Source organism: Mucilaginibacter paludis DSM 18603, assembly GCF_000166195.2.
Lineage (GTDB): Bacteria > Bacteroidota > Bacteroidia > Sphingobacteriales > Sphingobacteriaceae > Mucilaginibacter > Mucilaginibacter paludis.
The window spans coordinates 8085398-8142059 of the sequence record NZ_CM001403.1 but is presented as its reverse complement, the minus strand read 5'-3'; the positions used below and the strand labels follow the sequence as shown (position 1 = coordinate 8142059).

Here is a 56662-nt window from a genome sequence, read left to right as displayed (position 1 = left end):
GTCCAGGCAGAAATCCCTTATGATTTTATCCGCAAGCGATTGACGATACAGGTAAACAACGAAACACAAAATATCGCTATCACCAAAGGAGCTTTAAAAATTATCTTGTCCATTTGCACACAGGTTGAAACCAGTGACGGAAAAATTGGTCCCATCGAAGACAAAAAAAAGTCGATACTCCAGCAATATGACAAGTTAAGCGAAGCCGGCCTGCGTACCTTGGGAGTTGCCTATAAACCCGGCGAAGCCGCTCATGACTTTACCCGGGAGGACGAAAAGGAAATGACTTTTTTGGGTTTTGTGACCTTGTTTGATCCGCCCAAAGCACATGTAGCTGAAATTTTAAGCAACCTGAATAAGCTTGGGGTCGGGCTAAAGATCATCACCGGCGACAACGCCCTGGTAGCAAAAAGCCTTGCATTACAGATCGGTATTAAAAAACCACAGATACTGACCGGAGCCGCATTGCAAAAAATGAGTAACGCAGCCCTGATCCATCAGGCCCCGTTGACGGATATTTTCGCGGAAGTAGAGCCGAATCAAAAAGAACGGATCATTGTTATGCTCAAAAAGGCCGGGAAGGTAGTCGGCTTTATGGGAGATGGCATCAATGATGCCACGGCGTTGCATACTGCAGATGTGGGAATCTCTGTAAATACAGCGGTTGACGTGGCCAAAGAAGCGGCAGACATTGTATTGTTGAGCCAAGACCTGGATGTGCTGACAAAAGGCATTGTTGAAGGCCGGCGGACCTTTACCAATACCATGAAGTATATCTTTATGGCTACCAGCGCCAATTTTGGAAATATGTTTAGCATGGCCGGAGCTTCGCTTTTTCTGCCATTTTTACCTTTGCTACCCAAGCAGATCCTATTGACCAATCTGTTAACCGACTTCCCTGAAATGGCGATATCAACCGATAAGGTTGATGAGATCAATATCCAATCGCCGCAACATTGGGACATGCGTTTTATCAGGCGTTTCATGCTCACCTTTGGCCTGTTAAGTTCCGTGTTTGACTACGTCACTTTTGGTATTCTATTATTATTTCTGCATGTAAAGGAAAAGACGTTTCAGACAGGATGGTTCATCGAGTCAGTCATATCTGCCATCCTGATTGTATTGGTTGTACGGACCAGACTACCCTTCTTTAGAAGCATGCCTGGCAGATATCTGTCGGCTGCGACTGCTTTTGTTTTACTTCTGGTATTAGCACTACCTGCCACACCTTTAGCATCGTTATTTGGGTTTATTAAAATACCTGTAACACTATATGGCTGGATGCTGTTGGTCGTCATTTGTTATGTAGCAGCAGCAGAACTTGCCAAAAGATGGTTTTACAGAAAATTAAATAAAGGAACCGCAAAGTAAATATGGCAGTTGCCTGGTTTGTTCTACTTAAAGAGTTGGCCCATTTAATCAATCCTCTTTTTAATGTGTGAATGATGTAACTTTTAAAGTTATTGATGTAATACGCCTTTCCTAGACTATACTCACATTTGAATATATTAAACAGTGTTGATCTTCTTTAATATCGTTGTCGCCTTTAATGATTCTTACCATATACTTTATTATAAAACAATGCTGTTGACCGAAGTTTACAAACCCGCCATTTATTCAGTAAGGCTCCCATTAGATAATAAAAACCGAGAAGTTACAGATGAGACGATCCCGAAACCTATAATTCTTTATACACCCGATAGTGAACCCCAGGAGGAAACACAAACTGCCTTATCCACATTTAAAATATTCACGATAAAGTTTAATTACTTAGCGCTGATACATCACACTAAAGTGATGAAGGTAAAATATGGAAGTAGTAATCATATTTACAAAGTTGTGTTTTTTAGCATATTAAGCCCTGGGGCATCAATTTGTTGGTTTGAACATTTGCCCCATAACTGGGTAAGTCTTTTAGGCAACGGTATGGATTATGGTTTAAAGGAGGCCATAACCGCCGCCATCGAAAATCAGGAAGAATAAGCTCGAAACAAAAGCTAATAGCTGAATCCTCTTTAAGGGTTAAAACAGGGTCAAGCTACCTTATTAATTTCACTATACTTAAAAATGGAAATACTTCAGGCCAACATGCTTAACATCATACGCGAAAAATGTTCATCCGGCTGGAGTCTGGAAGTATTTGGGGATCATATTATCGTCAATGTACTTCGGAAGGAGGATAATTTCAGGCCGGTTTTCGCCTTGGTAAAGCAAACTATCACCCGATGTGTAAAAGAGCATTTTCCGGAAAGAAATGATGATGTATTATTCGAGGTAAGGAATGGTTCCTGGAATTGTAGTTTTAAGATCGTAAAAACATTGTTTGGACGTTAAAACACCACATCTTTAAGCCCATAGACCTGGTTGTGATTGAGCGGTGAATGTGTGAATGATGTAACTAAATTAAGCTTTTGTATAACATCAGCTGACTCATGTATTCCCACCTTTAGCAAAATTAGTTGTCTACACATCCACTTATATTAAAAACGCTATGATTCCTAAAACAATGAAAGCCGCCGTTATCCGTGGATTCGGGCAGCCTTTACACATTGAGGAAATGCCGGTCAAAGAGCCTGGCGAAAATCAAATCTTAGTTAAGGTGATCGCCTGTGGTGTTTGCCATACCGATCTGCACGCCTGCCAGGGAGACTGGCCCGCGAAACCAATGATGCCGTTAATTCCCGGGCACGAGGCATTGGGATATGTGGTTGCTTTAGGACGTGGCGTGAAGCATATCAAGGAAGGCGACATTGTAGGCGTTCCATGGTTATACAGCGCCTGCGGCAACTGTGATTATTGCTATACCGGCTGGGAAACGCTTTGCGAAACTCAGCAAAATGGCGGTTACAGTGTCGATGGTGGCTTTGCTGAATATGTTGTTGCCGACGCCGGCTATGTGGCCCATTTTCCTCCAAATATCAATTTCACAGAAATGGCTCCTATTATTTGTGCAGGAGTAACCGTGTATAAAGGTTTAAAACAAACTGATGCAAAATCAGGAGAATGGGTAGCCATTTCAGGTATCGGGGGCTTAGGCCACCTGGCTGTTCAGTATGCCAAAGCTATGGGCTTCCACGTGGCAGCCATTGATATTGCTGACGACAAGCTGGCACTGGCAAAAAGCCTGGGTGCCGACCTGGTTGTGAATGCCAAAGAACAAGACCCGGGTACATTTTTAAAAAAGGAAACCGGTGTTATGCACGGCGTATTGGTTACTGCACCCTCACCAATTGCTTTTAAACAAGGGCTTTCGGCACTGAGACGTAAGGGAGTACTCTCCTTAAACGGTTTGCCTGCCGGAAGTTTCGATCTCTCCATTTTTGATACCGTAATTAACGGGACTACTATCCGCGGTTCCATCGTTGGTACGCGAAAAGATTTGGAGGAGGCTATTTCATTTGCTTTAGAGGGCAAGGTGAAAGCTACGGTTCATGCGGCTAAGCTGGAAGATATTAATACGGTATTTGATGATATGAAAAAGGGTGATATCAGTGGCAGGATCGTACTGGAGATCGCCAAGCCATCATAATACAATAATTCTGAGTTAATTTTAAAAACTACAAATCATGTCCATACAAACAGTTAATCCGAATACCAACAAGGTTGTCAAATCTTTTGATGAAATGAGTGACAAAGCAGTTGACGCTGCTGTAGCACAGGCAGAAAGTGCTTACACTGAATGGCGTAAAACCAGCTACGAGCAACGTGCAGTTCTTCTACATAAAGTGGCCTCCCTGATGCGGGAGAAAAAAGAACAATTGGCCACACTAATTACCCTGGAAATGGGCAAGTTATTTGCACAAGCGGAAGGCGAAGTTATTTTAAGCGCTGATATACTCGACTATTATGCAACAAATGCCAAAAAATTTCTTGGCGACAAGCATTTAAACCCCGAACATGGCAAAGCATTCATTCGCCACAGTCCTATTGGTGTCTTATTTGGGGTGGAACCCTGGAACTTTCCATTATACCAGGTAGCGCGCTTTGCAGCACCCAACATCATGATCGGGAATACTATTTTAGTAAAACATGCGTCAATCGTTCCGCAATGCGGCATCGCCATTGAGGACTTATTTAAAGAAGCTGGTGCGCCCGCGGGACTTTATACCAACTTATTGATATCAGGTAGACGTGCCTCTGCCTTGGTTGCTGATGACAGAATAAAAGGTGTATCCCTTACCGGAAGTGAAGAAGCTGGTGCCAGCATTGCTGCCGAAGCAGGTAAACATTTGAAAAAATCTGTGCTGGAATTAGGCGGCAGTGATGCCTTTATTATCCTGGAGGATGCTGATATCGATAAAGCAGTAGAATGGGCCGTTGTAGGCAGGTTAAATAACAACGGGGAATGCTGTGTGGCAGCCAAGCGTTTTATCGCTGTTGAAGCTATCGCTGACGAATTCCTGGCTAAATTCAAGGATAAATTATCCGCGATCATCGTTGGTGACCCGATGGATCCGAAAACAGAACTAGGTCCGTTAAGCAGCGAAGCGGCCGCAGTACAAATAGAAGGACAGGTTAATAAAGCCGTAGCTGAAGGTGCCACCGTAGTGCTCGGTGGGAAAAGGCCGGAACGCCCGGGAGCATTTATGAATCCGACCATTTTAACTGATATCAAACCGGGTATGGCCGTATATCATGAGGAACTTTTTGGACCCGTGGCATCTTTTTACCGCGTTAAGGATGAGCAGGCAGCAATTAAACTCGCCAATGATTCACCGTTTGGTTTGGGGGGGGCCGTGTTTACGAAGGACGTGAAACGTGGCGAGCATGTAGCAGACCAGATAGATACTGGTATGGTGTTCATTAACCACCCAACCTGGACACAGGCTGACCTACCTTTTGGTGGGACCAAGCGTTCGGGATATGGCCGTGAACTTTCCGAGTTGGGTATCGACGAATTTGTAAACAAAAAGTTAATTCGCACAAGCGCGCTTTCAGATCCATTTTAATCCGCACTACTTGCGGGCAAATTGCAATTTCATATGGGTATTTCCTGACGATGCGAATCCGGGAAATACCTGTAATGAATTTCCTTCATACTTCCTGTGTGTAATTAATGCTTCACTCTTTAAATCTTTTGAAATTTTTGGATATTTAAACGGTTATCTGTTTAAATTAAAGGCAGCGCTGGGCTACGCTGTCGTACTATAGTTTACAGGATATATGTGCTATTGAAACTTATTTTAAATTAGTAACCCTTCTACTCTTTCAATTTTAAGGAAAGTCAGTTACTGCCCAACATTTACTTCCCGACTGCTGAAAGTAGATTAGCCGAGTAGGTATAATCATAGTTTGGCTTTTTTCTGAAATAACCTCAAATGGAGATTGATGGCCCTCCCTCGTAATGGTATAATAAAACAATTATTTTTTATAATTTTCGATCACCGGGCCGTTCCTGTCATCTAAAACTTCTGAACCAAACTTCCCTCAAAACCGTTCTAACATGCCATTTGCTCTCTAATGATATCTCCTGCGACTTCCACTTCGGATTAAAAACTGTATTATTTGAACAGATAGCTTTTTAAGCTGGTATTTAATCATTTATTTACAGCAAATGAAAGGCATGTTTCACTTAAATCCTCATTTCAAACTATTGGTTTAAAAGTTGTCTGACTATATCTACAATTACGTAAAATGGAGGACAGTATCGAATAAATAATAGTTTCATAGCTGTTGATGTTGCCTTTTGGCATTGATCAAATTTGCTGAATATTTTTTTTATTGGGGATGACCATCGTCATCTGCGGTCATGTTTGATATCACAATCAAGTTGTTGCATGATTTTTTTTACGAACCTATTTTTACTTGTCCCTTACGTAGGATTTATAGAATGCCTTATCGATTTCTGACACTTCGCGCATGATGAAATACACAGACAAGCTGACAACGGATGCAAAAAAGCACCAAACAGAAACGACATAATTGTCATAAAACACGGTTGTTATGATATAAGAAATAAAAACAGTCAGGCTCAATATCCACATCCTTTTAATATGAGAAAAAAGCGGCGGTGCTATTGTCGCAATAATGTACAGAAGGCCTCCTATAACCCTTAGTTTTGCCGGATAAACTTGTTCATAAGCAATATGATAACAGTTGATGTCGGCGTGCACCGGGTAATGAATTAAACAATAAGTGAGGTACCCGGATACGAGTAAGCCAATGCCAATAAGTATTTTCTGAAATAACCTGCGTGTTTTTGATTTTTCCAGTAGAAGTACGGCAACCGGTAACCACAAAGGCCAGATGATTTGAGCAAAGACCAGGAAGAAATAGGTGATATATTTTTGCAAATGTAATAAGGCAGGATGCGGAAGGATGAGCCACAGCACCCCTTCCGCGATCTGCTGTACCGCAAAAATCAAAGGTATGGCGGCAAATAGAATCTGTGAGGGATGCTGCACTTTTTTTAATGATGCAACACCGATCACGGTTAAAGCAACACCAGCTCCGAAGCTTGCGGTGGCGGAAAAGCACATATTTAGCGGATAAGCAATCGTTGAAAGGGAAAGGGTGGGTTTTTACTTCACATTATCTTTAAAGATGTCTTTTAAAGCCGTACCAAGCTCTTTCGTGTCGTGGTCGAATTCCCTTTTGAAAGAATCATTCTTTGCTTTTACTGATGCGTCGAATTTGGATAAGCTTTTGTTGAATTTGATATCCTGCTGATCCAAGTGGGATTGTAATGTATCTATTTTTTCCCTGGTCTTATTCAGATCGTAAGCAAGTTTTTTCTGGTCTCTTCTATTGGTTTTAGCTATACTTAGCTTAATGGTGTCAACCCTTTTATTCATTGCTAAAATCGAACTGTCTGACTGTGCTTTAAATTTTGCCCAATCCGCCTTTGCATCACGTTTTCCAACGCTATCCGCATCAGTAGCTGCGTCCTTCAGATCTTTATTTCCAGCTTTAAAATTTTCGTTCGCATTTTTCAGATCCTTTTTCGAGGCCTGATTACAACTGATGACCGATACCGAAGAGGCGATAAACATAAAAATTAATAGTGCTTTTTTCATGGTGATTAATTAACTGAATGTATAACCTTACAAAATTGCTGGATTTTCAGGTGTCGTTATTACGCAATTCCAATTAATAGTTACATGATTCACATATCGGCCAATTAAAAGGCAATACAAATGGCGTTATAGGTGTCTGCTTTGCCGGTATCATCCGAAATTTGGCTATCTTAACCGATGAGCGGCCAATGTGATCAGCATTAAAAATTAAAAGTGCCGGAATAAGAAATTTTAGCGTTTCAAATTAGATGGCAAAAACCAACAACTACGTAGAAAAACATTATGTTACCCGTATGGGATGGCTTCGGGCTTCGGTACTTGGGGCCAATGATGGCATACTTTCAACGACCAGTATCGTCATTGGTGTTGCCGCAGCTTCACCTGACAGGCATGCGATCGTACTTGCTGCTTTAGCCGGACTGATGGCCGGGGCGATGTCGATGGCAGCAGGTGAATATGTGTCGGTGAGTTCCCAGGCAGACACCGAAAGCGCAGATCTAAGTAGAGAACGCGAGGAACTTCACCAAATGCCTGATATCGAATTAGAGGAACTCGCTGATATTTATGTAAAGCGCGGGCTTGATGCCAAGCTGGCTCATCAGGTTGCTATTCAGCTCACCAAGCATGATGCCCTTCAGGCACACGCAAGGGATGAACTCGGTATGAATGAGATTACGACAGCAAATCCACTACAAGCTGCCCTTGCTTCCTTGGCGTCATTTACCATGGGGGCACTTTTGCCGTTTCTCGTTTCCATTTTTGCAGCTATAAAATATATGGTGTATCTGCAATATGGTTTTTCAATTCTTTTCCTGATGATTCTGGGCGCTGTTGCCGCCAGGGCTGGTGGTTCAAATATCGCTAAGGCTGTGTTCAGAATAGGTTTCTGGGGAACGGTTGCAATGGGCGTAACCGCACTGGTTGGTCATCTTTTTGGAGTTAGTGCTTCCTAGATCATATGGGATTGGTACACTAAAAAGGCTTTTAGATATTTATATTCTGCTAAGCAGTTCACCGCATTTATAAATTCGAATTAAAAAAGTCACAGCGTACTAAATATCGCTTAAACCAAATGACTATAAAAGCATAGGTGGTTTAAAGCTGATAGCTGTAGAACGACAAAACCCGGCATTTGAAGCCAGGTTTTATCAGATAAGTATAGGGGTTTTATATTTGGGGGGTTGCTTTCTTTTTGATTTTTTTTGCTGGCATGGTTTGTATTTTTCCATCCATCATCACACACTCTCCTTCTTTCAGCTGGACTTTTTTGCCATCCTTCATTTCTACAGTACCGTCCGGCATCACTTTAGTCCCGTTAGCCAAAGTTTTATCTTCTGTCATGAGGGTATTTTTGCCATCTTGCCTGGTCATCATCTTGCCATCCATCATCATTAAACCATTTTCGGTTTTCATTTTATGCATGGTTTTAGAGGACTTTCTATGCGCAGTTTTAGAAGTTTTTTTGATAGTAGTGGTATCATTCATTTTTGTCTGTGCCATAGCACTACAACTTAATGCCATAGCTGTTAGCGCAATTAATATTTTTTTCATGTTCTTATATTTAGTTGATTTGATAATTACCCTGAATCGGGGCAGATAATATTTTTATAGACTTACAAGGTCTTGGAAATAGAAAAGCGGAGAGAATTCCCCTCCGCTCTTTTATTAGCTACACCCTAGTTATCGTATTCGATAACCAGTTCGTTATCTACTGTCCAGACACCCGGGGCATTCCAGGCAATCTGCTCAGCTTCGTCTTTAGCGTAAAACGAATTAACTGTTCCGGTCAGCTTTACATTGCTTCCTTTAACATCTACCGTTATATCAAGATCATCAATTGATGAATTACGCTCCAGAGCACATTCGATGTCCTTTTTTTCGATGGCATCATGGCTTTCAGATTTGATCTTGATGTTGTTAGAAACACCCAAAACGCCAGAAAGCGTATTGATGGCTTTTTTGGCTGCTTCGCGCTGGTAGTTCCATTGCAGTTCCCCTTCCAGGGTAACCCAGCCATTTTCCACTTTTACCTTTATTTTTTCTTCGGGAACTTCCCAATTCCATTTCCAGGCATTTAATACTTCGTTGGCAATTTCAGTGTCGCTTTTTTTACCATAATCGCCATATTTAATGGTTATTTCTTCCGCTACCGCTTTAACGCCGGCTACGTTTTTTGCTGCGGTTTCAGCTTCTACCTTCTTGTAGTAACTATCAACGGTACCTGTTAGTGTGATCACGCCATCTTTGGCTGTAACACCAATTTCTGCTGCGTTCAATAACGGTTCCCATCTAATGGCATCCTGAACGTCTTTTTGTAATTCCTGATTAGTTTTCATTTTGTTTGACTTTTAATAGATATATAAATACATGTTAATTAATTCTTGATTAGAGGTCGGCCAAAATGATCTTTTTTCTTTCGTCGTAATCATCCTTACTGATCTCACCGGATGCAAACCGCTTTTGTAATATGTCCAAAGGGCTGTTCTTGGCATTTCGCTGAAAGGGAATATCGTAGGGTATGGCGAAGATCCAGATCAGCAGCATGATCCATATGAACCACCAGATAAAATCCATCCCCCAAAAGTTGTTGTAGTAAAACATAATATTAATTTTTTAAATGATTTATTGATTGAGAACACTGCAAATCTGCCGCCTTTGGACGGATGATCCGTTACGGAACTATTTGAATTAATTACATGATTCACACTTGGTTGAGGTGTAACACGATGCTTTAATTATTAAATAACAGGCCGAGAGGATCTGTATGGAAGAGTTTAATTTCCCCGGCAACATTCTGTCTAAAAAGAATACTAATTCATATCACTTTTTATTTTTTTGGCTGTCGAGCTGCCTGGAAGATATATTTGTAAACCGAATGATAAGTTCAGATTGCTCTGATAGGCCTGGCTGCCGAATCCAACCAGTCCATTATATTTCAACAGTGTTTCCAAGCCTATATTGGGCGTTATAAAGTAGGCAAAACCCGGTCCTGCGCTTAGGTTAAGTCCGTTAGTGTTTCCGCCACCATTACTTACATTGACACCGCCAATACCAGCCGTGGCTTCCGCAAAAATGCGCCCGTGTTTAAGTACTGAAACATCCGAACCGGTATAATATCTGCCCAAGGCACCGGCACCATAACTGGTCGTTGTGTTGGAACCCTTGGCGGTCTGGATGCCCAAATTTACATATCCGCCCAATGCGACATTATCCTGGATAAACCATGCGGCTTTGGGTGTAATGTCAAGGCTAAATATTTTCGGATCATTGAGTCCAAGATTAATGTTGGCAAAATTGCCGCCAACCATTATGTTGCCTTTTTGTATTTGTGCGCTGGCTAAAAATCCTGTACTTAGAATAGCCACTAAAGTGATGATGATCTTTTTCATTTTAAATTGATTGTAGCAGTGAATTATTTGGGTGGATATGTTTAATGCCGTTCGGCATCATTTGCCGGCGTCATCGGTGTAATTTGTGATGGTATGCCATTAACCGTCGTACCGGCCTGTGAGAGATTAATTGTATTGCCAAGGAAATCGTATGGGAAATTCAGTGTTGGTTTTGAGATCTCATCCAGACGCTTGATGGCCGACTCCGGTAGTTTAAGATCCATTGATTTAACATTTGATTCCAGTTGCTCCAGCGTCCTGGCACCCAATAAGGTCCCGCTTACACCACTTTTTTGCTGAACCCAGGCTAATGCTACAATGGCTGGCTTGGTATCCAGCTCTTTTGCAATTTTGACCACTTCATCAATAATGGCATACTGATGATCTGTCACTTTCCCTACAAAATAAGATCTGACACCAGACATCGGCGTGGCTTTAGTAAACTTCCCGCTTAAAAGTCCGCTTTTGAGCGGGCTCCAGGGGATGATACCCATGCCCAGTTCTGCTGCCATTTCAACGTGTTCACCTTCTATCGTTCTTTCCAATAAGGAGTATTCCAACTGAAGGGCTATTATTGGTGCCCAGTTATTCGCCTTCGCCATAACCTGTGTCTGCGCAGCCTTCCATGCGGGTACATCTGAAAACCCGATGTATCTTATTTTTCCTTCGCGGACCAGGTCATTCAATGCGCTCATGGTTTCTTCCACAGGGGTTAATCTATCCCAGGCATGCAGCCAGTACAGATCAATATAGTCCGTCTGCAGCCGGCGTAACGATTGATGGCACTGATCGAAAATCGCTTTCCGTCCGGCTCCGCCGCCGTTCGGGTCACCGGCATAAAGATTGCCCATGAATTTGGATGCAATGACTACCCGGTTTCTTTTCCCTTTTTCCTTCGCAAAATAGTCGCCAATGATTTTTTCGGAATGGCCTTTGGTGTAAATGTTGGCCGTATCGATAAAATTGCCACCGAGTTCCATGTATTTAGACAATACCTGGTGTGATTGTGCAGCATCGCTGCCGAAGCCGGTTTCCTCACCGAATGTCATGGCGCCCATGACAAGGCGGCTAACACGAAGACCCGAATGACCGAGCGTAACAAATGAATTTAGTGACATGTTTTCCGTTTTATAGATATTTAAATGATAGACTGTTTTAAGATTTAACGTCATCCCTGAATGCTTACTGCAATAATTTGTTGATACAAAACTGCTTACTTTTAACAGCTGGGGTATTATGTAATTCTTTCAATTAATTACATCATTCACACATCAAGAGGATACGACAATGTGTGAATGATGTAAGCTATAAACAGATTTGTGTAATGATCGGGGAACCACAATTCGCCATTTTTACAGCTTATTATGCGTCAGCTCATTGTGGTTATATTAGTTGGTTTTTGCCTGTCGGCAACTGCACAGGGCAAGATCTCTTTCCGGTCGGTAGATGAGGCATTTATTTACGCGGATGCGCACAGTAGTGTGTTTAAAAACGCTACACAGGAAAATATTCTTTCCAAATACCAAACACTGGCAGCAAAACTGGCCACATGGAATTTAAAAAGTGATGCTAATTTCTCTGCCACGGATAACACTAAATTAGGGACTACTTTTATACCGGCTGAAATATTCGGCGGGCCGGCAGGGACTTTTCAAAAGGTAACTTTTGGTCAGCAATATGTGAGTAACCTTAATATTACCCCGCAAATAGACCTGCTGAATTTAGGCGCTGCGGCTAAAGTAAAAACTGCCCGGGCTAATGAACAGCTGATTCACTTTAGCCATCTCATCTCCAGAAAAAGCCTTTATGAAAATCTTGCCGCCGCTTTCCTTAATGCAGTTTCCTGTGAAAGTCAGATAACGGTTACCAAAAACAGTTTGTTAAATGCCGATACATTGACGGAAATCATGAAAAATAAGCTTAACGAAGGCGTCGCGCGGTCACAGGATGTCAATAACGCCATTGCCAATTCGCTTTCCGTAACTGACAAGCTCCAGCAATTGCAAGTGCAATTGTTGGAACAATATAATACCATTAAAATGCTTTGCGATATTGACAGCGATATAACTTTGGAAATACAGGACACCGGTTTGGTATTAGTTAAGACAGGTGATATACCTGAAGCTGATGGCAACCTGCTCCAAAATCAGCAGCAATGGCAGAAAAACTATCAGCAAGCGGATTTACGGGCTGTTTTAAAATCGTTTTTACCAACGGTCACCTTGTTCAGCAGCTTTGCCTTGCAACAGAATACAACAAAGCGTTTTTTCGATAACAGCCAATGGTTTGCCAGTAATTATATAGGATTGCGGGTCACCCTGCCACTTGTCCCAGATGCCAGTAAGCTCACCGCGGTAAAAAATGCGCGTATTAATATCATTATAGCCGGTAATAACCTGGAGCATGCCCGGATACAGGATCAGGTTAACAATAGCCAACTGCGACTGGAGTATCAAAAGTCACTGGACAGTTACCGTTTGGCTGTGCAAATTGAGGCCTTGAAAAAGGACAGTTATCTTAAAAATCTTAACATCTACAAAGAAGGAATTTTATCTGCGACCGATCTGCTTAACTCCTTAAACGACTGGTTTACCGCAGGCATTAACACAGCGACACAATTTGCAGCTTGTGCTTATGCCTATACTAATATTCATATCAGCAATACAGTCAAATGAAAATACACTTTTATACCCTAACGGTTTGATATCATATTATGAAAGGATACGTTCATTTCTTTATCATTTGCCTAGCAATAAACGCCGTTTCTTGTAAACAGATGGTTGAGCAAACCCGCCCGGTCAGAAAAGATCTCGTTGAAATGGTGTTTGCATCAGGCGTGCTGGAAGCAGACGGAGAGAACAGGCTTACCGCGCAGACCGATGGCTTCATTGTAAGCATAGATTTTAATGAAGGTGATGAGATTATGCCCGGGGAACTGCTTGCTGTGATCGATAATGGTCAGAACCTGGCAAATGCAAGCAGTGCGCGAGTATTGAGCAGCATCGCTCAACAAAACACGCTGCCTTCGGCACCTGCCTTATTACAGATCAATGCTAATGTGGCTGCCGCCGAGGCAAAACTGAAGTTAGACCAATTGCAGGCCGACCGATATAAAAGGCTTTACGCAGCTAATAGTGTTTCTCAGCTGGAATATGAAAATACAGTTTTAACCGCAACAACCTCTAAAGCGGCTTTAGCTGCTTTGCAGCAACAATATAACAGCATGCAAATAACCGCGCAGCAACAAGCGGTTACACAGCGGTCAGTAGCTAATGTAAATACTATCGTTAAAGATCAGAATCAGGTGAGGGCTATCATTCGTGGCAGGGTTTATGAAAAGCAGAAGCAATTGGGTGATTATGTACGTAAGGGCGATGTAATAGCTGTTGTCGCGAGCCAAAAACTGATCTACGCAAAATTAAGCGTGGATGAAAGCAATATGGCCAGTTTGAAAACGGGTCAAACGGTTATTGTTAAACTCAATACCAATAAGCATAAAACCTATAAAGCGGTGTTACACGAAATATTGCCATCGTTTGACACCGGGACACAATCGTTTTCAGTTAAGGCTTATTTTACGGACAGCCTTGACTTTAGGATAGCCGGCACACAGTTGGAAGCCAACATTGTAACCGGCAAAAAGAAAAACGCATTGGTTATACCCCGTAACTATTTATCATACGGAGATAAGGTGACGCTAAAAGATAAAAAAGTAGTCCAGGTCAAAACAGGCATTGTTTCATCAGAATGGGTGGAAATATTGGGCGGTATTAATGAGCAGGATATATTAATTCTGGACAACAAATAATAGTCATGAAATACAACCACCATATTGATTCGGAAATATCGTTTACCTATATCGTTAATCAAAAAAAACTAACCCTGGTGGCGGCTTTAGGTGTAACGATAGGCATAGCTGTTTATATTTTCATGAGTTCGATGACGGCCGGTTTCTCCAGGTCAACAGATGCTTCGATATTCAAAACCACCCCGCATATCCGGATCTATAAAGACGACGAAATAAGCAGGTCACTGATTAGTAATGACAAAACCGGCAAACAGTTAGCCATCATCGTAAACCCCAGGGTTATACCACAAAGCGACAAAATAATCAACCCGGATCAGATTGTGTCTTTATTGAAACAGCAGCCTCACGTAACCGTAGTTAGCCCTCAGGTAACCGTAACTGTATTTTATAACAACGGGCAATCGCTGATCAACGGGGTTGCCTCCGGAGTGAATATTGAAGACGCGGACAAAATGTTTAATATTCAATCTACCGTTGTTGAAGGGAGTATGGCAGATCTGAATACCGTTCCTAACGGTATATTGCTGGGTTCAGGAATTGCCGATAAAATGAACGTTAAAACAGGCGATAATATCACGCTTACCTCATCCAGAAATGTGATCAAGGTAATGAAGGTTACCGGTATTTTTCAGACCAAAAATTCCGGTGTGGATAAAACGAAATCTTATATCGATATCAGCGCGGCCAGGCAATTGCTTAAAGAAAGCCCTACCTATGTGAGTGACATCAATGTGGATGTAACTGATTTTAACAGCGCACCTTTCTACGCGGTCCAATTCTCCAAACTTACAGGCTACCGGGCTGAAGACTGGCAATCTGCTAATCAAACACTGGTAGCCGGATCAGCTATGCGGGAGATCGTGATCACCGGTATATCTTTATCCATTCTTTTGGTTGCGGGTTTTGGTATTTACAATATATTGAACATGACTATCAGTCAAAAGATCAACGATATCGCGATACTGAAAGCAATGGGTTTCCGTGGGCGCGATGTTATCCGAATATTTGTACTTCAGGCATTTACAATAGGTATGATCGGCTTATTGATGGGGTGCTTATTATCCTGGCTTTTTGTTTGGGAACTATCCAAAACCTATATCGGCGGAGATATCGGTTATTTCCCTATTGGATTTGAACCGGCTGTTTACTTGAGAAGCATAATGCTTGGAATGGGGATTACCCTATTAGCTGGGTTGATCCCTGCGATGAAAGCCGCGAACGTCGACCCAGTATCCATCTTCAGAAAATAAAATCAACCCCATCCAAATGGCAGCCGAACCGATATTGCAAGCCGATAAAATAGAAAAGTATTTTTACGACCCGGTAAAATTCAAAGTACTAACGGATATTTCATTTACCATCAACAAGGGTGAATTTGCCACTTTGATCGGGAAATCAGGCTGCGGTAAATCTACTTTGCTTTATATTCTTTCTACCATGGATACGGATTATGAAGGTATACTCAAGATAGAAGATAAGCTCATTACCGGACAGGATAAAGATGATCTGGCTATTTTACGGAACGAAAAAATAGGGTTCGTGTTTCAGTTTCATTACCTGTTGCCCGAGTTCAGCTGCCTCAAAAACGTGATGATACCTGCCTTAAAGCTCGGGATGCTGTCAAGAAAGGAGATAGAAGAAAAAGCCTATGCTAAGCTAACGTTATTGGGGTTGAAAGATCAGGCCCTGAAACCATCTTCCAAGTTATCGGGCGGCCAGCAGCAGCGGGTAGCGATAGCCCGCGCGTTGATCAATGATCCGCTCATTATCATGGGAGATGAGCCGACAGGGAACCTGGATTCCAAAAATTCAGCGATCGTATTTGAAACTTTCCAGCAACTGGCACATGAGCTTGGCCAAACGATCATCGTTGTTACGCATGACAATGACTTTGCTGAAAATTCAGACCGGGTGATCGAGATGATCGACGGAACAATACTTGGAAAATAAAGAATCACGCTATTCAGCAATGTTATTCTTCCCCCTCTCAAATGTGTGAATCATGTAAGCTATTTGTAAGATTATGTAATACCTAAACACTTTTAAAAGGCAATCTTTAACTATCAATAGTTTAAGTTTTAATTCGCTTTTTTTCCGGCAAATATGAAGATCACATTAAATGAAACGCAGACAGGTACGATACTAGAGCTTGAGGTTTACAAAGTAGACACACCTACCGGAGAAGGATGGTCTGTTTTGACGCCGCAGGGCAGAAAAGTTGTAATCAAGTTTAGAGACGGCAACTGGCATGCTGAGGATGATCACAGTATTACTCAGGAATTCTGGCAAATGGTCGGTGAAGAAATTAGCCGAACACTTGACGAAAACCTGCTGGCTACAATAGGTCCCCCCTCTAATCCGCGACCGAAGAGAACCCGCATCCTAAAATATTTAATGGTTTAACAGCTTATTTGTCCGAAAATGTCAGGGTTTGAAATCAATATACAGGTTTATAATATGCCATTAAGTGTGATCGTAACCCCTATAGACAGCAAGTTCTGCCGGTTTAAAGTGGAAACCGTAAGAGGTAAAGCGCAGCCAATGATTTTAACCTACCGGCCTGATTGTTCATGGATAGTGGAACAGGCCAGTATGAAGTTTTTTACGCTTGCATACGTAGGGAAATTGGGTGCCTTGATCAAAAATAAAAAACCCGAATGGTTTCTTATGAATAAGCTAAAAAAAGACCTACCATGAGTTACGAGATCATTCAAACCGGCGAAACTGAAGTTTTCAAGCTTCTGCACGTTACGTCAACCCGCTTCAGGCAATGGAAAGTATGGCGGGTTCAATTTCACGACGGCAAGGAAACTTTCCTGTACAGATGTGATAACGAATGGATGCAGTGGAGCAAAACCCACCTGGATAAGCCGGTATTAAAAGCCGTAGCAGATTGCATTGAAAACACATCCATCAGAAATCAACTCAAATCAATATTTGCTTAAAATAATTATAAAGACTATGAACAAAGTGATCGTTTTATATAAAAGACCGGTGGGGAAAGCAGAGCTCGGTGATTTCAAGACTAACATCGAAGAAATGCCGACAGCCGATGATGGTGAGGTGTTGCTGAAAACAATTTATGTTTCGGTTGATCCCTACCTGCGTGGAAGAATGAATGACGCGGAGTCGTATATTCCACCATTTGAATTAAACAAACCATTACAGTCGGGTATCATCGCTGAGGTCGTCGATTCCAACAACACGTTATTTAAAATAGGCGATTTTGTTCTGGGAAACTTGGAGTGGAAAGAATACCAGGTATCTGACGGGAAAGGGCTGCGGATCATACCGAACGATCCCGCCTACTTAACGGCCTACCTGGGCGTTTTGGGCATGACCGGCCTGACGGCCTATTTAGGGCTTACGCAGATAGGCTTACCCAAACCAGGCGAAACCTTGGTTGTTTCAGGTGCGGCTGGTGCCGTTGGCAGTATTGTTGGGCAGGTGGGTAAATTGCTGGGATGCAGGGTTGTTGGTATCACAGGCTCGGATGAAAAGGTGCAATTGCTTAAATCAAAATTCCACTTTGATGAAGCCATTAATTATAAAAATACGGTGGATCTGACCAGGGCCATCACTGCAGCGTGCCCAAATGGGGTTGATATTTATTTTGACAATGTTGGTGGCAAAATATCAGACGATGTTTTGAACAACATCAATAAACACGCGCGTATCCCCTTATGCGGCGCAATTTCGCTCTACAATGATGCGACTCCGGTATTGGGCCCGTATATCCAGCCTGTCCTGGTCAAAAAGAGTGCACTCATCCAGGGATTTATTGTTGGTGATTTTGCTGCTCAGTTTCCTGAGGCAACTAAGCAGTTAAGGGAATGGTTAATGGCGGGTAAACTCACTTATCACGAAACCATTTACGAAGGATTTGACCATATCACACAGGCTTTTCTGGGGCTGTTTGAGGGGAGCAACGAAGGGAAAATGGTCGTCAAAATTTAATTTATTCAAATAACACAACGCAATTATGAAAGTACTAATGGTATTGACCTCCCATAGTGAATTGGGAAAAACCGGTAAGAAAACCGGATTTTGGATAGAGGAGTTTGCAGCACCTTATTATGTACTGGCAGACGCAGGGGCAGAAATTACCCTGGCATCGCCTAAAGGCGGCCAGCCGCCCATAGATCCCAAAAGCGAAAGTCCGGATGCACAAACGGCGGCTACGCACAGATTCGACAGCGACAAGGACCTTAAAGATAAATTAGGTCATACACTTCCGTTAAATACCGTAAACGAAATGCATTATGATGCGGTATTCTATCCTGGCGGGCATGGGCCCTTGTGGGATCTCGCTAATGATAGTGATTCTATCAAATTGATAGAAGATTTTTATGCACACCATAAACCCGTTGCTTTTGTTTGCCATGCGCCGGGCGTATTAATGAAAGTTAAATTACCGGATGGCAGGCCTTTGGTAAAAGGTAAAGCCGTTACAGGGTTCTCCAACACAGAAGAAGACGCAGTTCAGTTAACTGATATTGTTCCCTTCCTGGTAGAAGATGAATTGAAAAAATTAGGCGGCCTGTATAGTAAAGGGCCAGACTGGGGTTCCTATGTGAGGCAAGACGGCTTGTTGATCACCGGACAAAACCCGGCATCCTCGGAACAAGCCGCTAAATTATTATTAAAATCTTTAGCTAAAAAATAACCAATCCCATGGATCCCATCAACAGAAAAGATTTGTTCGGATACGAACCAGATCCGGAGTATTCCTTACCCGTTGCGTATTTTTCTATGGAATATGCCATAGATCAGGCCCTGAAGAATTATAGTGGCGGACTTGGGTTTCTGTCAGGATCACACCTGCGAAGTGCTTTTGAACTGAAACAAAACCTGATCGGTGTTGGGATCTTATGGAAATATGGTTATTACGATCAGGAAAGAGATGGTAACGCTTTGATGAAAACCAGCTTTATTGAAAAAGATTATTCCTTTGTGCCGGATACGGGACTTGCTTTTACAGTACAGGTTCATGACGCACCGGTACATGTAAGGGCTTACCTGCTCAAACCACAGGTTTTTGAAACAGTCCCACTGTTCTTATTAAGTACGGATCTGCCGGAAAACGATGAAGAATCCAGGTCTATTACGCATTGTCTCTATGATGCAAACGAGGCCACCCGCATTGCCCAGAGTATTGTTTTAGGTATTGGCGGTGCTATGCTGCTTGATCAGCTGAACCTCACACCTGAAATTTATCACCTTAACGAAGGGCATGGGGGCGCATTGAATTTTTACCTGTATGAAAAGTATAAGTCGCTCGAAGAAGTACGTAAGCGGGTCGTTTTTACTACGCACACACCTGAAAAAGCGGGTAACGAAGAACACAGCTTTGAACTGCTTGAGGAGATGTCTTTCTTCTATCACCTGAATCAGCAGGAAGTCCGGTCACTCTTGGGCATGGAGGGTAGTAAATTTAACTACACATTGGCTGCATTGAAGTTTGCGCATAAGGCCAACGGTGTTTCTAAAATGCATGGCGAAGTAGCCAGGGAAATGTGGACTGGTCAGCAAGGCGTATGTGAGATCATATCCATCACCAATGCACAGAATAAGAATTACTGGGTAGACGCTGCGACTGATCAGGCCATCAGAAATCATGATGAACCAGCTTTCCGAACCCGTAAAACAGAACTTAAAAAGCAACTTTTTAGAATTGTTGCGGATCAATGTGGGAAACTTTTTGATGAAGATAAATTGACCATTGTGTGGGCCAGGCGATTTGCCGGCTACAAGCGCGCCGATCTCATCATGCAGGATTGGGAAAGGTTTCTGAAGCTGATCTACAATACCCAATATCCTATACAAATAATCTGGGCGGGTAAACCCTATCCTGAAGATACAGACGGTATTGAGCTCTTTAACCGGATCATTACTCGAGTTAAGCCATTGCCCAACTGTGCCGTGCTTACCGGTTATGAATTAGAATTATCGGCATGCTTAAAGAAAGGGGCCGATCTGTGGCTCAACAATCCAAGAATGTACCACGAGGCTTCAGGCACGAGCGGCATGACCGCCGCAATGAATGGGGCAATAAATTTATCCATGCCGGATGGTTGGGTGCCGGAATTTGCCAAGGATGGTGAGAATTGTTTTGGAATTAAGCCCGCAAATCAGGAACTGCCAACAGATCAAATAGACCGTATTGAAAACAGTAATCTCATGGAGATACTGGATAGAACAGTTTTACCGACGTACTACCTGGATAATAAGAAATGGTTTAATATCGTCAAACAAGCTGCTGCTGATGTTGATCCGGCATTTGAATCGGGCCGCCTCGCCAGGGAGTATTATGAATTGATGTACGGTGTTTCATTATCGGAAGAAACTAAAGAACGGATGCAATTATCTTTTGAATGAGTTCGGTGTTGCCTGTTAATATCGAAGGCATATCAAGGTATCATCTTTATTAACTGAACGTATTTAGCAATAGCACATGCGATATCATATATTAACTACGGATTACGACGGTACTATTGCTGAGAATGAGCATGTTTCTGAGGCTACTTTGGCGGCGTTGGTGCGGCTTAAAGCCACAGGGAGATACCTGATTTTAGTGACGGGGCGAGAACTGGATCAGCTACAGGCTATACTCCCGGAATATACCATATTCGATCTGATCGTAGCTGAGAATGGTGCGTTAATATACCATCCGGCAACCCTTAAAAAGATATTATTGGGTGAACGGCCACCGCAATCTTTTATACAGGCTTTAAAAGATAAAGGTATTCCGTTGTCAATTGGCGAAGTCATTGTCGCAACCTGGGAACCTCACCAGGATCTCGTACTGGAAACTATTAAAGCCGCCGGTTTGGAATACCAGGTGATTTTTAACAAAGGTGCTATCATGATCCTGCCTCCCGGTGTTAACAAGGCAACGGGTCTGCATCGGGCGCTCCGGGAATTGAACCTGTCAGAGCACAATACGGTCGCCGTGGGCGATGCTGAGAATGACAATGCTATGCTTCAGGCTGCGGAATGCGCCGTTGCTGTTAATAATGCTTTACCACAATTAAAAGCTAACGCAGACTGGGTTACGGACAGCCAACGAGGTGAAGGCGTATCAGAGTTGATCCGCGGTATAATTCAGGATGATCTGGCGAGCCTTGATTCAAAGCTATTACGGCATTATCTTGGAATAGGCCAAAATGCCAACGGTTCTCCATTTGCAATCAGTCCTTATGGAAACAATATCCTGCTGTCTGGAACATCAGGGTGTGGAAAAACTACGCTGGCAGCGGCCTTTATCGGAAAGCTGATTGACAGAAAGTACCAGTTTTGCCTGATTGATCCTGAAGGCGATTATCAGGACTTAGCTGGTGCAATTACCGTAGGAGATAGCAGCCAACCTCCCCTGATTGATCACGTTGTTAAAGTGCTCAGTCAAACAGACGAAAATGCGATCGTATGTTTCCTTTCCATACCGTTAAGTGATCGCCCAGCCTATTTTAAAAAACTAAGGATCGCCCTTACGGAACTCCGTAAAAATACGGGCCATCCTCATTTTATTATTATTGATGAGGCGCATCATGTGTTGCCTAAAGAAAATACAATTAGCTTCAACGATTTTCCGGAAGATTTCACTAATATATTTGCGATAACCACACAGCCCGACCTGCTTTGCCATGATCTTTTGAAAAGGGTCGATATGGTGCTGGCCATGGGAGACTTACCCGGCCAAACGCTTGCTGTATTTGCTGGTGTTACTGGTGTTGACATAACCCTTCCAAACCTCACAGAATTTAAAAAAAGAGACGCCCTGGTTTGGCAAAAAGGAACGAACAGTATTTCAGTAATAAAAAGCAGTGAACCCAGTCAGTTTCTCATGCGTCACAAGCGAAAATATGCCAGCGGCGACATGTATTCCAACAGCTTCTATTTTACAGGCCCGTCGCATCACCTGAATCTGAAAGCCAATAACCTGATGATCTTTATACAAATGGCTGCAGGTATAGACGATGAGACCTGGCTATACCATTTGCACCGGCACGATTATTCGAAATGGTTCCGGAATTCTGTGAAAGATCCGAAACTATCCCTGCGTTCGGAGGCTATTGAAAACAATGAACCCAGCGCTGCTTTATCCCGCAAGGAAATCTTCAGCCTCATTTTGAATAGGTATACCCTTCCTGCATAGTGTGAATTATGTAAGCTATTCACGGAGTTGTGTAGTGAATAGGGGTATGGTGATAGTCACCTTTGTACTGTGCCTAACTACATGTGCTTTTGCAAATGGTATTGTTCAGGCTCACAATTATTCAATGAAGTTTAATGTTGCACCATGTTGTTAAAAACAATTCTACTGCTTTGCTTTTTCGGGATTTGGTTGCACAAGCCATTAAAAGCCCAGGTTTCAGCAGGAACTATCCGGGCGGTAAAATGGGATCTGCAGACTTGCATCGCATATGCTAAAAAAAACAATACGCAAATCAATAGTCTCCGGCTCTCACAGCTGACCAGTCAGCAGGAATACCTTTTGGCCCGGGCTGCGCGGTTACCAGACCTATCGGGTTCGGCCTCACAATATCTAGCTCATGGGAATGATTACAGTAATAATGGCACAGGCGGCTCCGGCTTTACATCCTCCGGCAGTTACGGGTTAAGTTCATCAGTTACCTTGTATAACGGTAACTATGTCAACAATAATATCCAACAAAAAGACCTTTACGTTCAATCTGCCAATCTGAATATTATCCAGCAGGAAAATGATATTACCCTGCAAATTACCCAAGCCTATCTCACTATTCTAGTGGATAAAGAAAACATTATTTATAATACCGATCTGGTTAACACTTCAAAGGCCCAGGTAGCACTCGCGCAAAAAAAATATAATGCGGAAAGTGTGGCCCGAAAAGACCTTATCCAATTGCAGGCTCAGCAGGCAGCAGACCAATATACCCTGGTTAATTCCAGAAATGCGGAGCGGGGCGACCTGCTTACCCTCAAGCAAATACTGATGTTAAACAGCGGCGTAAGGTTCGATATCATTAAGCCTGAATCAATACAGTTCAGCGATAGCGTTACGTCATTTCAGGATGTTGAACAATTTGCCTTGAAAACCAGGCCGGAAGTGCAGAATGGCCAGTTAAATGTACATATAGCAGAGTTAGAAACAGCTAAAGCAAGGGCTGGCTACAAGCCATCTCTAAGCGGGGGCGCAGCACTTAATTCGGGATATAACAGCGGGCAGGAAGCCGGATATTCCGGTCAGCTAAAAAACAACTTTAACCAACAGGTAGGCTTAACGCTAACGATACCCATATTTAATAAAAGGGTGGTTAAAACACAGGTTGAAGAGGCTAAAATAGCCGTAACCCAGGCCCGGCTTGATCTTAGTAATACCCAGATCGTGCTCTCACAGGCAGTGGAACGGGCTTATATTAATGTTGAAAACGCGATAAGCCAGTACATGGCCGCGCAGGAAGGTTATCAATACAGCAAAGAAAGCTACCGCATAGCCACTGAACTACTGCGGGTTGGCGCAGCCAATACAGTAGACTTTTTATTACAGAAAAACCTTTTTGTACAAGCTCAGCAGACATTCATTCAGGCCAGGTACAACCAATTGCTCAGCCGAAAGATCTATGATTTTTACAGGGGGATCCCTATTACACTTTAAGCATTGGCCATTATGAAGCGTTACTATAAAATATCAGGAATTGTTTTAGCCGTGCTACTGGCCATTTCGCTGGTATGGTACTTTTTGATCAGAAAGACAGTTAAACCGCGTGTGCTCCAGTCGCAGTACCCTGTTTATGGCTATATCGCGCAAAGCGTTACCGCTACCGGTAAAATAGAGCCTGTAGACACCGTTACGGTTGGTTCCCAGGTGTCGGGAATCATTAAATACCTGTATGTTGATTTTAATTCAAAAGTGAAGAAGGGAGAGTTGCTGGCAGAGTTGGATAAATCACTGTTGCAGGCCACGTTAGACCAATTTAACGGTAATTTGCAGAGTGCCATGAGCCAACGCCTTTATGCTGAAAATAATTTTAGCAGGCAGAACCAGCTTTTTAAAGCTGATGCCATTAGTAAAGCTGATTATGATATAGCACTGAATACCTTAAATGCGGCTAAAGCAGCGGTTGCGAGTGTGGCTGCACAGGTACGTTCTGCAAAGAAAAATCTATCATACACGGATATTTATTCGCCTATTGACGGTGTTGTACTGAACCGGAATATCAATATCGGGCAAACTGTTGCTGCAAGTTTTAGCACGCCAACACTTTTCGTGATCGCTAAGGACATTACCAAAATGGAGGTAGATGCCAATGTAGATGAAGCGGATATAGGAGAAGTTAAAGCAGGAGAGCGTGCCATTTTTACGGTGGATGCATTCATTAACGACAAGTTTATCGGCACTGTCAAAGATATCAGGCTTCGCCCTTCTGTTTCGGCAAATGTGGTCACTTACACCACCATCATTAATGCGCCCAATGATGATATGAAACTCAAGCCGGGAATGACCGCCAACATTGTGATCTATACGAAAGAAGTAGAGCACACTCTTTTGATACCTGTAAAAGCCATCAAGTTTACGCCCGACTCATCTTTGAAAGTACAATATCATCTTACGGGCGATGCCGGTTATGATAGCAAGGCCAAACTCAGCGGCGGCACCAGCACATCAGCTAAATCGGCGGTTAAAAACCGCACAGACAGTATAGATTTGTCCGCTCAGGCCGTAACCATATGGCTGTTACAGGGCAAAAAAATGGTTATGAAGAAAATAAAAATCGGCTTAAATAATAACACCCAGGTAGAAGTACTGTCGGGCCTTACCCCAGCTGATCTGGTCGTAACCGGTGTTTTAACTTCCGGGGCTTCCCAGGGGGCAAAAGCCAGTACAGCCAGCACCAGCCCTTTTATGCCTAAACAACAAAAGCGCGGAGGACGGGCAAAATGAGCAAAAAAATAATTGAAATAAAAGACCTGAAGCGGGAGTTTTTGATGGGCAGTGAAACGGTTCACGCCCTAAGGGGAATCACCTTTGATATACTGGCGGGCGAATTTGTAACGATCATGGGCGCCAGTGGTTCGGGTAAAACTACCTTATTAAATATTTTAGGGTGCCTGGATAAACCGACCAGCGGATCGTATTTATTAGATGGCGTGGATATTAATAAACAAACCCGTGATGAGCTCGCGCAGCTGCGTAACCGTAAGATCGGATTCGTTTTTCAATCCTACAACCTGCTACCCCGGACTTCTGCATTAGAGAATGTGGAACTCCCGCTGTTGTATAATAATACGGTAAACAGCAGCGACAGGCACGACAGGGCGATTAAGGCCCTGGAAGCGGTAAAACTGGCAGACAGGTTTGATCACATGCCAAACCAGTTATCGGGAGGGCAGCAGCAGCGCGTAGCCATCGCACGGGCATTGATCAATGAGCCGGTGATGATTTTAGCAGACGAGGCCACAGGTAATCTGGATAGCCGTACCTCCTACGAAATTATGGCATTAATGCAGGATCTGAACAACCATGGAAAAACCATTGTTTTTGTGACGCATGAACCTGATATCGCCACATTCAGCAGCCGCACCATAACGCTTCGGGATGGCAAGATATTGAGCGATCAAAAGAATGAAAAGCCGGCATCGGCCAAAGATACATTAGCGGTATTGCCGGTCAACAACGAATAATAAAAGAAAGCTGTGAATATATTCAACCTTTTACGGATAGCTTATTTAGCGTTGCTCAGAAATAAGCTGAGGGCATTTTTAACCATGCTGGGTATTGTTATTGGTGTAGCTTCGGTTATTGCAATGGTTGCTATAGGTGAGGGTTCCAAGCAAAGTATCCATGATCAGCTTTCCGGCATGGGCTCTAACATGATTTCCGTTTTACCCAGCAGTAATCTCCAGGGTGGTGTGAAAATAGCCGGATCAAGCTACCAGACCCTGACCGAAAAGGATATCACTGCTATAAGGGAAGGTTCCGGATACGTAACGGCGGTGTCCCCGATCGTTAGCTCTAAATCACAGGCGATCAACGGCGCGCTTAACTGGCCAACGACTATGCAGGGCGTTAACCCCGAATACCTCGATATACGGATGTTGACACTTAAAGACGGTATCGCATTTACAGATGATGATGTAAGGGCCTCTGCCAAGGTTTGCCTGATTGGCCAGACAGTGATTGATAACCTGTTCCCGAACGGTGATAACCCGATAGGTAAGATCATCCGCTTTAATAAAATACCGTTCCAGATCATCGGTATTCTCAGCCCTAAAGGACAAAACGCTTTTGGACAAGATCAGGATGATATCCTGATCGCTCCTTATACCACTGTGCAAAAAAGGATACTGGCATCCATTTACTTTCAGAATATTTTTGCTTCAGCGGCGAATGAACAGGTGATAGATTCCGCGACAGTGGAGATTACCCGAATACTTCGTGAATCCCATCGGTTAAAACCATCAGAAGATAACGACTTTACGGTACGTACCCAGGCTGAACTCATTAATACGCTAAGTTCCACGAGTAGCTTGTTAACCATACTGTTGACTGTTGTATCAGGAATATCATTGGTAATAGGTGGTATTGGCATTATGAATATCATGTACGTGTCCGTTACGGAGCGTACACGCGAAATAGGCCTGCGTATGTCAATCGGTGCCAGTGGGAAAGATATACTGCTTCAGTTCCTGATTGAAGCTATCCTGATCAGTGTTACCGGCGGTGTTATAGGGGTAGTCCTGGGATTTCTTTCCACCTGGCTCGTTACACTGATGCTTAAATGGCCCACGGTCGTTTCTCAATCGTCCGTGATGCTATCATTTGTGGTTTGTGCACTTACAGGGATCTTCTTTGGCTACTACCCAGCTCAAAAAGCGTCTCGATTAGACCCCATTGAAGCATTAAGATATGAATAAAAAGATCTGGATCGGAGTGCTGAAAGTATCATTAACTGGACGAGCAAATAACACTGAAGCCTAGCAATCAGGCTACAAAAAAAGCTCCGAAAAATAAACCATCATATACTTTGCTTTCTACATTACAATGATGTGCCACCCGACAATAACGGCTCCGAAAGGGCTATCAGAAACCTTAAAGTAAAACAAAAAGTGTCAGGTGGCTTTAGGTCGCTGGATGGTGCCGATGGCTTTGCCGTAATACGTTCTGTTATTGATACTACTTGAAATCTCGAAATGATGTCTTTTATGCCCTAAAATTAATCGCTAAACCCAGTCCTGAATAGTTACGCAATTTGAATGAAAAAAATATTCGATATATTTCTACATATCAGCAGATTAGCCAATCAATATAGATATTTCGAAAAATCAGATATTATAAATCGAAAAACCGATAAAGTGCATTTTTAATAGAAATCTACTACACTTTTAAATTTATACATAAAGATTAACGCCCATCAATATTCAATATAATCTCGAAATCAAATTTTCCCTTTTTTATCGTCTTCATCCATGTCCGTTCCGCCTGGCGGGGCCGTGCTCTCCGCTCTGTCTGCCGGGGACATGCAGGATAATGCTTCCGATCACTAACGGACTACTCCGCTGAAACTTCGATTAGGCAGGCGGCGGCGGGGCAGCCTTCGGCCGGAGCAACCACCGGCAGGGCATGCCCCGCCGCCGCCTTCTGCCCAGGTTCCTCTCTTTTTCCTATTACTGTTACCTCTGAGGTTTAGGACCCTTTGAGGGTTTTCCGCTTTTGACCTCTGCTTGAGGCAAATTTACCCCTCTTCAGCGGGCAAGGCCCTGTAAATGCCGTCAAAAAATCTCCACCCGGGGTGGGGTAGTATTTTTTGTATGGCGGCAGCCTTGACCCGCTCGCCCCACGCGCAAGTGATTTGCCTCTATCAGAGGCCAAAAGCTAAGGACTGCCAAAGACGCCTTTGAAAAAAAATTACAGAAAAAAAGCAAAACAAAAAGCACAAAATGGAAAAGCAACAATTCACGTACAGCATTCAGCCCCTGCTTGAAGAGAGGCAGGGCAATGTTTCAGGGCCAATGTCACCTATGGAATTTGCAAAGGAAATCGCCCTACAGGTTGGATTTAAGTTCAACCGCCTTGCACGGCTATGGTTTGCGGACGAACGCATCAACCAATGCCGAGAGGACGGCGGGCTGACGGGACACGACACACTGATTATAGGCACCGTGTATAAAAACGACATCTGGTTAAGCCTGTGGGTAGATACGGGCGTTGGCGGTGTGGCAGTCGCTATGGCGTACTGTTCGGACGGAAGCATCGATTTTACAGACCTGTACCGCGAACAGCGGTATGTGTGCAAGCTGAGCCAAAAGCAGGTTACGGACATCTTCCAGTCCATCTTTAACGACCCCACCCAGATTAACATTAAATCTTAACGCCGCTATGAAAACGATACAACTAAAACTATACGAATTTGAGGAACTGTCCGAACAGGCAAAGCAAAAAGCTATAGCCGATAACGCAGATTTTAACGTGAACTACAACTGGTGGGACATGGTATATGAAGATGCCAAAAACATCGGCTTGAAAATTACAGGTTTCGACCTTGACCGGGCGCATTACTGTAATGCCGAATTTATCCATGATGCCATTTTTACCGCAAAGCAGGTTCGCAACGATCACGGTGAGCAGGCGGACACCTATGGAGAAGCGCAGGAATTTCAGGAAAAGCGCGACCAACTCGCCAACTCATGGCCTAAAGATGAAAATGGCGAATTTGAGAACGTGGATGAACTGGACATTGCCCTTGATGAATGCGAGGGTGATTTTCTGAAAAGAATGAGCAAACGGTATTTATCCATACTCGACAATGAATTCGACCACCTGACAAGCGATGAGGCTATTGCAGATGCTTTGATAGCCAATGAGTATTGGTTCACCGAAGACGGCAAAATGGCAACCCACTTAGTAAACTTAGTACAAACCGCATAAACGAAATATTTATGAAAACGAACTTCTTTGAAAATATCGCCAGTCTGAACGCCCCCGGTATTTGGACGATTGGCATCCAAAACGACGAAAACGGTGATTTTACCGTGTCGGCATTATACGCCCCCTTTAAATCAAACGAACCCGCCACCAAGATGATCGTACCCCTCATTCACAGGGGCAAGGCTTCGGATATGGATGAGGGCTTTTTTGAAGCCACCCTAACACAGGTGGATACCCTGAAAGGGTTGTACAGCAATATCAAAGCGGTAACCGCCAGCGTGGATGCTGCCAAAAAGAAATTAGGGCAAGGCAGTAAACCCCAACCTGCCAAACCCAAGGCGGACGGCAATGCTGACGAGATTGAAGTGGGCGAGCCAAAGGCTTCTGCCGAGGAAAAGCGTAAGGCATACACCGACACCATCCGCAAAGTGGTAGAGCTGAACGATGCCTGTAAATACGAGGATGCCCTGAACGTCCTGCCATCGGTAGAAGACTACCCTGAGAAAAAAGAAGAACTGGAAAAAAGACGGGCTGATCTGGAGCGCAAAAAAGCGCAGTATGCACAAGCCCTGCTATTGTTTAACGAAGCCTAAAACAAAGCATCATGTTACAGACAACGCAACTGGAAAGGATTTTTATCCATAAGGAAAACGGGCAGGAAGTCCGTTTGACCGACCCGAACGACCGTATGAACCCTGATATGGTACTGAACTTTTACACAGGTACTTATCCCATCCTGACCAACGCCCGAATTGTCGGGCCGGAGATCAAAAACGATGAGATACAGTACCGCTTTGAAAGCACAATGGGTACAAAAGGCTAAACCGCACCGTCATGGAAACTAACAAAATTAAAAGGAAAGTAACAGTCATAGAGGAGAATACACAATGGCAACTGCACCAGCTATTCGGAGAGTATATCAAAAAGTTAGACCGCTTGCCCGATGCAAGGGAAGTACAGCAAAACCCGCTAAGAAGCGCGCCAAAGGAACGCACCGTAATGGTTTTTTAACCCATTCGTTCAGGCCGTTCTTAAGCCTGCCCTTTGCCAATCACGGGCAGGGTGAAAAGGAGTTTTTCCAATCATTGGGAAACCTGTGCAAATTATACCAGTGGCAAGCCCCCGACACAACGGGCTTGCCGTTCCCGCAGAACATTTCGGCAGTATTGGAAAAATTGTCGGGACAACGATTTGACGGGGCAGTTCCGATGCTTTTACAGGACAAGGGAAGTCCGGCCAGACTGGCGACCGTCAAAACCTACAACACTAACTATTGCCTGTATTATATCCCTGTGCGCCCTTTATGGCAAATGAAGAACGTGCCGTCTAAACAGCAGCATTTTGAATTGGCGTGTTCCGTTTTTGCCTACCTGTACCAAGTTATCGGCATTCCCTATTACGGAGATCAGAGTTACATGAGCAGGACCTATGATTCCCTCGAAAACTGGATAAGCGAAATCGCAGAGGAAGGGAACGAGGACGATGGCGATGTTACTTACCGCAAACGCCAGTTTGATGAACTGGAAACGCTGAGAGAAGCAGGAGCCGTTTTGTTGCCTGAATTGAAAAAGTGTCTTGATATAGCGCAGTGGGAAAAACAGGTGCGGGAGTTTACGTCAACCGACACGCAGTGCGGGGAATTGAGAGCAGTGGCAGACGAGTTGCTCAAACTGGCAAAGGACTATCCCGCCCGTGCTATCCGGCATTCGATGCATTATGAACTCAATGAAGAGGAAGTGGACTACCAAATCTATTGGGAGAACTATATCTCCTTTTACTGGAGTGGCAAAGACACACTGGAAACTATGCTTTACGAAATGGTGAATAACGAATTTCAGGAAGCGGGTTATCAGGAAGAACCCATAGCGGTGCAATGGTTTGACACCCCGCAGGACAAACCCTGCCACAATTTCGAATTTGAAACAAGGCTATTTTCCCTGTTGGATGAACTGACAGGAATATTAAATGATTTAGACTATGAAAACGGCGAAGCCCTCTGAATGGCCGTTGAAAAACAAATTACAACATGAAAAACCTAACGAGTAATTTCAGCAACCTGTATCAGCCCGTAAAATCCCTGCTGATCTACACCAAGCATACAGAAGAAGATACGACAAGTGTTTATGTCGAGAGTTACGACATCGGCAAATTGGGGAACCCGATAAACGCACACCGCTCACCGTCAAAGAAATGTTGGGACTGAGCAGCATATTCCAGTCCGCACAGGAATTTAAAACGGGCTTTCTCCGCTGTAAGGGCGTGATGCCGAACAAGGTGCTGTTTGTTAATCCTGAACAGGGAGGATATGCCGTTTGGTATACCCCGCCACAGGAAGTACCGCTATATTTTTCGACCGCTTTAGGCGTCAAATCGGGAAAGGGTAAAGTTCCCGCAATGGTCTGGAAAGCAGGCAGGGAAGAACTTTCGGTGTTTGCCCTTAAAGGGCATCGTAAGCCCGTTGCCAACACCGCCCTTTGTCATGCGCCTTTTTTTAATGTTTATACCGATGGAAAAGTTTGCATGGGTACGGTGCGCATCGCCATCGGGCGGGAAACCCGACTCGAAGACTTTATGACCCTTTGGGAAAACTACTTTTGGAACAGCTATTTCAGCCACCTCATGGGCGAATTTAACCCCGTAACTGAAAACATAGTCCAGTTATGGCAAAAACAGGTCGACACCGACCGTGTATTTCCCTGCCAGCTTTTGAAACCTAACCGTTATACCGTTAAAAACCTGTTTATATGAGAACCAAGAAACTTCAAGCGGTAAAGCCCGCTGCACATATCGTAGAAAAGACCCTGCTGAACCCTTACAATCCCATTATAGTCAACCTCATAGGAGCGGGCGGTACGGGTAGCCAGTTCCTGACCGCATTGGCAAGAATGAACCACGCCCTGATAGCCCTGAACCATCCCGGCCTGATGGTGCGGGTATTCGATGATGATAGGGTGGAAGAAGCCAATTTAGGCAGACAGCTATTTTCAATGGCTGAACTCGGCTTGCACAAAGCCGTTGCCCTTGTCAACCGCATCAACCTCTTTTTCGGCACCAACTGGAAAGCTATACCTGAACGGTATGATGCAAATATGCTGAAAGAAGAACCCGAACTGGCAATGGCTGAACTTACCATATCCTGTGTAGACACCGCTTCCGCAAGGTTTGAAATTGCTGACCTCTTATCCATAATTTATAATAGCAAACGGCATACTTACCACCACCCGCTGTACTGGATGGACTTTGGTAACAGCAAAGAAACGGGTCAGGTCATCCTGTCCACGATTGCCGATATTCAGCAACCTGCATCTAAAAAGTTTGCCGTAGTGAGCCGACTGCCGTTGGTGACCGAGGAATTTAAGGAATTGCTTGAAAGTTCGGAAAAAGCGGACAACACGCCAAGCTGTTCCCTAGCTGAAGCCCTGACCAGGCAGGATTTGTTCATCAACTCTGCACTGGCAAATTTAGGCGCATCCCTGCTTTGGCAGATGTTCAGGGAAGGCATGCTCTTTAACAGGGGCTTTTTCCTGAACCTGAAAGACTTCAGGGCACAGCCTATAATGGTAACCCCAGCCGAGTGTAACGAAGTGAAATTACCGAAGCCTAAAAACAGCAAAAGACAAACCAAAAAAGTGGCCTGATATGAAGATAATAGATTTAAATGGCAAGGTCATTGAGGTGGAAAACCTTGAACTTGCCCTGTTACAGGCAGATGATTACCGCCATTACCGTGTAACTACGCCTACTGAAAACGACCTGAAACGCTACGCCTATTGGGAACATGTTTACCAAATATTAATGAAACTTAAAACTGAACAGCTATGAAAACATTCATTTATTTCATCTGCACCTGTTTTATTTCAACAGGAGTATACTTCGCCACATTAAACAGCCATCATTTGGTCTATGGCATAACCATCGCCTTTGCGATATGGGCATGGTTCTTTTGGGGTTGGGATCGCCGAAGCAGGAAAGCCGCCGACAGGCGAGGAAAGTACCGCCGTTAACTGTGCTGCCAACCCAATGGAACATTCAAGCAATACCGCTATGGTAAAGATTAAAGAGGGATATGTGATGTCCCTACGGGAACGTGAGGAATACGAACGGCAGAACGCCCTGCCCCGCAAGGCTTCGGGGCGGGTGGATTACTATTTCAAACCTCAAACCAAGTACCCGCCCCGCATTTACGTTTATATGCACGCTGAGATTTGGTGCGACCGCAACCGCAGGCCGATGGGGCTGCATACGGCGTTCCCTTTTCTCAGCCGAGCCATGACCAAGGGCGAAATTGAGCATCACCATTTCGACTGGCGGTTTTGTTACCATCAATATGAGGATTGGGACAAGCTGATCTATGCCGAAGAAAAGGAAGCCGAAGATTTGGATATGGAAATGGAAGGGGCGGGGACAGACTTCTTAAATCGGTTGAAGTCCTTTCGTGAAAAATTCCCGCTGAATGCGGATTTGAGGAAACTCCCGCCCGTCCCGCCCGAATTACCGGAGGATGGGGAAACCGTTTATTTGCGGGAACTGGTTGCCACCGGGGACGCCCTTAGTGCCGCCGAGGTCGCCAAAATGCTTGACCATGAACTGCACACGCAAAAGCGGACTGCGGTGCTGATAGCCCTGCGCCAGCTTTATCAGAATTTCGGCAAGTCTGGTGATAAACAAACCATACTTGAGGAGCAAGCGATCAGGCGCAAGGTAGATTTACAGCAGCAGCGTACACGCCGCAACTTCGTGCGCCGTGTCTGGCAAAAAAACAAGCTGTTCGCATTGGAAGAAATCAGGATTAAATACCCTGATTATATCGAGGACATGCTTGCTGACGACCTGCATATAGTAAAAAAGACCGCAAAGCGGAAAAAACATAAACCGATTACCGATCTGCGGCGATGCCAGTTAGAAAAACTGGCGCACCGCTTAAAATATGCGCAACTGGATGATAAAGCATATCACGAAACCTGCAACCGTATTGTCATCTTACAGCATGCGCACAGCCTTCGCTTACCTGTGCCCTTACTTGTTAATTTACAGCAGGAGGCCCTCGTTTATAGTTTCCCCTGGCAGATACGCGAGGGCGTGGTCAAAGACTTCGTGGCATTAGCAAACAAACTGGGTATGACCCACCATGCACTACAGGAAAAGCATAACGAAATGGTTCGCTCGAATTACAGTTACTGAACATTTAAACAACGTAAAATCACAGGAACAATCACATTAAAAACTGCTCAAAACATTGCCGCTGACTGGCATGGCGGCCAATGGAGCGAATTGTATGCCTTTGCCTCCAGTGGCATAGTAGATGCCGCACAGGTACCTCTTTGCCTATCAGAGATTTCCGAAAATCTCAGAAATGAAAATACCTTACCGGGACAGGCTAAAAGACTGGAAAAACTGAAAAGGTTTATATCGGTAGGTTTCCAAAATACTTAACAATTAAAACCCATAGCTGAATATTCGGTGTATTTCATTTATAGTAACTTTATGACCATGATGATACAGTATTGCTCAGATCTGCAATTGGAGTTCTATGAGTAGGGTCTGAATAGCAAGGGCCGTATGATGGGAGACTTTATTTTTATCTGTCGGCATAGAACATTATCGTCTCTATAAATATTAGTAATAGCTCTGATCTTTTAATGATTCTATTCTGGCCAATTTTCTAGGTTTGAAAAAGTGATTCAAAGGACCATTTCCTTTTCCCGTCCTGACATTGCACCCTTCTTTAATGGCTATATTTACATATTCTCCGGCCAGCGATATCGCATCTGTAAGAGAATTGCCTCGCGCCAGGTAAGCAGCAATTGCCGAAGATAAGGTACACCCCGTTCCTCGTGTATTGCGGGAAGCAATATAAGGATAGGTATAAACCTGTTCCTGTCCGGTGGAATCAGCATAAACATTATAGCGTTCAGCCCCGGTTAGATGGCCACCTTTCAGTAATACGGCTACGCCGTTTGATCGGGCAATCTGATCGGCAACAGCCCTTAGGCCTTTCAGGCTTTTAATCACGGAGCCGGAAAAAACAAAAGCTTCATCTATGTTGGGCGTAATTAAGCTAACCAGCGGAAAGAGGTATTTTTTCATGGCCTCTACAGCTGGCCCGGTTATTAGGTTTTCTCCACTGGAAGATCTTAAAACCGGGTCGAGTATGATGGGTATACCTTTATAAAGCTTTAAAACTGCTGCAATAACCTCAACCTGTTCTAAGTCCGGTATCATGCCTATCTTAATGGCAGACGGACGCATGTCCTCTATTACCGCGATCATCTGGCTTTGCACCAGAGCTGACGGGATCGGGTGAATGGCTGTAACGCCCAATGTATTTTGTGCAGTTACCGCAGTAATTGCTGATGTACCGAAGCATCCCAGTGCAGCAAATGTTTTTAAGTCAGCCTGTATACCGGCACAGCCACTGCTGTCTGAACCTGCAATGGTTAACACCGTGGAATATTTATAGGTTTGCATCTGAATAAATTCCGTTTTTTAAGTTATACATTTTGCCGTTGAAAACGGGTTTTAATAACTGAATAGCGATTTTGCTGCGTTGGCCGGTCTGGCAGCAGAATACCAGTTTTTTATTTTTCGGTAATTCCTCGATATGTCCTTGCAATTCGTACAAAGGAATATTAATTCCGCCGATATTGTAATCTTCAAATTCATACGTTTCCCTGACGTCAACCAAACATATCGTATCTGAATCGTTCTCCAGCCAGCTGTTTAGTTCGTCCTTTGTTATCTCGTGATGACCTGCTGATGTCAGTTCAGTAAGCGGCTTATCACTTGATTTACCAGTCTTTTTTCCTTTAGCTACTTTAAAAATCCCAATGGCATTGTCAAGCGCATTAATGGTCATTAACTTTCCCGATAAGCTCTCGCCCATACCACAAATGATCTTGATGGCCTCATTAGCCATGTAGGTACCTATTATCCCGGGTAATACGCCGAGCACGCCAATCTCTGCACAATTAGGAACCTCATTTGCTGGTGGTGAATCCGGGAACACATCCCGGTAATCAGGCCCACCCTGGTAGTTGAATACGGAAACATGGCCTTCAAACTTAAATATTGAGCCAAATACCAGCGGCTTATCGAACTCTACACAGGTATCATTCACCAGGTAACGTGTTTCAAAATTATCCGAGCCGTCAATGACCAGATCAAAATGCTTACAGATATGTTCTGCATTATCATTCGTGATACGCTCGGGATAAACCTTTATAGTAGTGTTTGGATTAAGCAGCTTCAGTTTTTCTCCCGCCACCTCTGCTTTCAGTTTACCTATATCAGCTGTGGCATATAAAATTTGCCGGTGCAGGTTGCTCAGATCTACTACATCGTCATCTACAATGCCGATGGTCCCTACCCCTGCCGCAGTAAGGTATTGTAATACAGGACAACCTAAGCCTCCCGCGCCGATCATCAGCACCTTGGCGTTCTTTAATTTTTCCTGGCCTGATAACCCGAATTCAGGGAGAATGACCTGCCTGCTGTACCTTTTTAATTCTTCAGTTGCCAACATTGTTAACGTGCTAAGCCGTTATCCCAGTCCTTCCAAACTGGCTCGTAACCCTGTTCGGCTATCATTTGCGCGATTTTTTGAGGACTTCGGTTATCACTGATCTCAAACTGTTCCAGTGACTCCGGTTCAACGGCGTAGCCTCCGGGATTGGTTTTAGATCCGGCACTGATGGCCGTTACCCCCAGCTTGATAATATGGTTCCTGAAATGCGCTGATTCCCGCGTGGAAATAGAAAGTTCTACTTCTCCGTTAAACAGGCGATAGGCGCAAATCAACTGCACCAGTTCCCGGTCATTCATTTCCACTTTGGGTTCCAGGCAGCCGCTAAAAGGCCTTAACCGCGGGAAAGAAAGGCTGTATTTACTTTTCCAGTAATTTTTTTCCAGGTAGCTGAGGTGCAGGGCCGTAAAAAAGCAGTCGGTGCGCCAGTCTTCCAAACCGATCAGAACGCCTAAACCCATTTTATGGATTCCAGCCTGCCCTAAACGGTCGGGTGTTTCCAGCCGGTACTCAAAGTTCGACTTTTTGCCTTTGGGATGATGCTTTTTGTAATCCTCCCGGTGATACGTTTCCTGATAAACCAATACGGTATTTAAGCCGTAAGGCGTTAGCTGCCGGTAATCTTCCAGGTCAAGCGGCTGCACTTCCATCGAAATATGCGCGAAATGCGGACCGATCAGCTCAAGCACTTTTTTAAAATAGTCAACATGCACCGTTTGATTAGACTCACCGGTAACTAAAAGCACATGATCGTAACCCATATTCTTGATCACGGCTACTTCCTGCATGATCTCGATCGGCGAAAGTGTTTTACGTCTGACGTGATTATTATAGCTGAAACCACAATAGGTACAAATGTTATTACATTCGTTGGAAAGGTAAAGTGGCACATAGAGCTGGATAGCCTTGCCAAAGCGTTCCAGGGTCAGCCGCTGGCTGATCACCGCCATTTGCTCCACATAAGGCGCTGCAGCAGGCGATACCAAAGCTTTAAAATCTTCCAATGTTCGCTTTTTAGCAGCTAAAGCCCGTTCCACATCATCACTTGTTTTAGCGTAGATACTGGCCCTGGTATCTTCCCAACTGTAGGTATTAAACGTATCCGTAAAGCTATTTTTCATCTAAAAACGAGGTTAGTGGGCTGCTGGCCACAGCATGAGTTCCCGGCAAGGCTAGTTTAGCCTCATAGGCCGACCGTCCGGCTATCACGGCCATTTTAAAAGCACCGGCCATTTTTACAGGATCGCCTGAAACAGCAATGGCGGTATTGACTAGGACGGCATCGGCGCCAATTTCCATCGCCCAGGCAGCATCGGATGGCGATCCTATCCCTGCATCCACAATCACCGGCACGATACTCTGGCTGATGATGATCGCTAAAAAATCGATGGTTTTTAAGCCCTTATTGCTGCCAATGGGTGAGCCTAAAGGCATCACTGCCGAGGTGCCCGCATCTTCGAGCCTTTTACACAATACCGGGTCAGCATGGATATAGGGTAATACAATGAAGCCCATTTTAGCCAGTTCTTCTGTGGCTTTCAGGGTTTCGATAGGGTCGGGCATCAGGTACTTGGGGTCGGGATGGATCTCTAATTTGATCCAGTTGGTTTCCAGGGCTTCCCTGGCCAGCTGGGCCGCAAAGACCGCTTCCTTTGCTGTGCGAACACCGGAGGTATTGGGAAGCAGGTTGATATGCGGATATCTCAGCCGGATCAGCAGGTCATCCTGCTCATTGTTCTTCATATCTATCCGCTTGAGCGCGACGGTCACCAGTTCTGAACCTGATACCAATAGGGCCTCTTCCATCAGGACAGACGAACTGAACTTACCGGTACCGGTGAACAAACGCGAAATAAAAGTTTTATCGGCTATTTTTAACATGGTTTTTATTGGACTTTAAATGACTCGTTTTAAACAAGGTGTTTTTAACTGCCGGTAAATTTGCGCTACAGTTTGTTCCCGGTTACCCGAAAAAGTGATCGCCCCTGAAATGGCCACACCATAGAGACCGGTTTGCCTGATCAAAGGGACATCCTCTGGTAAAATACCGCCGATGGCAATAACAGGGATGTGGATACCGGCTGCATCCATCTGCCCGGCAAGAATTTCATAACCGCTTAAACCCACAATGGGGCTTAATTTTTGCTTGGTTGTGGTAAACCGGTATGGGCCGCAGCCGATATAGTCAACCCCTTCGTCCGCCCTTTGCCGGATATGTTGAAAGGTGTTGGCCGTACCACCGATGATCATTTGATCACCAACCATGCGCCTGGCCTGGCTTACCGGCATATCCTGTAAACCTAAGTGCACACCGTGAGCACCTACGGCTAATGCGATTTCCGGATGGTCATCGACAATTAATTTAGCACCGTGCAGGTTGCACATTCTTTTAGCGATGAATGCATATTTAAGGATGACATCCTGAGGCTGGTTTTTAACCCGGAGCTGAATCCATCTACAACCCGCCTCCAGGGCCTGCTGAATAGCGGTGAGGTGTGATCCGTTTTCGGGTTGCTGCGAGATGTAGTGCAGTTGGTCGATCATGATGTAATATTTTGCGGAGTGTAAATTTCGCTTAGTGTAAGGAAACTGGCGACAGCCGAGGATGGGGCATTCCATATCGCGCCTAACACAGCTGCGCCGTCAAAGCCCATCTTCTCAATCTTTATTAAATTGAATTGGTCAACCCCGCCCAAAGCAATTACTTTGGTTGTGATCTCGTTTTTTTTCAGTTTAAAATCGGTCGTTAATGTACTTTGATAGCCTGATTTTGACAAGCTGTTGAATACCGGCCCGAAAAAAACATAGTCAAAATCTGTTAACCCAGGCAGCAATGTGGCATCATGTACTGATGTGCTTAAAATATATCCATTAGCCTTTTGCACCTCCCTGTTTTTAGGACTTGTGCCTGCTCTGTAATGTTCTGTATAATGCAGCCTTTGGATACCATAGTCGGGGGCGATCTCATGAAACTGATGTAAGGAGATGCGATTATAAAACAAGGGGGCGATGCCCCCGATCAGTTCCCTCACCGTTCGAACATCGCTTTCCGGTTTCCGGATATGAAAGCATTGCAAACCGGCCTCAAACAGGTTATTGATTAAAATACTTTCATCAGCAACAGCAACCGGGTTTGAAATCACGATCAGTTCCATTTTTACAGATAAATTTCGCTGCCTTTTTGTAAAAATTCTCTCGACTTCTCTTCCATGCCTTTTGAAAGGGCATCGGTTTCGCCCATGCCGTTTTCTTTGGCATAGTCCCGCACGTCCTGCGTAATCTTCATTGAGCAGAAGTTAGGGCCGCACATAGAACAGAAGTGGGCGATCTTGGCACCATCGGCAGGTAAGGTTTCATCATGAAATTCCTTTGCCGTATCTGGGTCGAGTGACAGATTGAACTGGTCTTCCCATCTGAACTCAAACCGGGCTTTACTGAGTGCATTATCACGATACTGCGCTCCGGGATGGCCTTTGGCCAGATCGGCGGCATGAGCCGCTATTTTATAGGTGATTACCCCATCTTTGACATCCTTTTTATTCGGCAGGCCCAAATGTTCCTTAGGGGTTACATAACAAAGCATGGCTGTACCAAACCAGCCGATCATGGCTGCGCCGATGGCCGAGGTGATGTGGTCATAGCCCGGTGCAATGTCCGTGGTTAGCGGCCCCAAAGTATAGAATGGCGCTTCGCCGCAATGTGCCAGCTGCTTATCCATATTTTCTTTGATCATATGCATCGGGATATGTCCTGGGCCTTCAATAATGGTTTGCACGTCGTGTTTCCAGGCGATTTTGGTCAGTTCACCTAAAGTTTCCAGTTCGCCAAACTGAGCGGCATCGTTGGCATCGGCTATACAGCCGGGCCTTAAGCCGTCACCCAGTGAAAAGGCCACATCGTAGGCTTTCATGATTTCACAGATATCTTCAAAATGTGTATATAAAAAATTCTCCTGGTGATGGGCCAGGCACCATTTGGCCATGATAGAGCCGCCGCGCGATACGATACCGGTAATCCGTTTCGCAGTTAGCGGGACATAACGCAACAGCACCCCGGCGTGGATGGTAAAATAATCTACCCCTTGCTCTGCCTGCTCGATCAGTGTATCCCTAAAAAGTTCCCAGGTCAGGTCTTCCGCTTTTCCGTTAACCTTTTCTAAAGCCTGGTAAATAGGCACGGTACCAATAGGCACCGGTGAATTACGGATGATCCATTCGCGGGTTTCGTGAATATTTTTGCCGGTTGAAAGATCCATGATCGTGTCTGCCCCCCAGCGGCAGGCCCAAACGGCTTTTTCCACCTCTTCTTCGATACTGGAGGTAACAGCGGAGTTGCCGATATTGGCATTGATCTTCACTAGGAAATTACGTCCGATGATCATTGGCTCACTTTCCGGATGGTTGATGTTGGATGGAATGACAGCCCGCCCGGCAGCAACTTCGGCGCGTACAAATTCTGGCGTGATATAGCCTTTTGGGGTATTGGCACCAAAACTTTGACCTGGGTGCTGGTGTGCCATGGCCGCATACTGCCCGTTCAGCTGCTCTTTTAAAAGATCGATCCGCTGGTTTTCCCTGATCGCTATATATTCCATTTCGGGTGTAATGATCCCTTTTCGGGCATAATGCATTTGGGATACATTCATTCCCGGCCTGGCGCGGTAAGGCTTGCTGATGTGTGCAAATCTTAAAGCATCCAGGGTTTGATCATGGGCACGGAGTGTTCCATAGTCAGAAGAAATGTGTCCCAGCTGTTCTACATCGCCACGGCCGGTTACCCATTGTTCCCGCAAGCGGGGTAAACCTTTTTTTACGTCAATGTCGATATCCGGGTCGGTATAGGGCCCGCTGGTATCATAGATCGTTACCGGGGCATTAGGTTCAGTCTCTCCGAACCGTCCGTGAATCTTGGTTTCGCTCAGGAGTACTTCCCGCATGGCAACCTCAATATCATGCAGCTGCCCTTTGACGTACACTTTACGCGATGACGGGAATGGTGACCGGCTGATCGCCTGTTCATTTGGTGTTCTTTCGTTTTTCATTGCTTTGCAATTTTATCCGCCTTGCGTGGCTTTGATGATGGTGATATGATCTCCTGGATTCAGAAAATGAGATGCCCAGTGGTGTTTAGCAATAATCTCCTGGTTGACGGCCACAGCAATTCCGGTAATCGGTTGCGGAAAAAGAGGGTTTAGTATTTGCTGTAAGGAGCAAACATCGCTAACGGAATAAGTTTCTTGATTGACGGTGATATCCATTTGGCCAGAAATTTTCTAACGATAGGAATGCACCCGTATTAAGGAAGGAAAAACAACCCAAAAAAGGTTGTTCTACTTTTCCCTTCGGCGGTACTAACCGCATCAGGTTCAAAGGGTATTTCTCAGCACAAGGCACCCCTAAAGTTTTTGTAAAGTTAGAATTAATATTTTAACCGTACCGATGAAATTTTATTTTTTGAAATTAGTTACAGGGATTGTTGTCCAATATTAAATTTCAAGTTTAAATGATTATTTATAATTGAATAAACGAATTGTGCAGGAAAAGATATTGGATGAGCTACCCACTATTATGATTATGGGAATACCGAGCACATTACTTATTGATCCTAACGGAACGATTACTTTTAGCCGCTTAAACTGAACTCACGTCTTAGGTTAAATATATATATTCCTGATTTTAAAGTGCTGTAATAATGATTAAGGCCGTGTTAATAGTCTGAATAAATCAGACTTATTAAAACGCATCGATCTGGTTCAAAACTTTATTAAGTCATCCACTACCATAACGCATGAAAAGTGTAGGGCTGAAAATATTTCTTGTTTTGTGATAGCCAGTATTATATTTAATCTTTACTTTAGTTGCATAATTACTGGGGTGCCGAATTGAGGCTGAGATCAAACCCATTGACCATGATCAGCGTAATGGCTGCGTATGGAAGTTAAACAGCTTGGAGTGCACCCAAGTACATTGGAGTTTGATCCGATTTCTTCAACACCGTTCCCTTAAGTTTATTAATGCTGCAACTTAATTTACCTTATTTCACTATGAAGAAACAATTTATCCACACATGCTGCGCCGGTTTAGCCTTATTTGCGCTTCTGACATCTTGTAAGAAAATTATCCAGGATACATCATCGCCTGATATTGCCAAAGAATTACTTACTTTAAAAACCGACACGAACTTCATTTCCAGGGACTCCGCACTTGTTCTGGCAACCCGGACACGCAAATACCTTACATCGTACAGCAAAAAGTCCCTTTCTGCTACGGCCGATATCGCTGAAAGCGTTCAGAACTTCACCGTTTATGACCAGCAAAAAGTACCAGCAGCTTATGCGGTTAATTATTCAGGAAGCGGATTTGCTATAATTTCCGCAGATAAGCGTTTACCGGCCATTCTGGCATTTTCAGATGAGGGCCATTTGGATACAGCCCATGTGCCATTAGGATTTAATCGTTGGCTCACAGTGTTACGGGATTCCGTAAACTTTAAACGTTATGCGAGTGCTAACGCCGGAAGCGGGTCAGGCGGCGGTACAACGCCGGTATCTTCCGCCGACCCGGGTTTAGGTACCCTGAACGATGCTGTTAATCCAATACTACAATCTTATTGGGGGCAAGGAAGCGGATTTAACGATAATTGCCCAATTAAAAATTGCAGCCTCAATAATGGAAAAGCACTTGCTGGTTGCGTTGCTATCGCTATTGGGCAGGTCATGTACAAAAATCAGTACCCTTCTTCTTACAGCTGGGCTTCCATGTCGCCTTACACAGGTACTTCGGAAGCGGCAAGACTGATCAGGGATATCGGAGACAATGTCGGTATGGACTATGGCTGTGATGGGTCTGGCGCCGATGGCGATAAAACATTAAATTGTTTAAATTCCTATAATTATAATGTTAAGTCGGTTGACTACGATCCTGAATGGGGGACACCGGCACCTGTGATGCTTAACTTGAAGGCAGGGAGGCCAATTATACTAACAGGCGGAAAGCAAGGCAAAACCTGGCTGATATTCAATACTTATGATGACGGCCACGAATGGGTCTGTGATGGTTATAAACAATATACTAAGTTGGTTAAAGTCCGCGTAGGAAATCCTAGAGACGGCTTTCACCTGGAACAGCAAACCCGTTATTTTAACTATTACCATATGAATTGGGGATGGTATGGGAGCTACAACGGTTATTTTTCATTTGGTAATTTTGTTCCCGGGGCACCTGATATCGAAGGTTCTCCTGATAGTAATTTAAATTTTTCATTCAACTATAAAGTCAAAGTATTTTATGATATCGCTCCACGAATTTAAAACCGGGCTTGCTGTGATCGTAATGACTGCGTCCATTACGCTTGATGCCTGCACTAAGAAAAAAGATTGTTGCGCGGTTGCCGACATGCATATGGATTTTGATACCCGGTATAAAAATGGCACCAGTGTATTTGATACCAGTGCTTCAGGACACCTTACCCAGGACAGCATACAAATCTATTATTTGACTGAAGGTAAATATAACCTGGTTCAGCATACCGGATATGACGCTTCAGAAGGATTTCTATTGCTAAAGGAGGCTGGCTTGCCTCCGCAGTATACCATCAGGTTGATCCTTAGTGATCATACCGATAGTAACAATTTTAGTTATACGTTGATGAGGTATGGCAGTCTGAAAACCGATACGATCCAAGCTGTGATCCAGAACCATGTTAAACAAAAAATCTGGCTGAACAGCAAGCAGATAACTGTAACAGGTAAGCCCTACATCAATACCTTAAAATGATATTCAAAGTCAATGATAGCAACTTTGTTTCATCGAAAGGCCTGGTATTATGACCTTAACTTATTAGTCAGGAAGCGCTAAGCCTAATCAGGGCGAAGAAATGTTTTTTTTGACACGTGTCAAAGATTTAACGTATAGTTTTTTTCTTTTATAAAAATATACATGGAAAGTAATTTATTACCTTTTGGTCTGATTCTTACAGGCACTCACCGTGGTGATGCATCTTGCATATTATATTTCCAATTCCTAAAGAGCAGTTGTAAATAATTTAATAAAAAACCTACCCTTAATTCTAAATCTTAACACAAATTTATGCGCCCCGTTTTCCGTATTTCAAAGAATCGTATCCGGCATTTACAATTATTAATACTTGCCTTGACCATTGGCTTTACCAGCTCCTGTAAAAAGCAATTCAGCCATCAAAATATACAAGAAATAAATGCTCCTGATAAATCAGATGCATTTATCACATCGCTCTATCAGGAACTATTGAATTATAACAAGCAATACCCCGTTTTAGATACAGTCAGTCAAACAGGAACAATAGACTGGACAAAAATGGTTGTTCGCATATCTTCAAACCCATCAAAACCTTTCAACTTTGATTTGCCTGTTTTAAGTAACCAGGGGAATAATCAAGTAATTGAACTTTCATTTTCGGAAAAGAACGACCTTGTTAAGGTTACTTTGCGGAGGTTAAGCAGCCTGGTAATTGATACGCTGGAACAAACAGAGAACGAACGGACAAAAAATATTTTATATCTTTTGTCCAAGTAGGGACTTCAGATTAACCCGACCATCATTCAACAGGAGAATGATAAAGAAAGGTCATTTGCTGCAAAGAGCATGATGCGGGCTTTATCTCCAAGCGGAAAAGAGGTCATCCAATCATTTGGTCAGGGAAAAAAAGCCCTTGCCGCTTCATGCCAGACGACAATTGATTTCGATTTCATGGTCACTTATGTATATGGCGGAGAAGAACGTAGGGCACAAATTTTAAATTCTTTTAATAACTTTTTCCAGCAGGATGTTAACTCAATGCCGAACGTGCACTCTGGAAATCCTACAAAAATCAGTTCGGTTATATTCGATAATAAAACAGATCAAAACGGATCATTAGGCAGTGTTGTTAAACAGGTACTCGAACGTGCGATAATGCAGACGAAAAATCTAAATGGACTTACAAGCTATGGGCTGAACTATTTTTCATATGGCTCAAATTCCACCTGTGGCAATCCCACTGGTGGAGGCACCGGAGGCGGAAATCAAACTAATACAAATCCCCCTTCAAGCAATACTGAATTTACCACAGATATAGATATGTCTGGATTACCGGACTGTTTTAAGAAAGTAATGCAAAGATTGGAGGCGACTCATACAAATTGTGTTGCTGATTATATCAATGCTTTTACTGACGGAACACCTGGATTTAGATGGAAAGTAGTAGGTGGCGGTACAAATGATGGTTATAATGGTATTACCGAAGCTCAAAATGTAAATGGACAATTTCAAATGAAGACCACTTTCTATGAGGGAAATTTTAGTGAAGGCAGCGATTTAGCTGTGGCCCGAACAATTTTACATGAAGGGCTTCATGCCTATTTGACTGCTTATTTTCGCACGGCCCCGGTTGAAGCCAAGAGTACATATTCTCAAATGTATGATGATTACATCAGTCAAAAGCATCCTAATCTAAACACGACAGAACATAATGAGTTTGCCAGGAACTTTCTTGGGCAACTAGCTACACAGCTAAAATTATACGGGGAGTCACAAGGGTACGATATTGATTACCAGTATTATTCGGATTTGGCATGGGGAGGCTTAACGGATACTGCCGCTTTCAAGGCCCTTTCCACGGATGAACGAAACAGGATTTTAAACACGTTATTAGCTGAACAAAAAGGAACGGACAGGAACGGCGATGCAACAACAAAAAAAGGAAAATCGAGCGGATGTTAATTTATTTTATATGAAACACACACACAAATATTTTTACAATTCATTATTTGCAGCTTTCATGCTGTTTTGTTCCTGCTCACCTAAACAAAATATGTACAGGAACTCGAATGGGTCTTGTACATATTCAATTGTCAGGAGCACATCGAATGCCGATCCGGTGGTGACCGGAAAAATCTATGAATATGGAACGACAGTTGCTTTAAAAACGACAGGAGCGATTAGAGTTGATGGCAAGGTTATGGGTAAAACAGATGCCGAAGGTAAGTTTTCTTTCGCCTTACAACCGGGAACTTATCGTTTTGAAGCCGTTGGTATACCCTATCAGACTTTCGAAACACAAAAAATCAAAGTAGAGAGCAGTGATTCAATTAAGCTAAATATTTATGTAAAGCTTTATAAGAATCCTTTGCAGTAGAGGGGAAAGGCGATTTTCAAAATGCACTTTTAAATACTTTAAGTTATATATTCAATTATTCTGAACCGCGTTAAAACGGCATTAAAAAATGATGGCTTTAAAACTCCTTTAGCAAAAAATTATCAGTAGCGGGAAAATTATTCTATTTTAGAATTGCGTATTGAATAATCGGATTTGGCTAGAAATGATCTGTTTTGAGACTTAAACCTTTCTGATAAATTCAAACTATACCTACAAGGTAATAGAATTAATAAACACTGTACCCCGCGGCATAAGGGAACAAAATCTACCGATATTTTCCACCAAAGCTGAACCGGGGTAAATAAGGGAAGAAAATGCTGCTAAGGGACAGCATATTTAGTGAAAAACCTCCCTAACTACCTACGCTGACAGGCGGCTGCCAAGCGGCCACCTGTTATATTTACTGTTAAATCTGACCAGTTACAATTTAATCATCCGGTACTGTTAAAAACGAGGTGGCTTATCTGCTCTTCCCTTAAGGTTGAATTTTCAAGCCCGGCTCTCGATAGCCCGCCCCGTTTATATGGTTCATCCAAACGCTGACACTCTTTTAATTCATCACCTTTACCGGAAAAGTCATGGATTTTTATCAAGCTATACGCCGCCCGAAGATTAATAACAGATCATGTAGATAAGGTAACAGCCTTATAACTCAGTATTTACATTTCAATGGTAAGTTATTAAAAATGAATAATACCTTTAATTAAAAGATATTATTCATTTTTTATTGAGCATTAGCGCATACAGTGATTCATAATCACTATTTATGAAAATTGTTCCGCAGTCATAAAGTTAATGATTGACCATCTTCATTGCACCTTCGCTGTATCGCTCGCCGATTACGGGATATTGCTTAATCAACCCGTCAATCGCTACAAGATCGGTGCTAGTCAGGTTAACTTCAATCGCACCAACATTTTCTTCCAGGTATTTCCTTTTCTTGGTTCCGGGAATCGGGATGATATCATCGCCCTGTGCCAAAACCCAGGCCAGAGCAAGCTGGGCAGGTGTGCAACCTTTGGTAGCTGCAAATGCAGCAAATTCCATTACAAGCTTATTGTTATTGGCTATGTTTTCCTGCTGGTAGCGTGGCAAAGTTCTCCTGAAATCGTCTTCAGCAAGGATGTTTACATCAAGCGTATTGGTGACCAGACCCCGTGCCAGGGGAGAATAAGGGACAAATGAAATACCAAGTTCACGAACAGTCTGCAATATTCCATTTTCCACATCCCTGGTAAGCAATGAGTATTCACTTTGGAGGGCAGCAATTGGATGCACGGCATGCGCTTTTCTGATTGAAGCCGCTGAAGCCTCGCTAAGTCCAAGATAGCGCACTTTACCTTCTTTTACCAGATCAGCCATTGCGCCAACGGTATCCTCGATTGGAATGTTCGGGTCGACACGATGGGCATAGTACAGGTCTATGGTGTCAATTTTTAGCCGCTTAAGGCTCTGTTCAACGGCGACTTTTATCCAGGCAGGAGAACCATCAAAATAGGTACCCACAGCACTACTTGGCCCGGCAACGCCATCCTTAAAACGGAATCCGAATTTTGTAGCGATAAATACCTTATCACGGTTGGGCACCAGTATTTTAGAGATCAGTTCTTCATTGGCACCATTGGCATACATATCCGCCGTATCCCAAAAGTTGATGCCCAGGTCAAGTGCTTTCTCCAGTGTTGCTAAACTTTCTTTGTCATCTGTAGGCCCATAAGCGAAGCTCATACCCATACAACCGAGGCCAAGCGCAGACAACTGCTCGCCGGTTGTTCCAAGTTTTCTGTATTTCATTGTTGTAAGATTTTATTTCTCAAATGTAGATAGTGAATCCAAAACCTGAATTATAATCCTCAAACAGATCGTTATACTATTCAAACAGCCCGGCGTAACTGAGTAGGTGCTAAACCGGTGTGCTTTTTAAAGAATAAAGTGAAATAAGAAGAATATTCAAAGCCCAGGCCATAAGCAATATCGGAGATGTTCCAGTCGGTATGCTGTAATAAAGCCTTTGCCTCTTTAATAATTCTGGATGCAATATGAGCGGTTGTGGTCTTGCCGGTCACCTCTTTTACGGAGCGGTTAAGGTGGTTGATGTGTACGGACAAAGCGGTGGCATAATCGGCAGGATTTTTCAGTTTGAGTACCAGTGCAGGGGAATCAATTGGAAACTGCCTTTCCAGCAATTCAAGAAACAATGCAGAAACCCTTGATGAGGCATTAGCATAAGTATGGAAATTTGTAGTCGGGCTATTTTTCATGGCCTCATGGATGAGCAGGTGCAGATAGCTCCGTAATACATCATACTTTTGCGGGTAAACGGAGCATATCTCTGCCTGCATTTTTTGAAATATAGCTGAAAGTTCGTCCAATTGCACCTCATCAGGAAAGAAGATTGGGCTACAGCCAATCCTGAATAAAGGTGAATCCCGCAGGTTGTTCACCCGTTCGCTGTGCTGGATGAAATCTTCGGTAAACAGGCAGTACCAGCCCGACTGTTGCTCGGCTTCTGCTTCCCAGGAATAAGGCACAACCGGATTTGAAAATAGCAGTGCCGGACGGTCGATCTGTATCCACTTATCCGCATAATAGATCCTGCCTTTGCCTATGATCAGGGACACCTTGTAGAAATCACGGCGGCTGTACGGACTTACCACGGCGCAGGTCTCCCTGCTGAACACATTGATATGGCCTATGCCCGCATTGTCCAGCGGAACACCGGTAGGTGCATGGCTGGGTAGCCTGTTATAAAAATCGCTGACGCTCTCTGTTTGTTTCACCTTACAAATTTATGAAAATCAAACAAGCTGTTTATAGACCTGTATGGTTTCCTTTTCTGATAACCTATTTATCAAAAAGCATGTGGGCAATTGTTATCTGGCCTGTAGTGACTTTCGTTTTGTCATAGGCCGGGTACAGGGTGTTATCAGAAATCCTATGTCCCTTCAAGATAAGTTATAGCTTCTTGTGTAATAAAAGGTCTCTTTCAGGGATGAATTTAAGGTAGCAGTTATCTGGCTATTAAAAACTAAAAGCAAGCATAAGTGTGAATGTTTGCCACTAAAAAATCATTTTAAGCTTGCAGAACAATACCAATTTTTTTTTAAATACTGCGCTGAAATAATGGGGATACTTGAAGCCAACTTTATATGCCACCTCATTAACATACAATTTTTCTTCTAATAAAAGTCTCTTAGCTTCCATAAGCCGTATATCATTGATATATCCAAATACCGTTGTATTGAAAATTTTCTTGAACCCAAACTTAAGCTTTGTCTGGTTAATACCAGCCTCTTTTGCTAAATCAATTATAGAGAAGTCTTCATGAAAATTATTATCGAGATGTGATTTGATACCATATAATCGTTCTATATCTATAGGCGTCAATCCTGATGATCTTGAAATATCTGCCCTATTATCCAACTGAGTAGCCTGTGCTAAAAAGAGTTCGACTATTTTCGCTTCAAGAAATAATCGCTTCATAAACCATTGCCGCTGACTGGTATGGCGGCCAATGGACTGCATTGTATTCCTTTGCATCCGGTGGTCAATTAGTGGCCGCACAGGAACCTCTTTGCCTTGCGGAGATTGAAGAAAATCTGAGGAATGGCAGTATCAGACCTGACCAGGCTAAACGGTTGAAAATGCTGAAAATCTATTTTGAAAGTAAAACATCTAAAGTAGTTTAGCGGATGTGGTCCGTTGAAAACAGCATCAAAACGGGCTCATCTTCTAATTTGAAACAGGATCAATACGAGGTTCAAATTCTGACAATCCCCAATGTTTCCATATCGCCCCGAATGGGCATAGATTTGCATCCTTTGCTGCAATAATTTTATTTTTATCAATTGTTTTATAAAATTTCGTGGGCATCAATTTAAGCAACTGACAATGGAAATGTATAATTGATGCTTACTCAAATATTTGAATATTGGCGAAATGCCAATATGATGTAATCACGTTAAATTAACTATTCGTAATTGGTAGAAAGGCATTACCATCTTCTACATAGTTCAAAAATTCACTAACCATGATATCTAAGAATTTTGATGGCCGCGTAGATTTACGCATTTTTATTTCAGCGAAGCGATGTGAATATCTTGCGAGGCTTACCCCAAATGCGTCTTCACACCACTTTACCAGGGCCGCAATCGTAACCTGACTACCCCTCGTGCGCATATAAACATATAAAGCGTAAACAAGCTCGACCAAATCTGACTTGTCCGAGGGCCACTTGGCAAGAATTTTATTCGCAAATGGCTCATTAGCGAAACCTTTCACTTGACTGTTAGACGTATCAAGGACGGCGTTTTCCCGCCATCGTTTATTTAATCGCAAGCCCACCCATTTTATTTCAGTGGCAAGGAACTCTTTTAGTATATCGGCGACTGCCTCGTTTTCTTTAAACATCACCATAGATGACCGCAGTTTAAGCAAATCTAAATGCAACTGTTTTTTTATTAAGGTTAGTTGAAAATGCTTTAGTCTTTCAACATCATCGTTATCATTCTGGGCTGATTCGTATAGATTAAGCATGTATTCCAAAAAAGCAGGATGATTAAAATTAGTCGATATGAGTTGATCAATAAGACAATCCGATGTTAACTCTTTCCTTTGTTTAAGCCAATTGCTAAATGATTTGAGGTAGTCTACTAAATGGGTGGATGGTTCGATATTTGACGAAATATCTTTTAATACAGATTTCAATATGTTTGATAACCCCTCCTGGATGTTGAATTTTGCCATTTCTCCAATCAGCTTATTCACATGATCAGAAATTGTTATCTTTAATATACTTCGACTGTACCTGTCCGGTTTGTCCCGTTCCTCTATCAAGGTGCCCAACTTTTCCAGAAGTACTCGCAGATAATCGCGTTTTCGCGGTTTTCTATACCTCACGTATATTCTATCACTCAACGCAGCTAAAGCATTTAAGTAGGACTTTTTTTCATCACCCGCCAAAATTAATTCAATCTGCATACTCCAGCAGAGTTGTTCCCAACGTGCGAATAAATCACTCCTTCGAACCTGCACTTCATCGAGCTTATCAATCATTTCCCATAGCGTGAACAGTTCCATCAATTTATCAATCATACGCAATTCACTTTTCGATAAACCTAATTACACAAAATTTAAAGTGGCATAAAGTGGTTACAATAAGTGATTTCTCTCATTTTTGATAATAGGTAAAACCTCTACATATCTTTATGTATGAAATTACTTGTGTTATTGTAGCCTTGTTCTTCAAGCTGGTCTTTTCATAAAGCTCTGAACAGGATTCTCAACAGTTTTTCGGCGATGAACATCCTGTCGGATACTTATTTGTAAGATAATCTGTCATTGACCGATAAAACAATTTCTGTTTTCCGGTTGCTCAGACGGTAAGAGCGGCACATTTCTTCAAAAATGAGTTTTCCGTTTCCCTGGCTGGCAAGTTGCAAAAGGTGGACGTATTCCCCACGGACACTTTGTATAGATTTCCAAATAAGATAAAAGTAATCCTAATACTCCAGGTGCTGGTGATAAAACCTCAACAAAGAGACTGCTTTCAACCAAAGCCCAAAATGTCAGCGATGCCCATGGCCTAACCGCGGAATACATCACTATTTGTTCGATATATTGATCTTGATTTCTTTCAAAATCCGCAATTGTTAAATTGCGGTTCAATAACTCCTCAACTGATAGTGATTGTGGAACCCATGTCAGCGGCTTAGATGATGTGTCTTTCATAGCAAAAAAATATATTGGTTATGAGATAAGCTAACCCAAGTGGTTCCTTTCTTTCCGAAATGAAAATATTCTTACTGGTGAACATTCTTTCAAAAATATATAGGAACTTAAGAAGATTAACTTTTAATTAATTGCAAAGGTTGGCATCGAAAACCCTTGCTGTCAAGTGTCTTTTCCATAGAAAATTGAGGCACCCAACAAAAATTTTACTAAAAACAGCAGAAATCAGGCGGTATTTATGCGAAAAAAACGGAAAAATCTATTTGCAGCCCTTGCCGGGTTTAGCTTATATTTGAAGGAGTATAGCGGTTATCCCTACTTCATTGATTATTTTTTACTTTCATGGAAACTGAATTAAAAAAAGAAGAGCTGCTTTTGCTCCACACAAAAATCTGCGATCTCCCTGTTTCTGAAAAACTAAGAAAAGGTTGTAGTGCAATGGACTTTAATACCTTGCAAGAAATCGTGGACCTGGGTTGGGGAAAGCTCATGGAGAAGAAAGGCTTTACGTTCCGGTGGCTAACCGAACTGACCGATTTCCTTGAAAGCCGGGCACTGATTCATTTATTACAGGCCCGTCCTAATCCGCCGGGGGATGATCATTGATCCATTGAACAGCTTGCAAAAAATAGGATTTTACTTTATCAGATGTCAGCTGTTTAGGATTGTTATACTTGTTCTTGATATACCCTGTTGAGAAGCTTTGCTGATAATCCGTTTCGATATGTTTGGCGATATAATCAAAATAAGTGACTTTTTTCATGCCAGTAAAAAAGCCGATCTCAATCAGCACCCTAAAAAGATAGACTACCTGCTCCATTGTCGCTGATACCCGGAGATGGAATGGGCTGAACAGCATGTTTGTCCATTTTTTGTAGGTAATCCTGGATTGTATCTGTAATCGTTTCCTCAGCACGGCTTCCTCTTCCTCCAGTGCTTTAGACAGGATCTCGCTTAGTGAAGGTGTTCCCTGTTCATAACTATAACGCCTTTCCACCGGAATGGACCGCAGGTCACGGATCTTTTCGGCAACCTTGACCAATTCGTCCTGGTAAAATCCGACCTGATCATCATCCGTTTGCATGGTTTTAGTGTAGTAGCAGATCAACGGGAAATAATTAAAATTCAGACGGATCATTTCCAGGAAAAGCCGTTTTCGTAATTCCGCGCCGGTATGATTGTTCACCAGGTGATAAAGAGCCTTGACGAATCCGGTTTGGTAATCCAGCTCAATGCTGCTTTCGACAGGCCGGTAGAGTGGCCTGGCCAGCACACAAAGGTACTCGCCGATGAGTTTAACCAGGGCTTTATCCTCGCCGCTGGCTGTGAGCGCCCGAATGATCCTGGTAATCATTTTTTGGTTGTCAGCTGCACAGGCTCGTTTCAATGCCAGCGGTACTTTAAGCTGACCGTTAAAGGCAGAGGCATATATCTCCTTCAGGTACCGGTATATATGATTTAACGCGTAAAGCAGGCAATTGATCAGCAGGTACTCAGGCTTATTTCCGACCGTATTTTGCAGCAGGTTAAAATACCTGTCCGAAACTTCGCTTATTTCGGTTTGCAGGTATTCGATATGCTCCGATTTACGGCCCGGATCGCCGCCTAAGTGGTAAATGGTTTCCCGTGTGACCTGTATGGCCCGGTCCCGTTCCTTCATGATCAATTCCCGGACCTGGTTTGCCCATTCCGGATCGTCGTGTTCGGGTACTGTTAAAAGAAGCTCCTGCACCAGGTGCTCCATCGCTGCTATTGTTTTCATAGGTTTATAATTTAGGTTTGATGCTTAACCGGTTTGCCGCTTTGTTTTCGCCGCGTCAAATGTCCATTTCAGGATTTGCCGGACCGTCCGGATAATTTCTGCACGATCGGCTTCCGAATGAATATCTATCCCGCATTGTGTGCTCTTATTGGACCGGGCATGCAATACGAGGTAATAAATGCCTGATACCAGCAAAGCCGCTACCGCCTTAAAATTTACCTCAGATCCTTCAAAATAGGGATCGGTTTGTTTAAAGAAATCATCGGCAAGGTTTTCCCTTCCCGAACCGATGTCATCCATAAGGGAACATTTTTCCGTGATCTCCCAAAGGATGAGCTGCTGCATTTCCTCCTCCTGGTAGAAATAGTCAAATTGTTTTTCCAAGGCAAAAACCAGCATTTCGATCAATCCTGTTTTTTTTCGGATCTTCTCAAGCATATCCGACATTTTTGTTTTGGAGGACATCCAATAATCTTTTTCCCTGATGTATATCTCGATCAGTTGATCCAAAGTGTCGAAGTATTTAAAGATCAGGCTGGTCGTTACATCCGCCTCCCTTGCAATATTCCGGGCTGATAAACCCTTGTACCCCATTTTCCTTATTACGGCACCAACCGCGTCAATCAGCTTACGTTCGGTCAGTGGCCTGTTATTGGTTCTTCCTGAAACTTTCTTATATCCGGTTTTCATAACGGTTTTCTTTACTGCTCATTAATATTTGCTCTTTGATGTGCTATACCGATCCTTGAATCCACCCAGGCAAAGGCATTCAGGGCTTTGTCAAGTTGCTCTTCGGTATGGGTCGCCATCAGGCTCATCCTGATCCTGGCGTCTTTCCGTGATACCGCAGGGTAAATAATGGGGTTAGTATAAATGCCTTGTTCCAGTAATAAACGTCCTGCTTCGCCGGTTTTTGCCGGGTCGCCGATCTTGACTGGAATAATAGCGGATTCCGTGGTGCCGATATTCATGCCCAGGCTGGTCAGCCCTTGCCGGAAGTAGCGGATATTTCCCCAAAGCTTAGCCATCCAATGCGGCTCTTCATCCAAAAGCCTGACCGATTGGATGACCGCCGCAATATCGGCAGGTGTTCCTGCTGCTGAAAACAGGTGCTGCCGGGACTGGAATTTTAAAAGACGGATCAGTTCCGGCCTGCCGATGACATAGCCGCCTATACTGGCGAAAGTCTTACTGAAGGTGCCTGTGATCAGGTCTACTTCATCAAGCAGGCCATAAAGCTCCAGTACGCCACGACCTGTTTTACCGATTACGCCGATACCATGCGCATCATCTACGACTAAATATGCCCCATACTTTTTCGTGAGCGCCAGTATTTTGTCCAGTGGGGCCATATCGCCATCCTGCGAGTATACACCGTCGATGACGACCATTTTGTTCCGGTAAGCTTGCTGCGCGTTCTTTAATACATTTTCCAGCTTGTCCAGGTCGTTATGCGGGAACGTTTTAACATTGGTGAGCTGCCCGCCCTCTTGGACGCTGGCGTGTACGCCCATGTCATAGATTGCAAGGTCTTCCTTTTTCATCAGGCATTGGATCGTTGCGCTGTTGGAAGTATAACCGGTCGTATATAAAATGGCGCTGTCCTTATCTCTTTGGAAGAATCCGGCGATATCCCCCTCCAGTTGCTGGTGAAAAAGAAAATGCCCGCCGATAGCGGGAGAAGCGCCTGAACCTGTCCCATACTCAAGCACCGCATCGATGGCCGCCTGTTTCACTTTGGGATGCTGTGTAAAACCCAGGTAATCGTTGGATACGAACCCGACCAGTGGCTCAGGCCTGGTTTTGCCTGGAAGCAGTACATTTATCTCCGGCCCGCAACCGGAGGTGCACACCATCCGGTAATTAAGGTGTCCGCGACTATCCAGAAAGTTCAGATAGTTATTAAATACTTCGGCCCTGGCGTACATATTGTAGCCTTCCATGTTTTCAAAATCCTTGAAACTGGCCCTCTCAAAGTCGTTTTTCATAGCGTAGCGGTAAGTTTGTTAGTGCTTACGCTTAAATTTAAAATGCAAAAAATTAAAAAGCGGTCACTTTTGCCCGCTTTTTTATATTTTTTTAACTATTCGTTAAGTAAATTTTGTAGGTTAATTATCCAACGATAAATAATGTGTCCAAAAATGAAAAAATAGCAACCGTGAACAAAAATTTACTTCTTTTATTAAATTATTGATAAAAAATCCCCCATTTTTTGTTGGGTGCCTTAATTTTCCCCGAAAAAGACACTTGACCACCATTTTTCAAAATGTTTCATTTGCACCTTTCCCGCCATTAATTTTTTAATATTCTGGAAAAATATTTTTCTAAATGGAAGAAAAAATTACTTTTTGGAC

64 protein-coding genes and 1 riboswitch (1 of these 65 only partly in view) are annotated in these 56662 nt (G+C 43.5%); of the genes, 41 read left to right on the top strand and 23 right to left on the bottom strand.

Translation table 11 applies throughout. The features are described from left to right. The 5 genes from mgtA to MUCPA_RS34450 form a co-directional block, all read left to right on the top strand. A protein-coding gene (mgtA, locus tag MUCPA_RS34470; RefSeq protein WP_008513145.1) for a magnesium-translocating P-type ATPase crosses the window boundary here: on the top strand, nt 1-1371 show its 3' portion. 1167 nt of this gene lie to the left of the window's left edge; 1371 of the gene's 2538 nt are visible here — the last part of the coding sequence; the start codon falls outside the window, past its left edge; its stop codon occupies nt 1369-1371. Nucleotides 1372-1581: 210 nt separating this feature from the next. Then, nucleotides 1582-1983 (top strand): hypothetical protein, encoded by a 402-nt coding sequence (locus tag MUCPA_RS34465; RefSeq protein ID WP_040626835.1) that lies wholly within the window; start codon nt 1582-1584, stop codon nt 1981-1983. An 84-nt stretch (nt 1984-2067) separates the two neighbouring features. After that, a complete protein-coding gene (locus MUCPA_RS34460) occupies nt 2068-2334 on the top strand; it encodes a hypothetical protein (protein ID WP_008513143.1) in 267 nt (88 codons plus the stop codon). Between the two features lie 157 nt (nt 2335-2491). Beyond that, a complete protein-coding gene (gene adhP, locus MUCPA_RS34455; protein WP_008513141.1) occupies nt 2492-3529 on the top strand; it encodes an alcohol dehydrogenase AdhP in 1038 nt (345 codons plus the stop codon). 37 nt (nt 3530-3566) lie between these two features. Continuing rightward, nucleotides 3567-4949: an NAD-dependent succinate-semialdehyde dehydrogenase gene (locus MUCPA_RS34450; protein ID WP_008513139.1), complete on the top strand. Its 1383-nt coding sequence runs from the start codon at nt 3567-3569 to the stop codon at nt 4947-4949. An 852-nt stretch (nt 4950-5801) separates the two neighbouring features. Here the strand turns inward: MUCPA_RS34450 and MUCPA_RS34445 are convergent. Then, a complete protein-coding gene (locus MUCPA_RS34445; protein WP_008513137.1) occupies nt 5802-6479 on the bottom strand; it encodes a DUF6629 family protein in 678 nt (225 codons plus the stop codon). 42 nt (nt 6480-6521) lie between these two features. Then, nucleotides 6522-7016 (bottom strand): hypothetical protein, encoded by a 495-nt coding sequence (locus MUCPA_RS34440; protein WP_008513135.1) that lies wholly within the window; start codon nt 7014-7016, stop codon nt 6522-6524. Between the two features lie 248 nt (nt 7017-7264). Here MUCPA_RS34440 and MUCPA_RS34435 point away from each other — a divergent pair, with 248 nt between their 5' ends. After that, nucleotides 7265-7969 carry a VIT1/CCC1 transporter family protein gene (locus tag MUCPA_RS34435; protein ID WP_008513134.1) on the top strand — a complete coding sequence of 235 codons (705 nt, stop codon included), beginning with the start codon at nt 7265-7267 and terminating at the stop codon, nt 7967-7969. A gap of 214 nt (nt 7970-8183) precedes the next feature. On the opposite strand, the gene MUCPA_RS34430 is transcribed toward MUCPA_RS34435, so the two are convergent. The 5 genes from MUCPA_RS34430 to MUCPA_RS34410 form a co-directional block, all read right to left on the bottom strand. Further along, nucleotides 8184-8567: a DUF6799 domain-containing protein gene (locus tag MUCPA_RS34430; protein WP_008513132.1), complete on the bottom strand. Its 384-nt coding sequence runs from the start codon at nt 8565-8567 to the stop codon at nt 8184-8186. 125 nt (nt 8568-8692) lie between these two features. Then, the gene (locus tag MUCPA_RS34425; RefSeq protein ID WP_008513130.1) at nt 8693-9352 is read right to left on the bottom strand and encodes a BON domain-containing protein; all 660 of its coding nucleotides are present in this window, start codon (nt 9350-9352) and stop codon (nt 8693-8695) included. A gap of 49 nt (nt 9353-9401) precedes the next feature. Further along, entirely contained in the window at nt 9402-9617 is a 216-nt protein-coding gene (locus MUCPA_RS34420; RefSeq protein WP_008513128.1) for an SHOCT domain-containing protein, read from the bottom strand. Nucleotides 9618-9826: 209 nt separating this feature from the next. Next, nucleotides 9827-10405: a hypothetical protein gene (locus MUCPA_RS34415; protein WP_008513126.1), complete on the bottom strand. Its 579-nt coding sequence runs from the start codon at nt 10403-10405 to the stop codon at nt 9827-9829. 41 nt (nt 10406-10446) lie between these two features. Beyond that, nucleotides 10447-11523 (bottom strand): aldo/keto reductase, encoded by a 1077-nt coding sequence (locus tag MUCPA_RS34410; RefSeq protein WP_040628713.1) that lies wholly within the window; start codon nt 11521-11523, stop codon nt 10447-10449. A gap of 246 nt (nt 11524-11769) precedes the next feature. On the opposite strand from MUCPA_RS34410, the gene MUCPA_RS34405 reads away from it, so the two are divergent. The 28 genes from MUCPA_RS34405 (at nt 11770) to MUCPA_RS34290 (ending at nt 34302) form a co-directional block, all read left to right on the top strand. Beyond that, on the top strand, nt 11770-13080 hold the full coding sequence (locus MUCPA_RS34405; protein WP_008513124.1) for a TolC family protein: 1311 nt from the start codon (nt 11770-11772) through the stop codon (nt 13078-13080). Nucleotides 13081-13181: 101 nt separating this feature from the next. Continuing rightward, nucleotides 13182-14213, top strand: a complete 1032-nt coding sequence (locus tag MUCPA_RS34400; protein WP_157544048.1) for an efflux RND transporter periplasmic adaptor subunit — start codon at nt 13182-13184, stop codon at nt 14211-14213. Between the two features lie 5 nt (nt 14214-14218). Continuing rightward, the gene (locus MUCPA_RS34395) at nt 14219-15463 is read left to right on the top strand and encodes an ABC transporter permease (RefSeq protein ID WP_008513122.1); all 1245 of its coding nucleotides are present in this window, start codon (nt 14219-14221) and stop codon (nt 15461-15463) included. A 16-nt stretch (nt 15464-15479) separates the two neighbouring features. Beyond that, complete coding sequence (locus MUCPA_RS34390; RefSeq protein WP_008513121.1) at nt 15480-16163, top strand: ABC transporter ATP-binding protein; 684 nt, start codon at nt 15480-15482, stop codon at nt 16161-16163. Nucleotides 16164-16316: 153 nt separating this feature from the next. Beyond that, a complete protein-coding gene (locus MUCPA_RS34385) occupies nt 16317-16616 on the top strand; it encodes a hypothetical protein (RefSeq protein WP_008513120.1) in 300 nt (99 codons plus the stop codon). Between the two features lie 18 nt (nt 16617-16634). Beyond that, nucleotides 16635-16910, top strand: coding sequence for a hypothetical protein (locus MUCPA_RS38505; protein ID WP_008513119.1), 276 nt, complete (start codon nt 16635-16637; stop codon nt 16908-16910). Then, nucleotides 16907-17158: a hypothetical protein gene (locus tag MUCPA_RS34375; protein WP_008513118.1), complete on the top strand. Its 252-nt coding sequence runs from the start codon at nt 16907-16909 to the stop codon at nt 17156-17158. The genes MUCPA_RS38505 and MUCPA_RS34375 overlap by 4 nt, the downstream gene beginning before the upstream one ends. Nucleotides 17159-17174: 16 nt before the next feature. Then, nucleotides 17175-18170, top strand: a complete 996-nt coding sequence (locus MUCPA_RS34370; protein WP_008513117.1) for an NADP-dependent oxidoreductase — start codon at nt 17175-17177, stop codon at nt 18168-18170. Between the two features lie 25 nt (nt 18171-18195). Beyond that, nucleotides 18196-18879, top strand: coding sequence for a type 1 glutamine amidotransferase domain-containing protein (locus MUCPA_RS34365; RefSeq protein WP_008513115.1), 684 nt, complete (start codon nt 18196-18198; stop codon nt 18877-18879). Nucleotides 18880-18887: 8 nt separating this feature from the next. After that, the gene (glgP, locus tag MUCPA_RS34360; protein ID WP_008513114.1) at nt 18888-20591 is read left to right on the top strand and encodes an alpha-glucan family phosphorylase; all 1704 of its coding nucleotides are present in this window, start codon (nt 18888-18890) and stop codon (nt 20589-20591) included. A gap of 76 nt (nt 20592-20667) precedes the next feature. Then, the gene (locus MUCPA_RS34355) at nt 20668-22368 is read left to right on the top strand and encodes an HAD family hydrolase (RefSeq protein WP_008513112.1); all 1701 of its coding nucleotides are present in this window, start codon (nt 20668-20670) and stop codon (nt 22366-22368) included. 144 nt (nt 22369-22512) lie between these two features. Then, nucleotides 22513-23850, top strand: coding sequence for a TolC family protein (locus tag MUCPA_RS34350; protein ID WP_008513111.1), 1338 nt, complete (start codon nt 22513-22515; stop codon nt 23848-23850). Nucleotides 23851-23862: 12 nt separating this feature from the next. After that, entirely contained in the window at nt 23863-25137 is a 1275-nt protein-coding gene (locus MUCPA_RS34345; protein ID WP_008513109.1) for an efflux RND transporter periplasmic adaptor subunit, read from the top strand. Continuing rightward, entirely contained in the window at nt 25134-25877 is a 744-nt protein-coding gene (locus tag MUCPA_RS34340) for an ABC transporter ATP-binding protein (RefSeq protein ID WP_008513108.1), read from the top strand. The genes MUCPA_RS34345 and MUCPA_RS34340 overlap by 4 nt, the downstream gene beginning before the upstream one ends. Before the next feature lie 12 nt (nt 25878-25889). Further along, entirely contained in the window at nt 25890-27110 is a 1221-nt protein-coding gene (locus MUCPA_RS34335; protein ID WP_008513106.1) for an ABC transporter permease, read from the top strand. Nucleotides 27111-27176: 66 nt separating this feature from the next. Beyond that, nucleotides 27177-27377: an IS66 family transposase gene (locus tag MUCPA_RS39385; RefSeq protein ID WP_083839407.1), complete on the top strand. Its 201-nt coding sequence runs from the start codon at nt 27177-27179 to the stop codon at nt 27375-27377. Nucleotides 27378-28205: 828 nt separating this feature from the next. Beyond that, nucleotides 28206-28565, top strand: a complete 360-nt coding sequence (locus MUCPA_RS34330; protein ID WP_157544047.1) for a hypothetical protein — start codon at nt 28206-28208, stop codon at nt 28563-28565. A gap of 7 nt (nt 28566-28572) precedes the next feature. Continuing rightward, complete coding sequence (locus tag MUCPA_RS34325; RefSeq protein ID WP_008513102.1) at nt 28573-29121, top strand: hypothetical protein; 549 nt, start codon at nt 28573-28575, stop codon at nt 29119-29121. Between the two features lie 11 nt (nt 29122-29132). After that, complete coding sequence (locus MUCPA_RS34320) at nt 29133-29714, top strand: PRTRC system protein E (protein ID WP_008513100.1); 582 nt, start codon at nt 29133-29135, stop codon at nt 29712-29714. An 11-nt stretch (nt 29715-29725) separates the two neighbouring features. Next, nucleotides 29726-29944 (top strand): PRTRC system protein C, encoded by a 219-nt coding sequence (locus MUCPA_RS34315; protein WP_008513097.1) that lies wholly within the window; start codon nt 29726-29728, stop codon nt 29942-29944. Between the two features lie 11 nt (nt 29945-29955). Continuing rightward, nucleotides 29956-30132, top strand: coding sequence for a hypothetical protein (locus MUCPA_RS38045; RefSeq protein WP_157544046.1), 177 nt, complete (start codon nt 29956-29958; stop codon nt 30130-30132). A gap of 74 nt (nt 30133-30206) precedes the next feature. Beyond that, on the top strand, nt 30207-31121 hold the full coding sequence (locus MUCPA_RS34310) for a DUF3322 domain-containing protein (RefSeq protein ID WP_157544045.1): 915 nt from the start codon (nt 30207-30209) through the stop codon (nt 31119-31121). Between the two features lie 26 nt (nt 31122-31147). Beyond that, a complete protein-coding gene (locus MUCPA_RS38040; protein WP_157544044.1) occupies nt 31148-31324 on the top strand; it encodes a hypothetical protein in 177 nt (58 codons plus the stop codon). Continuing rightward, nucleotides 31312-31869 (top strand): hypothetical protein, encoded by a 558-nt coding sequence (locus MUCPA_RS34305; RefSeq protein ID WP_083839406.1) that lies wholly within the window; start codon nt 31312-31314, stop codon nt 31867-31869. Before MUCPA_RS38040 ends, MUCPA_RS34305 begins: the two co-directional genes overlap by 13 nt. Then, a complete protein-coding gene (locus MUCPA_RS34300; protein WP_008513090.1) occupies nt 31866-32759 on the top strand; it encodes a PRTRC system ThiF family protein in 894 nt (297 codons plus the stop codon). Before MUCPA_RS34305 ends, MUCPA_RS34300 begins: the two co-directional genes overlap by 4 nt. Nucleotide 32760: 1 nt before the next feature. After that, the gene (locus tag MUCPA_RS34295; protein ID WP_008513089.1) at nt 32761-32943 is read left to right on the top strand and encodes a hypothetical protein; all 183 of its coding nucleotides are present in this window, start codon (nt 32761-32763) and stop codon (nt 32941-32943) included. Beyond that, nucleotides 32940-33125: a hypothetical protein gene (locus MUCPA_RS38035; RefSeq protein WP_157544043.1), complete on the top strand. Its 186-nt coding sequence runs from the start codon at nt 32940-32942 to the stop codon at nt 33123-33125. Before MUCPA_RS34295 ends, MUCPA_RS38035 begins: the two co-directional genes overlap by 4 nt. A gap of 40 nt (nt 33126-33165) precedes the next feature. Then, nucleotides 33166-34302, top strand: coding sequence for a hypothetical protein (locus MUCPA_RS34290; RefSeq protein WP_008513086.1), 1137 nt, complete (start codon nt 33166-33168; stop codon nt 34300-34302). A gap of 435 nt (nt 34303-34737) precedes the next feature. Here MUCPA_RS34290 and thiD read toward each other — a convergent pair whose 3' ends face one another. From thiD to thiS, 8 genes are read right to left on the bottom strand one after another with little or no spacing between them, the layout of a single operon-like run. Further along, nucleotides 34738-35589: a bifunctional hydroxymethylpyrimidine kinase/phosphomethylpyrimidine kinase gene (gene thiD, locus MUCPA_RS34285; RefSeq protein WP_008513084.1), complete on the bottom strand. Its 852-nt coding sequence runs from the start codon at nt 35587-35589 to the stop codon at nt 34738-34740. Continuing rightward, on the bottom strand, nt 35576-36643 hold the full coding sequence (gene moeB / locus MUCPA_RS34280) for a HesA/MoeB/ThiF family protein (protein WP_008513082.1): 1068 nt from the start codon (nt 36641-36643) through the stop codon (nt 35576-35578). Before moeB ends, thiD begins: the two co-directional genes overlap by 14 nt. 2 nt (nt 36644-36645) lie before the next feature. Next, nucleotides 36646-37764: a 2-iminoacetate synthase ThiH gene (thiH, locus tag MUCPA_RS34275; RefSeq protein WP_008513080.1), complete on the bottom strand. Its 1119-nt coding sequence runs from the start codon at nt 37762-37764 to the stop codon at nt 36646-36648. Beyond that, nucleotides 37754-38524 carry a thiazole synthase gene (locus MUCPA_RS34270; protein WP_008513079.1) on the bottom strand — a complete coding sequence of 257 codons (771 nt, stop codon included), beginning with the start codon at nt 38522-38524 and terminating at the stop codon, nt 37754-37756. The genes thiH and MUCPA_RS34270 overlap by 11 nt, the downstream gene beginning before the upstream one ends. A 15-nt stretch (nt 38525-38539) precedes the next feature. Then, nucleotides 38540-39187, bottom strand: coding sequence for a thiamine phosphate synthase (locus tag MUCPA_RS34265; RefSeq protein ID WP_008513077.1), 648 nt, complete (start codon nt 39185-39187; stop codon nt 38540-38542). Then, complete coding sequence (locus MUCPA_RS34260) at nt 39184-39798, bottom strand: thiamine phosphate synthase (protein ID WP_008513074.1); 615 nt, start codon at nt 39796-39798, stop codon at nt 39184-39186. Before MUCPA_RS34260 ends, MUCPA_RS34265 begins: the two co-directional genes overlap by 4 nt. 2 nt (nt 39799-39800) lie before the next feature. Continuing rightward, the gene (thiC, locus tag MUCPA_RS34255; protein ID WP_008513072.1) at nt 39801-41684 is read right to left on the bottom strand and encodes a phosphomethylpyrimidine synthase ThiC; all 1884 of its coding nucleotides are present in this window, start codon (nt 41682-41684) and stop codon (nt 39801-39803) included. 12 nt (nt 41685-41696) lie between these two features. After that, entirely contained in the window at nt 41697-41900 is a 204-nt protein-coding gene (thiS, locus tag MUCPA_RS34250) for a sulfur carrier protein ThiS (RefSeq protein WP_008513070.1), read from the bottom strand. Between the two features lie 62 nt (nt 41901-41962). Continuing rightward, nucleotides 41963-42050, bottom strand: a riboswitch (TPP riboswitch). A gap of 109 nt (nt 42051-42159) precedes the next feature. Between thiS and MUCPA_RS39380 the strand changes: the two genes are divergently transcribed. The 6 genes from MUCPA_RS39380 (at nt 42160) to MUCPA_RS37380 (ending at nt 46795) form a co-directional block, all read left to right on the top strand. Then, nucleotides 42160-42282, top strand: coding sequence for a hypothetical protein (locus MUCPA_RS39380; protein ID WP_262492977.1), 123 nt, complete (start codon nt 42160-42162; stop codon nt 42280-42282). Nucleotides 42283-42686: 404 nt separating this feature from the next. Beyond that, nucleotides 42687-43952 carry a C10 family peptidase gene (locus MUCPA_RS34245; protein ID WP_169316219.1) on the top strand — a complete coding sequence of 422 codons (1266 nt, stop codon included), beginning with the start codon at nt 42687-42689 and terminating at the stop codon, nt 43950-43952. Next, nucleotides 43930-44418, top strand: a complete 489-nt coding sequence (locus MUCPA_RS34240; protein WP_008513066.1) for a hypothetical protein — start codon at nt 43930-43932, stop codon at nt 44416-44418. The genes MUCPA_RS34245 and MUCPA_RS34240 overlap by 23 nt, the downstream gene beginning before the upstream one ends. A gap of 312 nt (nt 44419-44730) precedes the next feature. Then, entirely contained in the window at nt 44731-45195 is a 465-nt protein-coding gene (locus tag MUCPA_RS34235) for a hypothetical protein (RefSeq protein ID WP_008513064.1), read from the top strand. A gap of 69 nt (nt 45196-45264) precedes the next feature. Then, complete coding sequence (locus MUCPA_RS34230; RefSeq protein WP_040626825.1) at nt 45265-46380, top strand: hypothetical protein; 1116 nt, start codon at nt 45265-45267, stop codon at nt 46378-46380. Then, nucleotides 46343-46795, top strand: a complete 453-nt coding sequence (locus MUCPA_RS37380) for a carboxypeptidase-like regulatory domain-containing protein (protein ID WP_233276820.1) — start codon at nt 46343-46345, stop codon at nt 46793-46795. Before MUCPA_RS34230 ends, MUCPA_RS37380 begins: the two co-directional genes overlap by 38 nt. An 813-nt stretch (nt 46796-47608) precedes the next feature. Here MUCPA_RS37380 and MUCPA_RS34225 read toward each other — a convergent pair. From MUCPA_RS34225 to MUCPA_RS34205, 5 genes are all read right to left on the bottom strand, one after another. Then, complete coding sequence (locus MUCPA_RS34225; RefSeq protein WP_008513058.1) at nt 47609-48610, bottom strand: aldo/keto reductase; 1002 nt, start codon at nt 48608-48610, stop codon at nt 47609-47611. Nucleotides 48611-48690: 80 nt separating this feature from the next. Then, nucleotides 48691-49596, bottom strand: a complete 906-nt coding sequence (locus tag MUCPA_RS34220) for a helix-turn-helix domain-containing protein (protein ID WP_008513056.1) — start codon at nt 49594-49596, stop codon at nt 48691-48693. 280 nt (nt 49597-49876) lie between these two features. Beyond that, complete coding sequence (locus tag MUCPA_RS34215) at nt 49877-50356, bottom strand: helix-turn-helix transcriptional regulator (RefSeq protein ID WP_008513054.1); 480 nt, start codon at nt 50354-50356, stop codon at nt 49877-49879. A gap of 426 nt (nt 50357-50782) precedes the next feature. After that, nucleotides 50783-51910: an RteC domain-containing protein gene (locus tag MUCPA_RS34210; RefSeq protein WP_008513051.1), complete on the bottom strand. Its 1128-nt coding sequence runs from the start codon at nt 51908-51910 to the stop codon at nt 50783-50785. Between the two features lie 306 nt (nt 51911-52216). After that, complete coding sequence (locus MUCPA_RS34205; protein WP_008513049.1) at nt 52217-52546, bottom strand: hypothetical protein; 330 nt, start codon at nt 52544-52546, stop codon at nt 52217-52219. Nucleotides 52547-52888: 342 nt separating this feature from the next. Here MUCPA_RS34205 and MUCPA_RS34200 point away from each other — a divergent pair, with 342 nt between their 5' ends. Further along, entirely contained in the window at nt 52889-53152 is a 264-nt protein-coding gene (locus tag MUCPA_RS34200) for a hypothetical protein (RefSeq protein WP_008513046.1), read from the top strand. Here the strand turns inward: MUCPA_RS34200 and MUCPA_RS34195 are convergent. From MUCPA_RS34195 to MUCPA_RS34185, 3 genes are read right to left on the bottom strand one after another with little or no spacing between them, the layout of a single operon-like run. Continuing rightward, nucleotides 53127-54308, bottom strand: a complete 1182-nt coding sequence (locus tag MUCPA_RS34195; protein WP_008513044.1) for a hypothetical protein — start codon at nt 54306-54308, stop codon at nt 53127-53129. The genes MUCPA_RS34200 and MUCPA_RS34195 overlap by 26 nt on opposite strands. 24 nt (nt 54309-54332) lie before the next feature. Beyond that, complete coding sequence (locus MUCPA_RS34190) at nt 54333-54998, bottom strand: TetR/AcrR family transcriptional regulator (RefSeq protein ID WP_008513042.1); 666 nt, start codon at nt 54996-54998, stop codon at nt 54333-54335. An 11-nt stretch (nt 54999-55009) separates the two neighbouring features. After that, nucleotides 55010-56296 (bottom strand): aminotransferase class I/II-fold pyridoxal phosphate-dependent enzyme, encoded by a 1287-nt coding sequence (locus MUCPA_RS34185; RefSeq protein WP_008513041.1) that lies wholly within the window; start codon nt 56294-56296, stop codon nt 55010-55012. Between the last annotated feature and the right edge of the window lie 366 nt (nt 56297-56662).

Excerpts from the sequence above, each read along its gene's own strand:
- thiD (WP_008513084.1), bottom strand. The coding sequence starts at position 35,589 with ATGCAAACCTATAAATATTCCACGGTGTTAACCATTGCAGGTTCAGAC.
- MUCPA_RS34355 (WP_008513112.1), top strand. The coding sequence starts at position 20,668 with ATGCGATATCATATATTAACTACGGATTACGACGGTACTATTGCTGAG.
- MUCPA_RS34270 (WP_008513079.1), bottom strand. The coding sequence starts at position 38,524 with ATGTTAAAAATAGCCGATAAAACTTTTATTTCGCGTTTGTTCACCGGT.
- MUCPA_RS34230 (WP_040626825.1), top strand. The coding sequence starts at position 45,265 with ATGATGCGGGCTTTATCTCCAAGCGGAAAAGAGGTCATCCAATCATTT.
- MUCPA_RS34240 (WP_008513066.1), top strand. The coding sequence starts at position 43,930 with ATGATATCGCTCCACGAATTTAAAACCGGGCTTGCTGTGATCGTAATG.
- MUCPA_RS34375 (WP_008513118.1), top strand. The coding sequence starts at position 16,907 with ATGAGTTACGAGATCATTCAAACCGGCGAAACTGAAGTTTTCAAGCTT.
- MUCPA_RS34195 (WP_008513044.1), bottom strand. The coding sequence starts at position 54,308 with ATGAAAACAATAGCAGCGATGGAGCACCTGGTGCAGGAGCTTCTTTTA.
- MUCPA_RS34190 (WP_008513042.1), bottom strand. The coding sequence starts at position 54,998 with ATGAAAACCGGATATAAGAAAGTTTCAGGAAGAACCAATAACAGGCCA.
- MUCPA_RS38505 (WP_008513119.1), top strand. The coding sequence starts at position 16,635 with ATGTCAGGGTTTGAAATCAATATACAGGTTTATAATATGCCATTAAGT.
- MUCPA_RS34325 (WP_008513102.1), top strand. The coding sequence starts at position 28,573 with ATGAAAACGATACAACTAAAACTATACGAATTTGAGGAACTGTCCGAA.
- MUCPA_RS34460 (WP_008513143.1), top strand. The coding sequence starts at position 2,068 with ATGGAAATACTTCAGGCCAACATGCTTAACATCATACGCGAAAAATGT.
- MUCPA_RS34425 (WP_008513130.1), bottom strand. The coding sequence starts at position 9,352 with ATGAAAACTAATCAGGAATTACAAAAAGACGTTCAGGATGCCATTAGA.
- MUCPA_RS38035 (WP_157544043.1), top strand. The coding sequence starts at position 32,940 with ATGAAAACATTCATTTATTTCATCTGCACCTGTTTTATTTCAACAGGA.
- MUCPA_RS34210 (WP_008513051.1), bottom strand. The coding sequence starts at position 51,910 with ATGATTGATAAATTGATGGAACTGTTCACGCTATGGGAAATGATTGAT.
- thiS (WP_008513070.1), bottom strand. The coding sequence starts at position 41,900 with ATGGATATCACCGTCAATCAAGAAACTTATTCCGTTAGCGATGTTTGC.
- MUCPA_RS34260 (WP_008513074.1), bottom strand. The coding sequence starts at position 39,798 with ATGGAACTGATCGTGATTTCAAACCCGGTTGCTGTTGCTGATGAAAGT.
- MUCPA_RS34295 (WP_008513089.1), top strand. The coding sequence starts at position 32,761 with ATGAAGATAATAGATTTAAATGGCAAGGTCATTGAGGTGGAAAACCTT.
- MUCPA_RS34345 (WP_008513109.1), top strand. The coding sequence starts at position 23,863 with ATGAAGCGTTACTATAAAATATCAGGAATTGTTTTAGCCGTGCTACTG.
- MUCPA_RS34385 (WP_008513120.1), top strand. The coding sequence starts at position 16,317 with ATGAAGATCACATTAAATGAAACGCAGACAGGTACGATACTAGAGCTT.
- MUCPA_RS37380 (WP_233276820.1), top strand. The coding sequence starts at position 46,343 with ATGCAACAACAAAAAAAGGAAAATCGAGCGGATGTTAATTTATTTTAT.
- MUCPA_RS34410 (WP_040628713.1), bottom strand. The coding sequence starts at position 11,523 with ATGTCACTAAATTCATTTGTTACGCTCGGTCATTCGGGTCTTCGTGTT.
- adhP (WP_008513141.1), top strand. The coding sequence starts at position 2,492 with ATGATTCCTAAAACAATGAAAGCCGCCGTTATCCGTGGATTCGGGCAG.
- moeB (WP_008513082.1), bottom strand. The coding sequence starts at position 36,643 with ATGTTGGCAACTGAAGAATTAAAAAGGTACAGCAGGCAGGTCATTCTC.
- MUCPA_RS38040 (WP_157544044.1), top strand. The coding sequence starts at position 31,148 with ATGAAAAACCTAACGAGTAATTTCAGCAACCTGTATCAGCCCGTAAAA.
- thiC (WP_008513072.1), bottom strand. The coding sequence starts at position 41,684 with ATGAAAAACGAAAGAACACCAAATGAACAGGCGATCAGCCGGTCACCA.
- MUCPA_RS34435 (WP_008513134.1), top strand. The coding sequence starts at position 7,265 with ATGGCAAAAACCAACAACTACGTAGAAAAACATTATGTTACCCGTATG.
- MUCPA_RS34330 (WP_157544047.1), top strand. The coding sequence starts at position 28,206 with ATGTCACCTATGGAATTTGCAAAGGAAATCGCCCTACAGGTTGGATTT.
- MUCPA_RS34300 (WP_008513090.1), top strand. The coding sequence starts at position 31,866 with ATGAGAACCAAGAAACTTCAAGCGGTAAAGCCCGCTGCACATATCGTA.
- thiH (WP_008513080.1), bottom strand. The coding sequence starts at position 37,764 with ATGAAAAATAGCTTTACGGATACGTTTAATACCTACAGTTGGGAAGAT.
- MUCPA_RS34305 (WP_083839406.1), top strand. The coding sequence starts at position 31,312 with ATGTTGGGACTGAGCAGCATATTCCAGTCCGCACAGGAATTTAAAACG.
- MUCPA_RS34315 (WP_008513097.1), top strand. The coding sequence starts at position 29,726 with ATGTTACAGACAACGCAACTGGAAAGGATTTTTATCCATAAGGAAAAC.
- MUCPA_RS34405 (WP_008513124.1), top strand. The coding sequence starts at position 11,770 with ATGCGTCAGCTCATTGTGGTTATATTAGTTGGTTTTTGCCTGTCGGCA.
- MUCPA_RS34450 (WP_008513139.1), top strand. The coding sequence starts at position 3,567 with ATGTCCATACAAACAGTTAATCCGAATACCAACAAGGTTGTCAAATCT.
- MUCPA_RS34415 (WP_008513126.1), bottom strand. The coding sequence starts at position 10,405 with ATGAAAAAGATCATCATCACTTTAGTGGCTATTCTAAGTACAGGATTT.
- MUCPA_RS34340 (WP_008513108.1), top strand. The coding sequence starts at position 25,134 with ATGAGCAAAAAAATAATTGAAATAAAAGACCTGAAGCGGGAGTTTTTG.
- glgP (WP_008513114.1), top strand. The coding sequence starts at position 18,888 with ATGGATCCCATCAACAGAAAAGATTTGTTCGGATACGAACCAGATCCG.
- MUCPA_RS34215 (WP_008513054.1), bottom strand. The coding sequence starts at position 50,356 with ATGCAAAGGAATACAATGCAGTCCATTGGCCGCCATACCAGTCAGCGG.
- MUCPA_RS34205 (WP_008513049.1), bottom strand. The coding sequence starts at position 52,546 with ATGAAAGACACATCATCTAAGCCGCTGACATGGGTTCCACAATCACTA.
- MUCPA_RS34365 (WP_008513115.1), top strand. The coding sequence starts at position 18,196 with ATGAAAGTACTAATGGTATTGACCTCCCATAGTGAATTGGGAAAAACC.
- MUCPA_RS34350 (WP_008513111.1), top strand. The coding sequence starts at position 22,513 with ATGTTGTTAAAAACAATTCTACTGCTTTGCTTTTTCGGGATTTGGTTG.
- MUCPA_RS34290 (WP_008513086.1), top strand. The coding sequence starts at position 33,166 with ATGGTAAAGATTAAAGAGGGATATGTGATGTCCCTACGGGAACGTGAG.
- MUCPA_RS34430 (WP_008513132.1), bottom strand. The coding sequence starts at position 8,567 with ATGAAAAAAATATTAATTGCGCTAACAGCTATGGCATTAAGTTGTAGT.
- MUCPA_RS34390 (WP_008513121.1), top strand. The coding sequence starts at position 15,480 with ATGGCAGCCGAACCGATATTGCAAGCCGATAAAATAGAAAAGTATTTT.
- MUCPA_RS34395 (WP_008513122.1), top strand. The coding sequence starts at position 14,219 with ATGAAATACAACCACCATATTGATTCGGAAATATCGTTTACCTATATC.
- MUCPA_RS34400 (WP_157544048.1), top strand. The coding sequence starts at position 13,182 with ATGGTTGAGCAAACCCGCCCGGTCAGAAAAGATCTCGTTGAAATGGTG.
- MUCPA_RS34370 (WP_008513117.1), top strand. The coding sequence starts at position 17,175 with ATGAACAAAGTGATCGTTTTATATAAAAGACCGGTGGGGAAAGCAGAG.
- MUCPA_RS34445 (WP_008513137.1), bottom strand. The coding sequence starts at position 6,479 with ATGTGCTTTTCCGCCACCGCAAGCTTCGGAGCTGGTGTTGCTTTAACC.
- MUCPA_RS34265 (WP_008513077.1), bottom strand. The coding sequence starts at position 39,187 with ATGATCGACCAACTGCACTACATCTCGCAGCAACCCGAAAACGGATCA.
- MUCPA_RS34440 (WP_008513135.1), bottom strand. The coding sequence starts at position 7,016 with ATGAAAAAAGCACTATTAATTTTTATGTTTATCGCCTCTTCGGTATCG.
- MUCPA_RS34320 (WP_008513100.1), top strand. The coding sequence starts at position 29,133 with ATGAAAACGAACTTCTTTGAAAATATCGCCAGTCTGAACGCCCCCGGT.
- MUCPA_RS34235 (WP_008513064.1), top strand. The coding sequence starts at position 44,731 with ATGCGCCCCGTTTTCCGTATTTCAAAGAATCGTATCCGGCATTTACAA.
- MUCPA_RS34225 (WP_008513058.1), bottom strand. The coding sequence starts at position 48,610 with ATGAAATACAGAAAACTTGGAACAACCGGCGAGCAGTTGTCTGCGCTT.
- MUCPA_RS34420 (WP_008513128.1), bottom strand. The coding sequence starts at position 9,617 with ATGTTTTACTACAACAACTTTTGGGGGATGGATTTTATCTGGTGGTTC.
- MUCPA_RS34200 (WP_008513046.1), top strand. The coding sequence starts at position 52,889 with ATGGAAACTGAATTAAAAAAAGAAGAGCTGCTTTTGCTCCACACAAAA.
- MUCPA_RS38045 (WP_157544046.1), top strand. The coding sequence starts at position 29,956 with ATGGAAACTAACAAAATTAAAAGGAAAGTAACAGTCATAGAGGAGAAT.
- MUCPA_RS34245 (WP_169316219.1), top strand. The coding sequence starts at position 42,687 with ATGAAGAAACAATTTATCCACACATGCTGCGCCGGTTTAGCCTTATTT.
- MUCPA_RS34465 (WP_040626835.1), top strand. The coding sequence starts at position 1,582 with ATGCTGTTGACCGAAGTTTACAAACCCGCCATTTATTCAGTAAGGCTC.
- MUCPA_RS34185 (WP_008513041.1), bottom strand. The coding sequence starts at position 56,296 with ATGAAAAACGACTTTGAGAGGGCCAGTTTCAAGGATTTTGAAAACATG.